At 54.0% G+C, this 57671-nt stretch carries 41 protein-coding genes (1 of these 41 running past the window's edge); 35 read left to right on the top strand and 6 right to left on the bottom strand.

Features of this window, described 5'->3' with window-relative positions; translation table 11 throughout:
* The 12 genes from ABD851_RS10695 to ABD851_RS10640 all read left to right on the top strand — a co-directional run.
* Window positions 1–1532 carry the 3' portion of a RagB/SusD family nutrient uptake outer membrane protein gene (locus ABD851_RS10695; protein ID WP_344979034.1) on the top strand. The gene continues 367 nt to the left of window position 1, outside the view, so only the last 1532 of its 1899 coding nucleotides appear in the window; its start codon lies off the left edge, out of view; it ends in the stop codon at window positions 1530–1532.
* Window positions 1533–1573: 41 nt separating this feature from the next.
* Window positions 1574–2752 (top strand): DUF5000 domain-containing lipoprotein, encoded by a 1179-nt coding sequence (locus ABD851_RS10690; RefSeq protein WP_344979032.1) that lies wholly within the window; start codon window positions 1574–1576, stop codon window positions 2750–2752.
* A 35-nt stretch (window positions 2753–2787) separates the two neighbouring features.
* Entirely contained in the window at window positions 2788–4098 is a 1311-nt protein-coding gene (locus ABD851_RS10685) for a DUF4998 domain-containing protein (protein ID WP_344979030.1), read from the top strand.
* 44 nt (window positions 4099–4142) lie between these two features.
* Complete coding sequence (locus tag ABD851_RS10680; protein WP_344979028.1) at window positions 4143–5654, top strand: BNR-4 repeat-containing protein; 1512 nt, start codon at window positions 4143–4145, stop codon at window positions 5652–5654.
* A 140-nt stretch (window positions 5655–5794) separates the two neighbouring features.
* Entirely contained in the window at window positions 5795–7480 is a 1686-nt protein-coding gene (locus tag ABD851_RS10675) for an L-lactate permease (protein WP_344979026.1), read from the top strand.
* 114 nt (window positions 7481–7594) lie between these two features.
* The gene (locus ABD851_RS10670) at window positions 7595–8179 is read left to right on the top strand and encodes an RNA polymerase sigma factor (RefSeq protein WP_344979024.1); all 585 of its coding nucleotides are present in this window, start codon (window positions 7595–7597) and stop codon (window positions 8177–8179) included.
* A 94-nt stretch (window positions 8180–8273) separates the two neighbouring features.
* Window positions 8274–9332, top strand: coding sequence for a FecR family protein (locus ABD851_RS10665; RefSeq protein WP_344979022.1), 1059 nt, complete (start codon window positions 8274–8276; stop codon window positions 9330–9332).
* A 236-nt stretch (window positions 9333–9568) separates the two neighbouring features.
* Window positions 9569–12994 carry a TonB-dependent receptor gene (locus tag ABD851_RS10660; RefSeq protein ID WP_344979020.1) on the top strand — a complete coding sequence of 1142 codons (3426 nt, stop codon included), beginning with the start codon at window positions 9569–9571 and terminating at the stop codon, window positions 12992–12994.
* A gap of 10 nt (window positions 12995–13004) precedes the next feature.
* Window positions 13005–14891, top strand: coding sequence for a RagB/SusD family nutrient uptake outer membrane protein (locus tag ABD851_RS10655; RefSeq protein ID WP_344979018.1), 1887 nt, complete (start codon window positions 13005–13007; stop codon window positions 14889–14891).
* Window positions 14892–14937: 46 nt separating this feature from the next.
* Window positions 14938–16134, top strand: coding sequence for a DUF5000 domain-containing lipoprotein (locus tag ABD851_RS10650; RefSeq protein WP_344979016.1), 1197 nt, complete (start codon window positions 14938–14940; stop codon window positions 16132–16134).
* A gap of 21 nt (window positions 16135–16155) precedes the next feature.
* Complete coding sequence (locus ABD851_RS10645; protein ID WP_344979014.1) at window positions 16156–16857, top strand: DUF4998 domain-containing protein; 702 nt, start codon at window positions 16156–16158, stop codon at window positions 16855–16857.
* 90 nt (window positions 16858–16947) lie between these two features.
* Window positions 16948–17676: an SGNH/GDSL hydrolase family protein gene (locus ABD851_RS10640; RefSeq protein ID WP_344979012.1), complete on the top strand. Its 729-nt coding sequence runs from the start codon at window positions 16948–16950 to the stop codon at window positions 17674–17676.
* 37 nt (window positions 17677–17713) lie between these two features.
* On the opposite strand, the gene ABD851_RS10635 is transcribed toward ABD851_RS10640, so the two are convergent.
* On the bottom strand, window positions 17714–18316 hold the full coding sequence (locus ABD851_RS10635) for an RNA polymerase sigma-70 factor (RefSeq protein WP_344979010.1): 603 nt from the start codon (window positions 18314–18316) through the stop codon (window positions 17714–17716).
* 149 nt (window positions 18317–18465) lie between these two features.
* On the opposite strand from ABD851_RS10635, the gene ABD851_RS10630 reads away from it, so the two are divergent.
* From ABD851_RS10630 to ABD851_RS10560, 15 genes are all read left to right on the top strand, one after another.
* On the top strand, window positions 18466–19539 hold the full coding sequence (locus tag ABD851_RS10630; protein ID WP_344979008.1) for a FecR family protein: 1074 nt from the start codon (window positions 18466–18468) through the stop codon (window positions 19537–19539).
* Window positions 19540–19776: 237 nt separating this feature from the next.
* Window positions 19777–23016 carry a SusC/RagA family TonB-linked outer membrane protein gene (locus ABD851_RS10625; RefSeq protein WP_344979005.1) on the top strand — a complete coding sequence of 1080 codons (3240 nt, stop codon included), beginning with the start codon at window positions 19777–19779 and terminating at the stop codon, window positions 23014–23016.
* 12 nt (window positions 23017–23028) lie between these two features.
* Complete coding sequence (locus ABD851_RS10620; protein WP_344979004.1) at window positions 23029–24705, top strand: RagB/SusD family nutrient uptake outer membrane protein; 1677 nt, start codon at window positions 23029–23031, stop codon at window positions 24703–24705.
* Between the two features lie 168 nt (window positions 24706–24873).
* Entirely contained in the window at window positions 24874–26469 is a 1596-nt protein-coding gene (locus ABD851_RS10615; protein WP_344979001.1) for an FAD-dependent oxidoreductase, read from the top strand.
* Between the two features lie 14 nt (window positions 26470–26483).
* A complete protein-coding gene (locus tag ABD851_RS10610; protein ID WP_344978997.1) occupies window positions 26484–28418 on the top strand; it encodes an FAD-dependent oxidoreductase in 1935 nt (644 codons plus the stop codon).
* A 36-nt stretch (window positions 28419–28454) separates the two neighbouring features.
* Entirely contained in the window at window positions 28455–29678 is a 1224-nt protein-coding gene (locus ABD851_RS10605; protein ID WP_344978995.1) for an MFS transporter, read from the top strand.
* A gap of 404 nt (window positions 29679–30082) precedes the next feature.
* On the top strand, window positions 30083–30907 hold the full coding sequence (locus ABD851_RS10600) for a prephenate dehydratase (RefSeq protein WP_344978993.1): 825 nt from the start codon (window positions 30083–30085) through the stop codon (window positions 30905–30907).
* A gap of 212 nt (window positions 30908–31119) precedes the next feature.
* Window positions 31120–32325, top strand: coding sequence for a pyridoxal phosphate-dependent aminotransferase (locus tag ABD851_RS10595; RefSeq protein WP_344978991.1), 1206 nt, complete (start codon window positions 31120–31122; stop codon window positions 32323–32325).
* Window positions 32322–33161, top strand: a complete 840-nt coding sequence (locus ABD851_RS10590; RefSeq protein WP_344978989.1) for a prephenate dehydrogenase — start codon at window positions 32322–32324, stop codon at window positions 33159–33161. The genes ABD851_RS10595 and ABD851_RS10590 overlap by 4 nt, the downstream gene beginning before the upstream one ends.
* Window positions 33162–33194: 33 nt before the next feature.
* Entirely contained in the window at window positions 33195–34289 is a 1095-nt protein-coding gene (locus tag ABD851_RS10585) for a chorismate mutase (RefSeq protein WP_344978986.1), read from the top strand.
* Between the two features lie 50 nt (window positions 34290–34339).
* Window positions 34340–35365 carry a 3-dehydroquinate synthase gene (gene aroB, locus ABD851_RS10580; protein ID WP_344978983.1) on the top strand — a complete coding sequence of 342 codons (1026 nt, stop codon included), beginning with the start codon at window positions 34340–34342 and terminating at the stop codon, window positions 35363–35365.
* A 21-nt stretch (window positions 35366–35386) separates the two neighbouring features.
* A complete protein-coding gene (gene aroA, locus ABD851_RS10575; RefSeq protein WP_344978981.1) occupies window positions 35387–36652 on the top strand; it encodes a 3-phosphoshikimate 1-carboxyvinyltransferase in 1266 nt (421 codons plus the stop codon).
* 59 nt (window positions 36653–36711) lie between these two features.
* The gene (locus tag ABD851_RS10570) at window positions 36712–37725 is read left to right on the top strand and encodes a chorismate synthase (protein ID WP_344978979.1); all 1014 of its coding nucleotides are present in this window, start codon (window positions 36712–36714) and stop codon (window positions 37723–37725) included.
* Between the two features lie 56 nt (window positions 37726–37781).
* The gene (locus ABD851_RS10565) at window positions 37782–40385 is read left to right on the top strand and encodes a phosphatidylglycerol lysyltransferase domain-containing protein (protein ID WP_344978977.1); all 2604 of its coding nucleotides are present in this window, start codon (window positions 37782–37784) and stop codon (window positions 40383–40385) included.
* A 154-nt stretch (window positions 40386–40539) separates the two neighbouring features.
* Window positions 40540–41262: an AcvB/VirJ family lysyl-phosphatidylglycerol hydrolase gene (locus ABD851_RS10560; RefSeq protein ID WP_344978975.1), complete on the top strand. Its 723-nt coding sequence runs from the start codon at window positions 40540–40542 to the stop codon at window positions 41260–41262.
* Window positions 41263–41286: 24 nt separating this feature from the next.
* Here the strand turns inward: ABD851_RS10560 and ABD851_RS10555 are convergent, their stop codons facing one another.
* Together ABD851_RS10555 and ABD851_RS10550 are read right to left on the bottom strand one after the other, a co-directional pair.
* Window positions 41287–43680: a glycoside hydrolase family 31 protein gene (locus ABD851_RS10555; RefSeq protein WP_344978973.1), complete on the bottom strand. Its 2394-nt coding sequence runs from the start codon at window positions 43678–43680 to the stop codon at window positions 41287–41289.
* Between the two features lie 79 nt (window positions 43681–43759).
* Window positions 43760–45184 (bottom strand): glycoside hydrolase family 125 protein, encoded by a 1425-nt coding sequence (locus tag ABD851_RS10550; RefSeq protein ID WP_344978971.1) that lies wholly within the window; start codon window positions 45182–45184, stop codon window positions 43760–43762.
* Window positions 45185–45272: 88 nt separating this feature from the next.
* On the opposite strand from ABD851_RS10550, the gene ABD851_RS10545 reads away from it, so the two are divergent.
* The 5 genes from ABD851_RS10545 (at window position 45273) to ABD851_RS10525 (ending at window position 52514) form a co-directional block, all read left to right on the top strand.
* The gene (locus ABD851_RS10545; protein ID WP_344978970.1) at window positions 45273–46703 is read left to right on the top strand and encodes a phytoene desaturase family protein; all 1431 of its coding nucleotides are present in this window, start codon (window positions 45273–45275) and stop codon (window positions 46701–46703) included.
* Window positions 46704–46818: 115 nt separating this feature from the next.
* Entirely contained in the window at window positions 46819–48756 is a 1938-nt protein-coding gene (locus tag ABD851_RS10540) for a DNA topoisomerase IV subunit B (RefSeq protein WP_344978967.1), read from the top strand.
* A 2-nt stretch (window positions 48757–48758) separates the two neighbouring features.
* A complete protein-coding gene (locus ABD851_RS10535; protein WP_344978965.1) occupies window positions 48759–49622 on the top strand; it encodes a DUF1835 domain-containing protein in 864 nt (287 codons plus the stop codon).
* Complete coding sequence (locus ABD851_RS10530) at window positions 49582–49971, top strand: cupin domain-containing protein (RefSeq protein ID WP_344978963.1); 390 nt, start codon at window positions 49582–49584, stop codon at window positions 49969–49971. Before ABD851_RS10535 ends, ABD851_RS10530 begins: the two co-directional genes overlap by 41 nt.
* Before the next feature lie 17 nt (window positions 49972–49988).
* The gene (locus ABD851_RS10525) at window positions 49989–52514 is read left to right on the top strand and encodes a DNA gyrase/topoisomerase IV subunit A (RefSeq protein WP_344978961.1); all 2526 of its coding nucleotides are present in this window, start codon (window positions 49989–49991) and stop codon (window positions 52512–52514) included.
* An 11-nt stretch (window positions 52515–52525) separates the two neighbouring features.
* Here ABD851_RS10525 and ABD851_RS10520 read toward each other — a convergent pair whose 3' ends face one another.
* From ABD851_RS10520 to ABD851_RS10510, 3 genes are read right to left on the bottom strand one after another with little or no spacing between them, the layout of a single operon-like run.
* Window positions 52526–52915, bottom strand: a complete 390-nt coding sequence (locus ABD851_RS10520) for a type II toxin-antitoxin system VapC family toxin (protein ID WP_344978959.1) — start codon at window positions 52913–52915, stop codon at window positions 52526–52528.
* On the bottom strand, window positions 52900–53127 hold the full coding sequence (locus ABD851_RS10515; RefSeq protein ID WP_344978957.1) for a hypothetical protein: 228 nt from the start codon (window positions 53125–53127) through the stop codon (window positions 52900–52902). Before ABD851_RS10515 ends, ABD851_RS10520 begins: the two co-directional genes overlap by 16 nt.
* A 56-nt stretch (window positions 53128–53183) precedes the next feature.
* Window positions 53184–53627, bottom strand: a complete 444-nt coding sequence (locus tag ABD851_RS10510) for a universal stress protein (RefSeq protein ID WP_344978955.1) — start codon at window positions 53625–53627, stop codon at window positions 53184–53186.
* A gap of 120 nt (window positions 53628–53747) precedes the next feature.
* Here ABD851_RS10510 and ABD851_RS10505 point away from each other — a divergent pair, with 120 nt between their 5' ends.
* From ABD851_RS10505 to ABD851_RS10495, 3 genes are all read left to right on the top strand, one after another.
* The gene (locus ABD851_RS10505) at window positions 53748–55592 is read left to right on the top strand and encodes a GxGYxYP domain-containing protein (protein WP_344978953.1); all 1845 of its coding nucleotides are present in this window, start codon (window positions 53748–53750) and stop codon (window positions 55590–55592) included.
* A gap of 138 nt (window positions 55593–55730) precedes the next feature.
* Entirely contained in the window at window positions 55731–56318 is a 588-nt protein-coding gene (locus tag ABD851_RS10500; protein WP_344978951.1) for a sigma-70 family RNA polymerase sigma factor, read from the top strand.
* A 74-nt stretch (window positions 56319–56392) separates the two neighbouring features.
* Window positions 56393–57574 carry a FecR family protein gene (locus ABD851_RS10495; protein ID WP_344978949.1) on the top strand — a complete coding sequence of 394 codons (1182 nt, stop codon included), beginning with the start codon at window positions 56393–56395 and terminating at the stop codon, window positions 57572–57574.
* Window positions 57575–57671 lie beyond the last annotated feature (97 nt).

The raw sequence follows: 57671 nt of genomic DNA, 5'->3' as shown, positions 1-57671 counted from the left end.
ATATTGATACGGTACCCGATATGGAAGAGGTGGAAAAGGCCCGCTGGGCTGCGGAGGTCAAGTTTCTGAAAGCCTATTACGATTTTTGGCTGGTCCGCATGTACGGCCCTATCCCGCTGATCAAGGAAAACCTGCCGGTATCGAGCTCTCCGGAAGCGGTGAAGCTCTGGCGGGAACCGGTAGATACCTGTTTCAGCTACATCGTGAGCCTGATCGATGAGGCGGTGCCCTTTCTGCCCGAGCGGCTGGAGGATGAGACTTCCGAGCTGGGGCGGATCACCCAGCCCATTGCGCTGGCCCTTAAAGCCAGGGTGCTCGCCACCGAGGCAAGTCCGCTGTTTAACGGCAACCCCGATTATGCCAACGTCACAGACAGCAGGGGCATGCATTTGTTCAGCCAGGAAAGCGATGCGGATAAGTGGAAGAAAGCTGCCGAAGCCTGTAAAGCGGCGATAGATCTTTGTCACGCCATCGGCTATAAGCTGTATCGCTACCAGCAGGACATCGCCACTTACGACCTGTCTGACTCCACGGTGACGAAGATGAGTATCCGCAACAGCATCTGTGAAAAATGGAACTCCGAGATCATCTGGGGCAACACCAACAGCATGGGAAATAGTATACAGCGTGAAGCGACGCCCACCGGTCTGGATCCTTCCAATCCGGCCAACCAGAACACCCATGGCAACCTGGGTGTCACCCTGAAGATTGCCGAGCTGTTCTATACCCGGAATGGCGTGCCCATCACGGAAGATAAAACCTGGGATTACTCCGGACGCCTCAACCTGAAAATGGCGACAGCAGCCGACAAATACAATATTGCCGAAGGCTATACCACCGCCGCGCTGAACTTCGACCGGGAACCCCGCTTTTATGCAGACCTGGGCTTCGACGGCGGCATCTGGTACGGGCAGGGAAGATATGATGATAAAGATACCTGGCACCTGGAAGCGAAATCAGGCCAGTCCTCCGCACCGATCACCAACACCCGGTATAATATTACCGGCTACTGGCCCAAAAAGCTGGTGCACTATCAGAATGTTATCGGTACGGGTAACACCTATACCGTGCAGCAATATCCCTGGCCCGTTATCCGGCTGGCCGATCTCTACCTCTTGTATGCCGAAGCATTGAACGAGGAAGACGGGCCGGGCACAGCGGCTTACCGGTGGATCGACTCGGTGCGCAGCAGGGCAGGTCTCAGGCCTGTTGCCGAATCATGGACCAACTTTTCCACGAATCCCGGTAAGTATCAGACAAAAGAAGGATTGCGGGCGATCATCCACCAGGAACGGCTGATAGAACTGGCCTTTGAGGGGCAGCGTTACTGGGATCTGCGCCGGTGGAAAGAAGCGCTGAGCGTCATGAACAGTCCTGTCCGGGGCTGGGATATCAACCAGGAGGCCGATGCGGCTTATTACCGCGAAAGGGTGCTTTTTGACCAGGTATTCAAGACGCGCGACTATCTGTGGCCGATCAAGCAGCAGGACATTATTGTCAACAAGGAACTGGTTCAGAATCCGGGCTGGTAAAACAGACCTTCGAAATTTTTTTTATCCGTAAGACATGAGCTATGTATAAACGTTTTTTTCCGGTCATCTTCGTCCTGCTGAGCCTGGCGGCCTGCAAGGAAGACAAGACCTCACCCATCGAGAATGACGGGAAGGCGCCCGGACCGGTGTCTGATGTACAGGTGGAGAACCTGCCCGGTGCAGCAAGACTGACCTACAAAGCGCCGGGAGACGAGGATATGCTGTATGTGGAAGCGCATTATGATATCCGTGAGGGGCAGGAAAGAATAGCGCGTTCCTCCCTGTACAAGAATTATATGATGCTGGAAGGATTTGGCGACAGCAGCACACATAATGTGACCTTGTATGCCGTAGACCGCGGGCTGAATAAATCTACTCCGGTTGAAATTACCGTGCATCCCAAGACACCGCCTGTTTATGATGTTTTCAAATCGTTATCCATGGCGGCCTCTTTTGGCGGTATGGGGTTGTCCATGAAGAACAGTACGGAGGCCAATATCGCCATCGTCGTGATCACACCGGATTCCCTGGGGGAAATGTCTCCTGCCGAAACCTTTTATACCTCCCGGATAGCCGGCGATTTTTATGTCCGGGGATACGATACCGTGAAGCGGACTTTCGGGATATACGTCCGGGACCGATGGAACAACCTGAGCGATACCCTTTTTGAGGAGCTGACCCCTTTGTTTGAGGCAAAGCTGGACAAGACCAAGTTCCGCAAGGTGGATCTGCCTACCGATTACAATAAAGCCAATCAGAACGGCGCCCAGGTAATGGAACATCTCTGGGACGATTCCCGCAGCGAGAATGATTTTACAACCCTGCCGGGATTCGGACTTCCGCAGTGGTTCACCTTTGACCTGGGTATAAAGTCCAAGCTGTCGCGTATGGTGGTATGGACGCGGACCAGCAGTCGCTTTTTGTACCAGTCGGGCGCCGTGAAGAAATGGGAAATCTACGGATCGAATAGCCCTGCGCCCGACGGAAGCTGGGATAGCTGGACGCTGCTGATGAGGTGCGAATCCATCAAGCCCTCCGGTTTACCGGTAGGAACCAACTCGCAGGAAGATCTGGATTTTGTAAATGCAGGCTGGGAATTCACCTTTCCTCCCGACGCTCCGCCGGTACGTTACATCCGGTGGAAGACGCTGGAGAATTGGGGGAACGTAACCCACATCACCCTTACGGAAATGGATCTTTTCGGGGCGCCGGAACAATAAGGGTGCCTATCGGATGAATACAAAAAAAGAATGCCATGAGAACAACCTGTCATAAATACCTGTATCCCTTGATCTGGGGACTCGTCATCAGCTGCGGTTTTTTTGCCTGTAGTAAGATAGATGCTACCTACAGCGATTTTCTCCAGGGCGGGGAAAAGATATATACCGGCAAAGCCGATTCGCTGAAGGCTTATCCCGGGAGGAACCGCATCCGTTTGTCCTGGATACTGCTGCCGGGACCGCATATCGACACCTGTAAGATTTACTGGAACAACCGGCAGGATTCCGTGGAGGTGGATGTGAAGGACATCGCGGCTCCCGCTCCCGTAAGCGTGATGGTCGGCAATATCGCCGAAGGCGCCTATACCTTCGAGGTCTTCACATATGGGGCATCCGGCCGCTCCTCTGTGAGCTCGGAGGTAGTGGCTTCCGTATATGGCGACCTTTACCAGGCGTCGCTGCTGAGCCAGGCCATAAAGGACACATTGGTAAAGGATGATACGCTGGTGCTGGCATGGCAGGATGGCGACAAAGATGTTATCGGTAACCAGATAACCTATACGGATGCAGGAGGGGCGGAGCAAAACCTGTTTTTCCCGGCCCATGCCGATACCACGGCCAAAAATGATACCACCCGGCTGGCCCTTTTCCCGGCGGGCGGCACTTTCCGCTACCGGACCCTGTATCTGCCGGACTCCCTGGCGATCGATACTTTTTATACGGCATATGAGACGGTCACAGTGGATGCAAAGATGTTTGAGGCTGAATTGGACAAATCCGGATTCAGCTTATACCCGCTTCCGGGCGATTATGACGAACCCAACGCAGCTACCAGTACGGTAGACAAAATCTGGACCAATGCCGACGCCATAACAGACGTCAATACTTATATCTCTCTGGTGAACGGACATGCTATGCCACAATGGTTCACGATTGACCTGGGAGGAGCGTATGCGCTGACCAAGATGAAGCTGTTTCAGCGAGGAAATACAGAATCTGGTGCGGTCCGTCTGTATGCGGGAGGTAATGTAATGGAGTTTGAGGTCTGGGGTTCGCTGAATCCGGATCCGGATTACAATCCGGATGATCATGGCGGTGATTTTGACGACAGCTGGGTATTGTTACAGTCCTGTAAGGTGGAAAGGCCATCAGGAAACACGATCGCTTCAGGAGCGACCAGAAGCGACAATACAGCAGAAGATATAGCCGCGGCAGAGGCAGGACATGAATTCTCTTTTAACGATGCAGGGAAGGTCAGGTATCTGCGGATCAAAGTGTTGAAGAACTGGGATGCTGCGGGCCGGGGCTTTGTGAATATAGCTGCTTTAGCCATCTGGACGAACTAATAATAACAGGCAGATGATGTTTATTAATTAATAAAACCCAAATGATGAGAGCAAGTATCTTGAGATGCAGGTATTGGATAACCTTGTTGGTATCCCTGCCGGTGCTATCCTTAGCGCAAAATCCCTCCGCCCCCCCGGCTAAAGACCCTTATTCCTACAAGTCGGCCCGGTTCATCGATAAGCAGGACGACGGCTACCGGGGGATATGGTACTTCATCGGTCACCTGAAGGACAACCCCTACGTCTATAAATATGCCGGCGGCATGGCCACCTATCCCTCCAATCACTATCCCTTCTCGGTATATGTGCCCAAAGTAAAAAAGACCTTCTTCTGTTACGGCGGCACCGGCCATGACGGCAAATCGCTCTACCACGAGGTCGGCTACTTCAACCACCGCAACGGCAAGGTATCGCGTCCCACCATCCTGCTGGACAAGGCCACCGGCGACGCCCATGACAACCCGGTGCTGCAGGTGGACAAGGACGGCTATATCTGGATCTTCTCCACCGCCCACGGCACCGGCCGGCCTTCCTTTATCCACCGCAGCCTAAAGCCTTACGACATCAGCCGCTTTGAGCAGATCCGGCCCGTCAAGCTGGTCGACGGCAGGGAAGTGCCGATGAACAACTTCTCCTATCTGCAGATGTATTACGACGATCACGGCTTTACCGGTCTTTTTACCCACTACGAGACCCAGCAGCTGAAATACGGCAAAAGAGGCTGCCGGGTGATCGGCTACATGACCAGCCCCGACGGCATCCACTGGTCGGCATGGAAAGACATCGCCAACATTGAGGAAGGGCATTATCAGACCAGCGGCAAAAAAGGCAACCGTATCGGCACCTCCTTCAACTACCATCCTACCCGGAAGACCGGGGCAGGACTGGACTACCGGACCAACCTGTACTATGTCTTCACCGACGATCACGGCCAAAGCTGGAAGACGGCCGACGGCAAGGCCATAGCCCTGCCGCTGCGGGAGATCCATAACCCGGCGCTGATCCATGACTATGCCGCCGAAGGGCTGAAGGTCTATATCAACGACCTGAACTTCGACCGTGAAGACAACCCGGTGATCCTGTACGAGACCACCAAGGGCTGGGAACCGGGTCCGGAGAACGGTCCCCAGCAGTGGTATACGGCACACTGGACGGGTGGCAGCTGGCAGATCCTGCCAGTGACCGCTTCGGACAACAACTATGACATGGGCTCGCTTTACATAGAAGATGACGGTACCTGGCGGATCATTGCCCCGACCGATCCCGGTCCGCAGGCTTATAACACCGGCGGCTCGATCGTGATGTGGACCAGCCGGGATCAGGGCCGTCACTGGGAGAAGCTGAAGGAGCTGACGCCGGGCGCAGAGAACAACCAGAGCTACCCGCGGCGGCCGGTCGATGCCAACCCGGAGTTCTATGCCTTCTGGGCAGACGGCAACGGCAGGAAGCCCTCGGCTTCCCACCTGTATTTCTGCGACAAGCAGGGCCGGGTGTTCATGCTGCCGGAGCACATGAAAAAACAGGAAGAAAAGCCGGTTCGTGTTTTTGCAAAATGATCATCATCTCCGGCACCTGCCGCAGTCCCTGCGACAAGTGCCGGAAATGTATTATTTTGGAGACGTTTAGTCATTGAGGCGGGCAGTGGGCTGCCCGCCTTTTTTCATCCGTTTACCGCAGTATACAAAGAAGAACCATCATGACCTGGAGCCAGCCCGTTGATCCGCTGCACAATCTTGTCTTGTCTGCCCTGATCGCCGTTATTCCGATCGTCTTTATCTTCTGGGTGCTGATCATCAAAAAGGTAAAGGGCTACAAAGCCAGCCTGATGGGGCTTGCCGTTGCCCTGCTGATTGCCGTGCTGATCTACCGGATGCCGGTAAAGCTGGCGCTTTTGTCTACCGTTCATGGCGCCCTGTATGGGATATTCCCCATCTGCTGGATCGTGATAACGGTTATATTCTTGTTCAATATTACCCTCAAAAGCGGACAGTTCGAGATCATCAAACATTCCATGGCGGCCATTACGCCGGACAGGCGGCTGCAGGCGTTGCTGATCGCTTTTTCCTTCGGCGCTTTTCTGGAGGGGACGGCAGGCTTCGGCGCTCCTGTGGCGATTACCGCAGCTCTGCTGGCCGGCCTGGGCTTCGATGCCTTTTACGCGGCCGGGATATGCCTTATTGCAAATACGGCGCCGGTGGCCTTTGGCTCAATCGGTATTCCCATTACCGTGGCTTCGCAGGTTTCCGGGATACCCGAGCTGGTCCTGTCGCAGATGATAGGCCGGACGCTCCCCCTTTTATCGCTGGCGCTTCCCTTTTACCTGGTCATATTGATCGCGGGGTTCAGGCGGACTATGGAGGTGCTGCCGGCGATCCTGGTATCGGGGATATCGTTTGCGGTGCTGCAATGGTCCTGTTCCAACTACCTCGGACCGGGACTTCCCGATATTATTGCCGGTATAGGATCTATTGTATGCCTGACTGCTTTTCTGAAATACTGGAAGCCCCGGCGCGTATGGCGGTTCCAGGGTGAAGAAGGCCCCGCAGCCGAAAAGATGACCTATTCCACGGCGCAGGTGCTGCGCGCCTGGTCGCCTTTCCTGTTGCTGACCGTCATCATCATTGCGTGGGGGCTGCCGCCGGTCAGGCGTTTGCTGGACGCGGCAAGCTTTAAGTTTGCAGTACCCGGCATCGATCAGGTGATCAGGGATTACAAAAACAACCTGCTGCCTCATGTATTTAATTTTAACTTTTTATCCGCAGCAGGTACCGCCGCACTGGTCTCGGCATTGCTGGCGCTGCCGCTGGCCGGCCTGACCTTCAAAGAAGGAATGAAGCTGTTTGCCGATACCCTCAGGCAGCTGAAATATCCCATCCTGACCATAGCCGCTATCCTGGCATTTGCCTATATTGTCAATGACTCAGGCATTACCATTACGATTGCAAATGCCCTGGCCGGCACCGGATTCCTTTATCCTTTCTTTGCGCCTGTGCTGGGTTGGCTGGGTGTCTTTATCACCGGTTCGGACACCTCTTCCAATGCCCTGTTCGGGAAGCTTCAGTATGCTACCGCCGGCTCGATAGGCGTAAGCCCTGTAGTAACGGTAGCCGCTAACTCCTCCGGGGGAGTAGTGGGCAAAATGATCTCCCCGCAGTCGATAGCTGTGGCCACCGCCGCCGTAGGTCTTATCGGAAAAGAAGCCCGTCTTTTCCGTTTTACGGTAAAGCACAGCCTTTTTATGCTCTTCTTTATCGCCCTGCTTACCTTTGCGCAAGCTTATTATCTGAAATGGACCGTTCCGTCCATGCCGGAGAAGGCGGTTACAACAGCGCCGTCCCTGCTGCCTTCAAAAGAGCGGTCGGCGTCTGCGGTCGGAGAATAACAGCAGTTCCGGTGAAAGCCCTGCGCCGCCCCCGGGGTTAGGGCGGGTCTGTTGTTTTCTGAAAAAAACTTTTTTGGAATTAATTATTATATTAGCGCCGAAGTCCTCTTGCCTATGGCGTCTGATCTGTCCTGCATACAATACCAGCTTTCCCGGAATAATCCTACGGCTTTAAAAGAATTGTATGACCTGCTGGGCAATAAATTATTGCAGCTGGCCCGGGCCATGGTCCATTCCCGCGAGGAGGCCGAAGAAGTCGTGGAAGACGTCTTTATCCGCATCTGGGAAAAACGGGACAGCCTGGCGCATGTGGAGAACTTCAGATGGTATCTCTATGTTACGACGCGGAATATCAGCTTCAACTATATCCGCAAATACGGAAAAAGGACGACCCTGCAGCTGGATGACATCTATGTACCCCCCTTTGCAGTGGATGCCACTCCGGAAGATATGATGATCACCCGCGAGGTGCTCAACCGGATCAATCAGGCCATCCACGAGCTGCCGGCAAAATGCCGCCTTGTTTTTAAGCTGGTAAAGGAAGACGGGCTGAAATACCGCGAGGTAGCCGAGCTGCTCGACATCTCCTTAAAAACCGTAGAGAACCAGGTAGGTATCGCGCTGAAAAAGCTTCACGCCGCTATGCAGCTGCACCTTCCTGCCGGCATGTCCGCCACCCCGGTAAGACGGGAACGTTGAGGTAATTTTCCGATCTTTTGGGGGTAATACGCATTTTTGGTTGTCTTGTATAATTAAGCTGTGCCAAGCGGCATTAGTTTCTTTGCCTTACACGATGAAAGACGACCGTTTCTGGATATTACTGGGTAAAAAGGAGAGTGGTATGGCCTCGGAACAGGAATTGTCCGAGCTGGAAAGGCTTATGCGGGAAGAGGGAGTACAGGACTTCTCCGGAGAGCTGATCCACCGGCTATGGGAGACTCCCCTGAAGGCATTGCCCGATGAGGAAAGCGAGGATACCGTATGGAAACATGTCAAGGCGAGGATGGGCGATGCTGCAGGAGCCGGCCGGCGTAAGCCTGCTTTCCGGATGAGCCGCCGGTTGGCGGCGGCCGCATGTCTGCTGGCTGCCGTGCTGGGCGGAAGCATTTACCTGTTGCATAAGAATGCACGGAAACCCGCCGCTCCGGTTGCAGAGGCGGACGCCCGGGTAAACCGCATTGCCACTCAGCCCCTGGCCAAGTCGAAGCTGGAGCTTCCTGACGGCACTCAGGTGTGGCTCAACGAAAAGAGCCGGCTGGTATACGATAATCATGATTTTAATGTAAACAGCAGAGAGGTGACGCTTACCGGCGAAGCGTTTTTTGATGTAACCAAAAACGAAAAGCTGCCTTTTGTGATCCATGCGGGTAAGGTCAACATCCAGGTGCTGGGTACTGCTTTTAATATAAAGGCCTATGCCGGACAAAAGAACGTAGAGGCCGCTCTTATCCGGGGAAAGATAGCCTTGTCCTATGCCGGAGACCCCGATCGCCGGGTATTGCTGAAACCCAATCATAAAATTCTTTTACCGATAGACCGCTTTCCGGACCCGGAAGAAGGGAAGCCGGTCTATACCATTCTTCCCCTCGCCAGAGACAAGCAGGGGGAGGCAGTGGAGACCGCCTGGATGAAAGGAAAGCTGGCTTTTGACAATGAATCCTTTGGGGTCATAGCCCAGCGCATGGACGACTGGTACGGCATCCATTTTCATTTCGGCAGTGACAGCCTCCGGGACCTTCATTTCTCCGGAGTGATCGATAAGGAAACACTACGGGAAGCGCTGGAAGCCATGCAGCTGTCGCGTCATTTTACCTTCCGGATAGAAGACAGGGAAGTGTGGATCGGCCGCTGAGCGTACGGAATTTATCCTTCACCCATAAAATAACCATGATGACCTGATCAATACGTATCCAAAGCTTTATGAAAGGGAGATGGTGGTGCATCTCCCTCCTGGCGGAAAACAGAACCGGCGTTCGTGTTAAGGTAACCGGTTTGCATTTACCATCCATAATCTGTGTTAAAAATATGAAAAAAAAGCGACCGTTCAAAGCCGTTTCCGGTTCCCGGGGCTTTGTTAATGTTCTGTTGATGATGAAACTGACCGTTTTGTTTCTTACACTGGGCTTTATGCAGGTGACCGCTGCGGGTTATTCCCAGGAACGGATCAGCATCTCCCTGGAGAACGTGGCCATAAAAGTGGTGCTGAGAACCATACAGCACAACAGCCATTACCGGCTTATCTATAACGACGATATCCTGCCCGGGGATAAGAAGGTAAGCCTCTCTCTGAAAAATGCCGCGCTTGAAGACGTCATGCGGCAAACCCTTTCCGGTACGGATCTTACTTACCGGCTGCTCGACAAAAAGATGGTAGTGGTAACGCGGAAGCCCGGGAAGGAGCCGGAGACGCCGTTTATACGCTATGGCAAAAAGATGCTGTCGCTGAACAAGGAAATCAGGGGTACGGTAACAGACAGTACCGGAGCGCCCCTTCCCGGCGTAACGGTGTCTGTGAAAAATGACCCTACCGTGGCCACTTCCACTGATCTTAACGGCAAGTATATCCTCGACGTGCCGGACCAGGCTACCGTAGTGTTCAGAATGGTGGGCTTTGATCCCCAGGAAATACCCGTGAACAGGCAGGAGATCATCAACATCACGCTGCGTCCTTCCTCCAACCAGCTGAATGATGTGGTAGTAGTGGCTTTTGGTACGCAGAAAAAGCAGGAGGTAGTGGGCGCTATGACCACCATCAACCCGGCCGAGCTGAAAGTGCCGGCCAGCAACCTCACCACCGCCCTTGCCGGGAGACTGGCCGGCGTCATCGCCTATCAGCGCAGCGGCGAACCGGGTGCCGATAATGCGGACTTCTTTATTCGCGGGGTGACCACCTTCGGTTATAAAAAAGATCCGCTCATCCTTATCGATGGCATCGAGCTTTCTTCCACCGACCTGGCCCGGCTGCAGGTTGATGATATTGCCAGCTTCTCCATCATGAAGGATGCGACGGCTACCGCTTTGTATGGCGCCCGCGGCGCCAACGGGGTAATCCTGATCACCACGAAAGAAGGGGTGGAAGGAAAGGCAAAAGTATCCGTCCGTATCGAAAACTCCGTGTCCGCCCCCACGAAGAATGTGGAATTTGCCGATCCGGTAACGTATATGAATCTCGCCAATGAAGCCGTGCTGACCCGCGATGCGCTGGGCGTGCTGCTCTATCCCCAGAGCAAGATCGATAATACCCTTGCGGGTACCAACCCCTATGCTTATCCGGCTACCGACTGGCGCAGCGAGCTTTTCAAGGACTATACCATGAACCAGCGGGTAAACTTCAATGTGAACGGCGGCGGAAAAGTGGCCCGGTATTACCTGGCCGCCACGCTCAACCAGGATCATGGGGTGCTGAAGGTAGATAAGCGCAATAACTTCAACAGCAACATCAACCTCAAGACATATGAGCTGCGTTCCAATGTAAACATTAACCTGACCAAATCCACCGAAGTAGGGATCAAGCTATATGGCACCTTTGATGATTATACAGGTCCGATAAACGGGGGGACGGATATGTATAAGAAGGTCATGCGGGCCAATCCCGTGCTGTTCCCAGCCTATTTCCCCATGGATGACGCCCATGCTTTTGTGCAGCACATCATGTTCGGCAACTATGCCGACGGTAACTATCTGAACCCTTATGCGGATATGGTAAAAGGGTATAAAGATTATACAAAGACCCTGGTGCTCGCGCAATTTGAGCTGAAACAGGACCTTTCGTTCCTGGCCAAAGGACTTACCCTGAACGGGATATTCAATACCACGCGCCAGTCTTACTTCGGCGTTGCAAGAGCTTATAAGCCGTTCTGGTACCAGGTGGGCGGTTATGACAAGGTGAAAGATGCCTATAACCTCACCCTGCTCAACGAGAACGACGGAACGGATTACCTGGATTACGCCGAAGACCCCAAGCAGGTAAACTCAACCACCTATATACAGGCTTCTGTAAACTATAACCGTACTTTCGGAGATAAGCACAACATCAGCGACATGCTGGTGTTCCTGCTGAACAACCAGGTACAGGCCAATGTCAGCAGTCTCCAGGCTTCCCTGCCGCACCGGAACATCGGGGTGTCCGGCCGCTTCACCTACTCATACGACAACCGTTACTTCGGAGAATTTGATTTCGGGTACAACGGGTCGGAACGGTTTTACAAGGACAAGCGCTTTGGCTTTTTCCCTTCTGTGGGGGCCGCCTGGTACGTATCCAACGAACCCTTCTGGGAGTCTTATAAGCAGGTAGTCTCCAACCTGAAGATAAGGGCGACCTACGGCCTGGTCGGTAACGACGCCATCGGGGATCCGCAGGACCGTTTCTTTTACCTCTCTGATGTGAACATGGACGATGCCGGCCGCGCGTCGGTGTTCGGGACCGACAACGGCTACTCCCGCAACGGTATTTCCGTAAACCGCTACGGCAACAGCAGCATCACCTGGGAGACGGCGACGAAAACCAACCTGGGAATAGAGCTGGGGTTATGGGATAAGGTGAACGTGCAGCTGGACCTTTACCGGGAGCACCGGAAAAATATCCTGATGACCCGGTCCTATATCCCCATTACCATCGGCGTGCTGAATACGGCAGACATAAAGGCCAATATCGGGCAGGCCGTCGGGAAAGGGATCGACCTTTCGGTAGATTATAACCAGTATATCGGTCAGCATTTCTGGATCCAGGGCAGGGCCAATTTCACCTATGCCACCAGCGCCTACAAAGTATATGAAGAGCCGGATTATACCGAGAAATATCTCTATCATACGGGCTGGTCCCTCTCCCAGCAGTGGGGCTATATTGCAGAACGGCTTTTTGCCGACGATGCGGAAGTAGCCAATTCTCCCCTGCAGAGCTTCGGGGAATACAGCGCCGGCGATATCAAATACCGGGATGTCAACGGAGACGGACAGGTTACCACGCTGGACCAGGTGCCGATAGGATATCCTACCACGCCTGAGATCGTCTACGGGTTCGGGTTCTCTGTAGGCTATAAAGCCTTCGATCTGTCCTGTTTCTTCCAGGGCCTCGGCCGCGAATCTTTCTGGATAGATCCCAAGGCCACCGCGCCGTTTGTCGCCTACCGTTATTCCGATGACGAGCTGCCGGGCATTACCCTGCAGAACCAGCTGCTGAAAGCCTATGCAGACAATCACTGGTCCGAAGACAACCGCAACCTGTACGCCCTGTGGCCGCGGCTCAGCACGAGAACGATAAACAACAATACGCAGACCAGCACCTGGTTTATGCGGAACGGATCTTTCCTCAGGCTAAAGACCGTCGAATTTGGCTATACGCTTCCCCAACGGCTGACGGAGCGGATACATGTGGAAAAAGCGCGTTTTTATCTGAGCGGTATCAACCTGCTTTGCTTTAGCAGATTCAAACTCTGGGATGTGGAAATGGGGGGTAACGGCCTCGGTTATCCCGTGCAAAGGGTCACCAATATCGGTGTCCAGGTTTCCTTCTAAAATAAAAGACATGAGAAATATAAAACGATTCATCCTTATAGCCTGTTGTTCCCTGTGCTCCTGCCACTATCTGGATATTGTGCCCGATAATATAGCTACGGTGGAATATGCCTTCCGCATGCGCAGCACGGCGGAAAAATACCTGTTTACCCTATACAGCTATCAGCCTCATTTTGCCGATCCTTATAATTATCCGGTGTTCCTGGGCGGCGACGAGATCTGGTGCAACCAATTTGATGCGACCACCTCAAAACCTGCCTGGCAGATCGCCATGGGCTTTCAGAATATTGTGGATCCTTACAGTGATTACTGGAGTGGCGGAAACGGGGGGAGAAACCTTTTTGTCGCCATACGGGACTGCAATACTTTTCTGGAGAATATCGGCAGCGTACCGGATATGGACGATTTTGAAAAGAAACGCTGGGCAGCCGAAGCCAGGTTTTTAAAAGCCTATTACCACTTTTTCCTGCTGCGTATGTACGGTCCTGTTCCCATTACGGATAAGAACCTGCCCATCTCGAGCGGTCCCGAGGCCGTGCGGGTATACCGGGAGCCTGTGGATTCCTGCGTGAATTATATCGCCGGCCAGCTGGACCAGGCCGCGGCCGACCTGCCCGATATCATCACCGACGAAATATCCGAACAGGGAAGGATTACCCGGCCGGCGGCGCTTGCCATCAAGGCAAGGCTCCTGGTCATGGCTGCCAGTCCGCTCTTCAACGGCAACCCTGACTATGCGGATTTCGTGGACAAAAGAGGCCTGCATCTCTTCAGCCAGGAAGCCGATCCCGGAAAATGGCAGCGGGCTGCGGATGCCTGTAAGGAGGCCATAGACGCCTGTCAGGCCGCAGGCAAAAAGTTATACTATTACACACCTGCCGCCTTTGTGCCGGCCAATATTTCGGAAGCGACCAAGACGGAGATGAATATCCGCAACGCCGTTTGTGAGAAATGGAATCCGGAGATTATCTGGGCCAGTACGGATAATGTGGCGTCTTCCCTCCAAAGGGAATCCCTGCCTTTTCTGTATGCCGGGCAAAAGGTGGTCCCCAAGTCCACCTTCGCGCCGCCGTTGAAAATAGCAGAGCTGTTTTATACCAAAAACGGCGTGCCTATTTCGGAAGATAAGAGCTGGGATTACAACAACCGCTACAAGCTGCGGACGGCCACGCACGATGAACAGCTTTATATAAAAGAAGGCTATACCACGGCGGTGCTCAACTTCGACCGCGAGCCCCGATTTTATGCAGATCTGGGGTTTGACGGAGGAAGATGGTACGGGCAGGGGCGGTATGGCGACACGGATAATGTATATGTGGCGGCCAAGCTGGGGCAGACGGCCAATAACCATGCCTTCAGCTTCTCCATTACCGGATACTGGCCCAAGAAGCTGGTCAACTACCTGGATGTTTCCAATGCCGAGCAGCTGACCTTTCAGAACTATCCCTGGCCGGTGATGCGGCTGGGCGACCTCTATCTGTTGTATGCCGAGGCCCTGAATGAGGTGAGCGGGCCGGGGGGCGAAACGTATAAATGGATTGATCTTGTCCGCCAGCGGGCAGGATTGCCGTCCGTGGAAGAATCCTGGACGCAGTATTCCAACCGCCCCGGTGAATATCAGACCCGCGACGGGCTGAGAAAGATCATACACCAGGAACGCCTGATAGAGATGGCCTTCGAAGGGCAGCGTTTCTGGGACCTGAGAAGGTGGAAGGAAGCCGAAGAGGTGATGAACGAGCCGGTAAGGGGATGGAACTATACCGGGAAAGACGAATCGAATTATTACCAGGTAAGGGTGCTTTTCAGTCCGATATTTAAAAAGCGCGACTATCTCTGGCCCGTAAAAGAACAGCACCTTATCGTAAACAGTAACCTTATGCAGAACCCGGGCTGGTGAGCGAATGCCATTCAGCCAAGGATCATGATCAATCAATTTTATACTTATGCACTATAGATATTTTTTTCTGTCTGCACTGCTGCTGATCTTGCTGGCAGGATGTAAAGAGGAAAAGCTGGGGCCTCTCTCCGAAGGCGGCCCGGTTCCGGCACAGGTATCGGAGCTGAAAGCCGTGCCGCTGCATGGCGGAGCCCGGATAAGCTATAAGCTCCCCGACGATCCCGCCCTGCTGTATGTAAAAGCCGAGTACGATATCCGGCCCGGCAAAACCCAGCAGGCCATTGCCACCTATTACAACAATTACCTGACCGTAGAAGGGTTCGGGGATACGGCCGAGCACGAGATAAAGTTGTACAGCGTAAGCCGCGGTGATGTGAGATCCGAGCCGGTCAGTATAAAGGTAAAGCCGCTGTCGCCCCCCGTGCTGGATGCCTATAAGTCGCTGCGGTTCCAGGAAGACTTTGGGGGAATCACGGTAAACTTCAAAAACGAGGATTCCGCCAATATCGTGATCAGCGTGCTGACCAAAGACTCTCTCGGGGAAACGGTGACCGCCGATATTTACTACACCAGCCTGAAAGAGGGGCAGTTCTCCGTCCGGGGTTTTGATGCGGAAAAAAGATGGTTCGGCCTTTGTGTGCGCGATCGCTGGGATAACCGTTCCGACACCATAGCCAGGGAGCTTACCCCCCTGTACGAGGAGCAGCTGGATAAGAAGAAGTTTAAGGGGCTGTCGCTCCCCGATGATGCTTCCACGTTTCCCTCCGGCCCTATCACCAATCTGTGGAATGATAAGGTCTCGGGCGGACAGAGCAGCTCCAACACCTGGTTTCGTACGGTAAACGGATCGGGGATACCACAGCAGGTTACCATTGATATGGGTACGGCAGCCAAGTTGAGCCGCTATACGATGGTACAACGGGGCGCTTTTGACGAGAATAATCTGCTCTATAGCGCCGGCGACCCGAAGCTCTGGGAGATATGGGGCAGTAATAACCCGTCTCCCGACGGTAGCTATGACGGCTGGGTAAAGCTGCTGGACTGCGAATCGATAAAGCCTTCCGGATCGCCGATCGGGCAGAATACCAACGACGATATTGCCAAGGCGCAGGCGGGGCAGGAATTTACCTTCCCGATCGATGCGCCGGCCGTACGGTATATCCGCATAAAATTGTTGCAGACCTGGGGGAATGCGGACTATATGTGGATGGCCGAACTGACTTTTTACGGACAGCCTGAATAACATTTATCTTAAAGAAACTTCATGAAAAAATTTGATTATAGTAAGCCGCTCCTGATAATTGCCCTTGTCTGCGTGGCCTTTGCAGGCTGCAGCAAGATGGACGACAGCTATCGCGGATTTGTAAAGGACGGGGAAATCACCTACCCGGGTAAAGCGGATTCCGTAAAGGTATTCCCGGGGAAGAACCGCATAAAGCTTTCATGGCTTTTATTTTCCGATCCCAGCATCAGGAAATGTATCGTATTCTGGAACAACAGGCAGGATTCCCTGGAGATACCCGTACAGGGCAGCTCAGGCACAGATACGGTAAACGTGATTGTGGACAAGCTGGAAGAAGGATCCTATTCTTTTGAGATATACAGCTATGACGGCAAAGGACGTGCCTCGGTCAAGACGGAAACAGAAGGCCGTGTTTACGGGGAGGCCTATATTGCCTCCCTGCCGGACCGGCTGGTAAAAAGCGCTTTGCTGGAGAACGGCGCATCCCGGGTGGAGTGGGGCGATTCTGTGGAGACTTCCCTGGGCACCGAGCTTCGCTATCATGATGATGCCGGTGTACTGCAGACCCTTTTTGTGCCTTACGGGGAGGCCGTGACAACATGGGTGGGATATCCGCAGGGCGACACCCTGCAGTACCGTACCCTTTTTCTGCCGGTGCCGGCAGCCCTGGATACATTTTATACTCCCTACCGCAGCCTGACGTTTCAGCCTCCCGCTCCATAGGAAGAAAACGAATCGGAATGACGGATCGCGATCGCTATTTTTGTCCCGGAGCCCGGCCATGACCGGGGAACGACCTTCAAAAACAAAACCATGCAAAGAAGAGATTTTCTACTGAATACTGCCCTCGGAGGCCTGGGCCTTTTCGCCCTTCCTTCCTTTGAGGACGGCACTTTTCCCGCCCGGACCGCAGCTTCCCGCGTGATAAATGCCGGGGTGGGAGGGGACAATACGCGGGACCTCCTGCGGCGTATAGACAAAGACTGCCTGGCTCAGCGGCCGGGGCTGGTGGTGCTGATGGTAGGGACCAATGATATGAACAGCCGCAAATACGTTCCCCTGGAAGAGTACCGGGAGAATCTGGTGAAGATTATAAAGATGGTCAAGAAACAGCGCAGCAAGGTCCTGTTGATGACCATCCTTCCCTTTTATGAGCCTTATCTGCTTACCCGTCACCCTGCGTCCTTCTATGGGGCCGAAGGTCCGGCCGGAAGAAGGGCGGCGGTAAACGGGACCATTGCAAAGGTAGCCAGGGAGCAGCGGGTGTCCCTGCTGGATATGGGCGGGCTTTTTGAGCGGGCCGGCCGGGTGGGCACGGGCAAGATATCATTGATCCGGAATGAGGTGAACAGCCATATGACGGATGGCATACATCCCACGCCGGAAGGATACCGGTTTATGGGGCTTGCCGTATACGATCATATCCGGTATAACGGGCTGATCCGGGAATCTATTGTCTGCTTCGGGGACAGCATCACCCATGGCGACGGGGGTACCGATAAGGAAAGCTATCCGGCTTATCTGAAAAGGCTGCTTGCCTAAGCTGTTTTTTGTAGGGCTTGCTTCGTCACGGGCGCGGTTAGCGGTTTCTTTTTACCGTATGCTGCTCCATTGAGAAGCTGAGCGACTGCACCAGCTTCTTCATGGCAATGGCCAGCTGGTTCTCCACCGTCTTGGCAGAAAGCTGCAGCACCTGGGCCACCTCGTGATACTTCAGGCCGTGTTGCTTGACCAGCATATAGATGAGGCGGCATTTCGGGGGCAGGGCGGCAATAGTCCTGTCCAGCTTGCGCAGCAGCTCGCCGGTGATCAGGAGCTGTTCCGGATCGGCGGTAAAGGTGAGGTTGACCTCGCCCAGCTCATCCAGCGAGATCTCGTTTTTGGCAGCGTCTTTTTTCAGCTGGTTGAGCGCCCGGTTTTTGACCGATACGAATAAATAAGTGGGGATGTCTTTTACCGGTAAAAGCTGTTTTCTTTTTTTCCATAAGCCCAGGAAAACATCCTGGACGATTTCTTCTGCCGCTTCTTTGGATTTGACCAGTGAAAGCGAAAACCGGAACAGGGGAATGAAGAGCCGTTGGTAAATCTGACGGAAAGCAACTTCGTCATCTCTTTCAACTACTTCGGCAAACAGCTCATATATGTATGCTTTATCCATCTGGTTGCGTAACGCCTGCGGCATAATCCGGGTTCCAAAGTATAAAATTTCCCGGGATGCAAAATATTTTTTTGATGTTTGGGGGTTTTGCCGCATTTTTTTGTCCTTATATAGAAGACACAGCAGCAACGGGCACTGCCTGCCACCGGGCAGGAGGGAAAAGCGTATGAAAGATGACAGATGAGATATGGATATTAATGGCGAGGAAGCAGGCCGGGGAGGCTTCCGAAGAAGACTTGCGGCGACTGCGCGAGCTGGTGGAGCAGGATATGGGATTACAGTATTCCTATACGATCATGGAGCGGCTCGAAGAATGCCGCGAGCAGGAGGCCATTACCGCGGAAGAAGAGAATGAGCTCCTGCAACATGGCTGGAGCGCTATCGAACAATACCTCGAAAGCCGGCGTCCGGAGCCGCCCTTAAAAAAACGGTGGTGGGCAAGACCGCATATATCAGCGCTGGCTGCCGGTTTTTTACTGCTGCTGGCAGCATCCGGCGTTTATGTGGTCCGTCGTTATGAAAAGGCGGCGTTGAAAAATGAGATCACTACGGATAATGGCTCCCGCACGGCCGTGGTATTGCCTGACGGCACCCGGGTAAGGCTGAACGTGCACAGCCGGCTTCAGTACCCGGACCGGTTTACAGATGGGAGCAGGGTGGTAACGCTGGAGGGCGAAGGTTTTTTCGAGGTCAAGAAAGATCCCAGCCACCCTTTTATCATACGCGTGAACGACGCCGTAGTGCGGGTGCTGGGCACCTCGCTGAATGTAAAGGCCTATCCTGAGGACGATAGGGTGGAGACCACCCTGATCAGCGGAAAAGTAGCGGTGGATCTGAATGATGACGATCAGCGGGAGATCATTTTAAAACCCAATCAGAAGATTACACTCTACAGGAAGAGGCGGGAGGAGCCGGCGGTTGCAGCAAAAAAAGATGCGGTTATCCCTCTCCATCGTTTTGATGTTTCCGATGTACATCCCCGGGATACCCTTACGGAGATACCCCTCGCAGAAACCGCCTGGACGGAAAATACGCTGACCTTTGATCAAAAGCCGCTCGGACAGCTGTCTCACGATCTGGAGCGTTGGTATGGGGTAAAGATCATCTTTAAAAACGACCTTTATCGTCAGCAGCTGTTTACCGGCACCTTCAAAAACCAGCCGATAAATGAAGTTATGCATGCCCTGCAGCTGAGCTCCGATTTTCATTACCGCATAGACAGCCTGAATAAAATATATATCTGGTAAAATAAGGACTTCAAAAACTGTTTTTTATGAGAAAAAACGGGAGCAAGTCGCCCGTACCTTAAGAAAAAAAGGAAGTGCTGCAACACTTCCTTTCACTGAAAAAGCTTACGCAATAATCCTCCCGCGACTGATTAGGAGACGGGGCATTATTTCACTTTTCAATTCAAATATATGAAAAAAAGATCGTTCCCTTGCCGGGACGGGAATTTTTGCAACAGTGTGCAACTGATGCGGATTATGAAACTGACGTTCGTCTTTTTATGCTTCACCTTTCTGCAGGTTTCCGCAAAAAGCTATTCCCAGGAACGGTTGAGCTTTCATTTCCATAAAGCCGATCTGGGAAAAATTTTTGATTACATCGGTAAGAAAAGCGATTACAGCCTGCTGTACAAAAGCGCCCTCCTTCCCGAAGGATCCCGCGATATCCAGGTGGAGAATATGTCGGTGCCGGATATCCTTCAGCGCCTGCTGAGTGGTACCCGCCTTTCCTATACCATTCTTTCGCACAAGCTGATCGTGATCACGCCGCAGGATGAAACGGCCAGGGATACTGCGATCCGGGGCCGGGTGCTCTCTCCTAAGGGAGATCCCCTGGTCGGCGTTTCCGTCCGGGTAAAAAACAGCGATATCGGCGCCGTTACCGGAGCAGACGGCAGCTTCACTTTTGAGGCGCCGGTAGATGCGGAGCTGGAGGTTTCCTACATCGGCTTTGAAACAAAAACGGTACCTGTGGCCGGCGGCCAGTGGAAGGAGATCAGGATGACGCCTGCTGCTTCCGGTCTCAATGAGGTGGTGGTAGTGGGCTATGGTACCCAGAAGAAAGCCGATCTTACCGGGGCGGTATCGTCCATCTCCGGCGATAATCTCAGCTTGCGGCCACTGGCTCAGACTTCGGCCGGTCTCGAAGGCATGATGCCCGGGGTAACGGTCACGCAGCGCAACGGTAAACCCGGCGGTGATGGAGGGACCATCCGGATACGGGGTATAGGAACAATGAGTAATGCTGATCCGCTGGTATTGATAGACGGAGTGGAAGGCTCGATCAACAATATCGATCCGAATGTGATCGAATCCGTAACCGTATTGAAGGACGCGGCGTCTGCCGCGATATATGGATCCCGCGCAGCAAACGGGGTGATCCTGGTCACCACCAAGCGTGCAAAAGGGAAGGAGTTCTCGGTAAATTACTCCGGCTATTTCGGATGGCAGCAGCCTACTAACCTGCCGGATCTGGCCGGTGCGGCCGATTTTATGGAGCTGACCAATGTGGCCTATAAAAATGCGGGCCGTACCCCGCTTTACTCGGATGAGATGATCGCAAAATACCGGGCGCAGGGAAGCGGAAGCTCGGATTCCCTGCCCAATACGGACTGGCAGAAAAAAGTGCTTACCGGCTCCGGTTTTCAGCAAAGCCATTTTGTATCGGTAAATGCCGGAACGGATAAGCTCCGGCTGCTGACCTCGGTAGGGTATCTCGATCAGAAGGGGGTAGTTCCCAATTCCGAATTCAAGCGTCTGACCCTTCGCAGCAATGCAAATATCATCCTTTCCAAAAAGCTCGATATGCAGGTGGACCTGCAGTACATAAAGCCGCAGACCACCGAACCGGCTATGGGTGTGGACGGCATCTTTGCCAACATGAACAGCATATCGCCCAACAAGCTGGCTATCAATTCCAATGGTACCTGGGGAGAAGGCTGGATCGGGCTCAATCCCGTTATGGCCGCGCGGGCCGGGGGTATCAACCGGACTAACGCACCCTGGGGGAGCATCAATGCAGGCCTCAATTACCGGCCTTCCGACTGGCTTTCGCTCAACCTGACCTATGCGCCCAAATTTGTGGAGACCCACGTCAACAAATTTACCAAAGCCATCCAGACCTATTTCCCGGATGGTAGCAAAGCCTATATAAATCCTGCGATAAGCTCCCTGAACGTGTCGGATAAGCGGGAGTTCTATAATAATATGCGGGGCACGGCTACTTTCGATAAAAACTTCGGGCTGCATAGCCTTAAAGTAATGGGTGGAGTGGAACAAAACAGCTATCGTACCGATGATTTTTCGGCTTTCAGAGACGGTTATGTGCTTCCTGATTATCCCGTACTCAACACAGGATCTGCGAATAATCTCAATAACGGGGGCACGGCTTCGGAGTGGTCCTTGCTTTCGTTCTTCGGAAGGGTTAACTATAACTACAAGGAAAAATACCTGCTGGAGCTGAATGCCCGCTATGACGGTTCCTCCCGTTTTTCTCCGGGTAATAAGTGGGGACTCTTCCCTTCCGCCTCTGCCGGCTGGAGAATATCGGAAGAAAATTTTATGGCGCCGCTGCGCAGCACTGTGGATGAGCTGAAGCTGCGGGCCTCCTGGGGAAGACTGGGCAATCAGAATATCGGGGACAGTTACTACCCCTCGGTATCTGCGGTAGAGCTGGGCTCCTATTCCCTGGGCGGGGAGATCGTGGGCGTAGCGGCGCTGAACGATCTGGCCAATGGTAATATCACCTGGGAAACGACAGAGATGACCGATGTGGGATTGGATGTTTCCCTGTTCTCACATCTGTCGGTAACTGCCGATTATTATTTCAGGAAAACAAGGGATATACTCCTTCAGTTGAATATCCCGCTTATTGTCGGACTGGGCGCTCCGTTTCAAAATGCCGGTCGCGTCAATAACCAGGGCTGGGAGCTGGGTATCGCCTATAACGGTAAAGCAGGCGACTTTAAATACGATATTGGGGTCAACCTCTCCGATGTGCGGAACAAGGTCATTGATATGCATGGGATCAGTCAGTCGGATGTGACAGTAAACCGGGAAGGCTATGCGATGAACTCCATCTTCGGACTGCAGGCGGATGGTTTCTTCCAGGACGATCAGGATGTAAAGGATCATGCCAAGCAATACGGTACGGTAGCGCCCGGGGATATCAAGTACAAAGATCAGAACGGCGATGGTATAATCAATGAAAGCGACAAGGTGATCCTGGGCAGTACGATACCCCGTTATACCTATGCTGCAAACATAAATCTTTCCTGGAAACAGATCGATCTCAGCCTCTCCCTCCAGGGTGTGGGCAAGGTAGACGGGCTGATCTACGGGGGCGGACTGATGCCCTTTTATGTGACCTCAGCCGGAGGAACCATCCAGGAACAGTATAAGGATTACTGGTCGCCGGACAACAAAGACGCCGCCTATCCCCGCCTGGTATTCGGTGCATCCAATAACCAGCAGGTCTCCAGCTTCTGGATGAGAAGCGCCGCATATCTCCGGTTGAAGAATATCCAGATCGGCTATACGCTGCCGGATCAGCTGACCTCCAGGCTGAAGATGAAAGGAATACGCCTGTTTGTCAGCGGCTATAATCTCTTCACGCTGGACAAGTTCTGGAAGGGGTATGATGTGGAAACTTCAGTAGGAACTGCAGGAAGCTATCCCATCATGCGGGTGTTCAGCTTCGGGATCAATGCTAACTTTTAAAACAACCAGACCATGATAAAGTCGTTAAGATATATTTTCCTGTTCACCGGACTGGCCATGCTTACCCAGGCTTGCAATAAAGATTACCTGGATAAATATCCTTTGTCCGGTCCTTCCGACCAGTCTTACTTTACTAACCAGGATGAGCTGGTGCTTGCCGTTAACGGTTTGTATAAAGGGATCAACTATGCGCCGCTGGACGGGCTCCCCATTACCATGTTACTGGACAACTGTACCGATATCGGATTCGAGAGGAATGTGAGTGATCTGCAGAAGCTGGGCGAGGGCAACCAGGATGCCAACAACAGCTTCACCAAAGGCATCTGGACCAAAGCCTACCAGGTGATCGCACGATGCAACTTTGTGCTGGATAATGTAGAAAAGGTAAAGGATAAGGCCGATCCTGCCATCTATAACCGGAGCATCGCGGAAGCGCGCTTTGTCCGGGCTTATGTGTACCAGCACCTGATCGCCGAGTTTGGCGATGTGCCGTTGGTGACCCACCAGCTGAACCTGAGCAATTCCCAGCTGCCAAGGACCAGCAAGGACGAGGTATTGTCTTTTATCTTTACCGAGCTGGACAGCGCAGCGCTTGTGCTGCCGGCTACCTACAGCGCAAGCGATGTCGGCCGTGCCACCCGGGGAGCGGCGCTGGCCATCAAGGCCCGGGCAGCCCTGTATAGCGGCAAATGGGATGTGGCGGCGGAGGCTGCCAAGGCCGTCATGGATGAGGGCGTATATAGCCTGGAAGACGATTACGCCCGGCTTTTTACTTATGACGGACAAAGTTCCAAAGAAATTATTTTTGCCTTTCAGTATCAGCTGCCTGCCATCAACTGGGGCGGTCCTTATCCGCTGTTGTGCAGAAATGCCGGCGGCGCATCCAATAAGGTGCCTTCGCAGTCGCTCGTGGATGCCTATGAATGTACCGACGGTCAGACCATAGACAAGTCGGCCCGCTATGACCCCGAGCATCCTTATGAACACCGCGATCCGCGGCTGGGCGCTACCATCGCGCTGCCCGGCTCTACATTCTTCAACTACCAGTTCGAGACCAACAAAGACAGCGTCAAATGCTGGAATTACAATACCACCCCCGCCACCCGTATTGACAACCAGGATGCCCTGAACGCCTACGCCTCCTTTACCGGCTATTGCTGGAGGAAGTATATAGACCTTCAGGACAAGGATAATATCCGCCTGTCTACCCTGCATGTTTCCCTGATCCGTTATGCGGAAGTGCTGCTGACCTATGCCGAAGCCAGGATAGAGGCCAACCAGATCGATGCTTCGGTATATGCGGCCATCAATGCCGTAAGACAAAGGCCGAGTGTGGATATGCCGGCTATCACTACCGGAAAGACGCAGGAAGAGCTGCGCTCCATTATCCGCCGGGAACGCCTGTACGAACTTGCCGGAGAAGGATTCCGGTTGTTTGACATCCACCGCTGGAAGATTGCCGAACAGGTGATGAACGGGCCGCTGTACGGAAGAATACCCACCGGTCTGCTGGCGACAGCGCCCGTTATCGATGCCAACGGCATTGCGCACTACGACGATGTACCCAACAAGTCGGATATGCGCGTAGTGGAAACAAGATCGTTTGATCCCAAGCGGGATTATCTGTGGCCGATTCCGTATATTGAAACCCAAACCGATCCGGCCATCACGCAGAATCCGGGATACTGAGAGAGGTAAAGGGTTAAAGGCGAGAGGTAAAGGGTAAAAGATAAAGGAACTATAAAGGATCGTCATCTCGGACCTGATCCGGGATCTCATGAAGGAGAAGGAATAACACCCATTATGATCATACGCCACAGGGCGTATAATAAATTAAAAAGGCCAAAAAATTAACAGATGCGACTTAAAACACTTTTCGCGGGTCTGCTGGCCCTGCTGGTACAGACCTTTTCTGCCGAAGGGGCCGGTCTCCCGCCGGTAAAAAAATACAGCGCCGACATCGTGATCTACGGGGGCACCTCTGCCGGGGTGATCGCGGCCTATGCCGCTTACCGCTGCGGTAAATCGGTGCTGCTGGTAGAACCGGGAAAAATGCTGGGCGGCATGACCACCGGCGGGCTGGGGCAGACCGATATCGGGAACAAGCAGGCCATTACCGGGCTGTCCAGGCAGTTCTATAAAAACGTAGGAAAGCTATACGGCGTGCCCGAACAGTGGAAGTTCGAGCCCAGCGTAGCATCGAAAGTAATGGAGGATTATATCAGAACTGGACATATAAAGGTGTTTTATGAACAGGAGCTGACCCGTGTAAAAAAGAGAGGAACCGCTATACAAAGCCTGCTGTTCCGTAAAACCGGCCAGCACGGACCGGTGACCCTGCAGATCAGCGGAAAGGAGTTTATGGACTGTACCTATGAAGGCGACCTGCTGGCCATGGCCGGTGTGTCCTTTGCGTTGGGCAGGGAAGATAACAAGCAGTACGGGGAAACGATAGACGGCGTGCAGGTGATGCACAACCACCAGTTTCCCGACGGCGTGGATCCCTATGTAAAACCCGGGGATCCTTCCAGCGGCCTGCTCTGGGGGATCAGTGCCGATTCCCTGTTGCCTGCCGGCAGCGGCGATAAAAAGATCCAGGCCTATAACTTCCGTATCTGTCTTACCGACAGCGCAGAGAACAGGATACCGATAACCCGGCCGGAAAACTATGATCCCGCCCGGTACGAGCTGCTGCTGCGGCTGATAGCCGCCCAGCCCGGAAAGCTGAAGCTGAATGACTATTTTATCTGGAGCCGCATGCCCAACCGGAAAACGGACATCAACAACCGGGGCGCGTTCTCCACCGATATGATCGGCATGAACTATGGCTGGCCGGAAGCCGACTATGCCGGCCGGGAGAAGATATTCCAATCGCATGTGGATTATACAAAGGGGCTGCTGTACTTTATCGGGCACGACCCCCGGGTGCCGGACGCCCTGCGCCGGCAGATGCTGCAGTGGGGATATCCCAAAGACGAATACGCTGCATTCGGACATTTTACCCCCGAGCTGTATATCCGCGAGGGAAGAAGGATGATCGGGGAGTATGTGATGACGGAGCGCAACTGCCGGGGAAAGGAGAAGGTGACCGATGGCATCGGCATGGCCGCATATACCATGGACAGCCATAACTGCGAACGCATCGTGATAAACGGTATGGTAAAAAACGAAGGGAACGTGGAGGTAGGCGGCTTCCCGCCCTATCCGGTAGCTTACCGTTCCCTTACCCCCAAGCGCAGCGAATGCACCAATCTGCTGGTGCCGGTATGCCTGTCGGCCAGCCATATCGCCTATGGTTCCATTCGGATGGAGCCCGTGTTCATGGTGCTCGGACAGTCCGCTGCCATGGCGGCCTCCATGGCGATAGACGGGAAAAAAGCCGTGCAGGAGATCGATGTAAAACAGCTGCAGCAGCGGTTGCAGGCCGACCCTTATCTGGAAAAAGCGCAATAACGTTTTAGGAAAATATGGAAAGAAGAACCTTTATAAAGCAAACCGCCCTGGGTACAGGAGCCATGGCCCTGTCCGGCAGCCTGGCTGCCGCAGCAGTGGGTCTGGACAGTAAACGCAGTCCCGAAGCCGATGCCGGCCTTGTCGTGGTCGGGGGAACGCCGGGAGGAATCATGACGGCCATCGCCGCCGCGCGCATGGGGATGAAGGTAACCCTGCTGGAAAGAACGGATCATATCGGGGGGCTGCCGGCCAACGGTCTCGGCGCTACCGATATCGGCACACGGGGCGCCACCGGCGGGCTCTTCCTGGAATTTGTAAACCGGGTGAAAAAGCATTATACGGAGCAATACGGCGCAGACTCGCCGCAGGTCAGGGATTGTGAGGGCGGGTATCATTTCGAACCCTCGGTAGGAGAGCAGGTATTTGAGCAGATGATCGCCGAAACGCCGGGGATCACCGTCCGCAAGATGCAGCAGTTTGATTCCGATCCTGAAAACGTAAAAAAGGAAGGTAGCCGTATCCGTAGTATCCGGATATATGACCGCTCATCCGGGCGTTTTTCCGAATATACTGCCGCCATTTTTGTGGATGCCACCTACGAAGGCGACCTGGCCGCTGCCGCGGGAGTGCCCTTTGAAGTGGGTAGGGAAAGCTTTGAGGTCTATAAGGAGCCCTTTGCAGGCAGGGTCTATAAATACTGGGGCGGTAAAGAAGCGGAAGCCGGCTCCACCCTCCAGGGCGATAATGCCATTCAGTCCTTTAATTACCGTCTCTGCCTGACGGACGATCCCAAGCTGCGGATGCCGGTTCCCAAACCGGAACATTACCGGCGCGATGAATACCTTTCGCTGGTAGAAGATGTAAAGACCGGACGGCATACCGGCGTGCAGATGAAGTCTCTCACCGCCGCGCAGATAAAAGAAAACAAAGCCCGCGTAGCCAAAGGCCTGCCGCCCAAGGTCCCGGGTATGCCGGAAGGCATGCAGCGGCTGGTGAACAAGGTGCGGATACCCAATAACAAGAACGACGCCAACAACCAGCACATGGCTTTTATCTCCACCGACCTGCCGGAGGAGAACTGGCCCTGGCCGACCTCGTCGTGGGACTGGCGCGATCGCTTTGCGCAACGGCAGAAAGAATATACCCTCGGCCTGCTCTGGTTTGCCCAGCATGACGAAGCCCTGCCGGAATGGTTCCGGAAGGCTTGCCTGGAGTGGGGGCTTGCCCGGGATGAATATACCGATAACGGTAACTTTCCCCGACAGGTCTACGTTCGTGAAGGACGCCGCATGCGGGGCCGTTACTTTTTTACGGCCGGCGATGCCCGGCCGGAGCAGCCGGGGAAAAGGCCGCCCCTGCATAAGGACAGCATTACCGCCAGCCATTATGCTATCGACTCCCATGCCGTGCGCAAACGGGAAGAAGGGCGGGTCCACCTGGACGGCTTCCTGAGCTATGGTACGGCGCCCTATACGGTGCCTTACGGCGTGATGGTGCCGCGGGAGGTGGGCAACCTGCTGATGCCGGTACCGGTATCAGGCAGTCATCTGGGCTTTTCCACCCTCCGTATGGAGCCTTGCTGGATGGCGCTCGGACATGCTGCGGGAGTGGCTTCGGCTTTGGCCGTCCGCCATAAGCAGCCGGTACAGGAAGTGGATACCGCCGTACTGCAGGAGCAGCTGCTGCGGCAAAAGGCCATCCTCATTTATTTTAAGCAGATAAAACCGGACGACCCGGATTATGCCGCCCTGCAGTTCTTTGCGCTCAAGGGCGTCTATTCTGCCTGGTCGGTGGCGATGGATGAAAAAATAACGCAGGATGAGACAGAAACCCTGGCCCGTGCGGCAGGGGTAGATGCAGACCCCGCCTGGCTGCGGACCTCACCCACCCGTGCCGGGATGATCCGGCGTATCTATGGATTAAAAAACGGGAAAAATATCACTGATTAAAATTATTTTTGATTCCTGTATTTATTTTTAACCGGTATGCGTCATAAATCGAACTCCGTTCTTAGTATAGCCGTTATTGTTGCTTCCCTGGGTTATTTTGTAGATATCTATGATCTGTTGCTGTTCAGCATTATCCGGATCAAAAGCCTGACCGGCCTCGGGCTGAACGAGCAGCAGGTACGGGATGTAGGTCTGCAGTTGCTGAATGTGCAGATGGCCGGGCTGCTGCTGGGCGGTATTCTCTGGGGGGTGCTGGGGGATAAAAAGGGACGGCTGAGCGTGCTCTTTGGCTCTATCTTCCTGTATTCGGTGGCCAATGTGGCCAACGGGCTGGTACACGGCACACAGGGTTATCTGATCTGGCGTTTTGTGGCCGGAGTAGGGCTGGCCGGGGAATTGGGCGCAGGCGTAACGCTGGTTTCCGAGCTGCTGCCCAAGGAAAAACGGGGATACGGCACCATGCTGATCTCGGCTTTTGGGGTAATAGGCGCCGTAGCCGCAGGGCTTATCGGGAAGCTGTTTGAATGGCGGACCTGTTATTTTATCGGGGGCGGGCTGGGATTCGTGCTGCTGCTGATGCGTATCGGTATCCTTGAGTCGGGTATGTACGTATCGGTAAAGGATAAAAAAGTAAGCCGCGGTAACTTCCTGGTCCTTTTTTCCGACTGGAAGCGTTGCTGGAAATACCTGAAATGTATCCTTATCGGCCTGCCCTGCTGGTATGCCATCGGCATCCTGGTGAGCTTTTCGAACGACTTTGCCAAAGCGCTGGGGGTAAAGGGCGCCATTGTGCCGGGAACGGCGGTAATGGTTTTTTATACCGCCCTGTCCATCGGCAGCCTGCTGAGCGGCTACCTCAGCCAGATCTGGAAAAGCCGGCGCAAGTCGCTGATCCTGTTCCTGTTTATGACCCTGTTTTTCGTGCTGATCTATTTCTTTGCCAGGGGTATTACCCCGCTGATGTTTTACCTGATCTGCTTCGGCATGGGTGTCGGGGTCGGGTACTGGGCGGTATTTGTGACCATAGCCGCGGAGCAGTTCGGAACGAACCTCCGGGCCACGGTGGCCATTACCGTGCCGAATTTTGTCAGGGGCGTACTGGTGCTGATCTCCATATGCTTCAAGCTACTGGCCGACCGTTTTTCCCTGCTCACCGGGGGGCTGCTTACTGGCCTCATCTGTATCGGCATTGCCCTGATCGCCGCCTTTACCATAGAAGAGACCTATCATAAGGACCTGGACTATATCGAGGAAGTATAGACTGCAGGCGGCCGACCGGTCTTTTTTCGGGAAAATTTATTTTTTTGCTTGTTTCTTTGAAAACCTTTATTAATTTTGTGCCTGCAAACAGCGAATTGTACAAACACCATGCAACTGCGTCGATTTTATACCGGGTTTTATTTTTACTTCTTCGGTAAGAAGAACTGAGGTTGCTGTGTACACATAACAATAAAAAACAAGAGGCCTCAGGAGTGATCCCGGGGCCTTTTTTCATTACAATGAATACGCATCATGCAACAGGGAAGGGTTTTTAACGGTTTTTATTTTTACTTCTTTTTTATGCAAAAGAAGGCGGACGCTCCTTGCTGACAGGATACACAATATACCAGAAGGGCTCCGCTGAAAACGGGGCCCTTTTTTTATCAGATTAATGAACCACTTATATGCAGATTGCCATACAAGGTTTTGAAGGCTGTTTCCACCAGATCGCTGCCCAGCATTATTTCGGGCAGGACGCCGGTATGCTCAGCTGCGCCACCTTCGGAGAGCTCATTCGCAAGGTGAAAAGCGGCGAGGCCGGCGGCGGGGTAATGGCCATCGAAAATTCCATTGCCGGAAGCATCCTGCCGAACTATAACCTGTTGCAGAAGTCGGGTCTCTGCGTCACCGGCGAGATATTCCTGAAGATCCGGCAGCACCTCATGGTACTGCCCGGGCAGACCCTCGATGATATCCGCGAGGTGCATTCCCATCCCATGGCATTGCTCCAGTGCATGACCTTTCTGGAAAAGCATGCCCAGTGGCGTTTGGTGGAGACCGAGGATACGGCGCTGAGCGCGCGGCACCTGCGGCAGCGCCGGGCCACACATACCGCCGCCATTGCCAGCAAGCTGGCCGCCGACCTGTTCGACCTCGAGATCGTGGCGCCCAATATCCATACGGAAAAGAAAAACTATACCCGTTTTCTCGTCCTGCGTAAAACGGAAGATGCGGTAAAGGAAGATCATCCGGATAAGTCGTCGGTATATTTTCATACGGCCAATACCCACGGCAGCCTGGCCAGGGTACTGAGCAGGATTGCCGACGAGGGGGTGAACCTCTCCAAGCTGCAGTCCTTTCCCATACCGGGCAGCGAATGGAAATATTATTTTCATGCCGATATGGAATTTCAGTCGCTGGACCAGTTCGAAAAGGTGGTCCGGGCCATCCGTCCGATGACCGAGAGCATGCAGATACTGGGTATATATAAAAAAGGGGTTACGGTTTAGGAGAGGTAAAAGGCGAAAGGCGAAAGGTAAAAGGTAAAAGGTGAAGGGCATTATAAGGACACGTTATCCTGAGCTTGACTCGGGATCTCATGAAAGAATACGTTTAAATTTAAGGGGTGCGGTTGAATAAATAAATCATCAAAGGCAAAGCCTTCGCTGAGACCACTAAGAAATCATAATGCGCGAAGTAAATTATTATCAAATCAAGCAAGATGAATCCTTCGGTAGCAAAACGGCTGCAACACACCTCGGAGTATTACTTTTCGCGTAAGCTGCGGGAGATCGATACCCTGAAGAAACAGGGCAAGCCCATCATCAACCTGGGCATAGGCAGCCCGGATCAGCCGCCGCATGAAAGTGTGATCCGGGCGCTGCAGGACCGCGCCGCTGAGCCCGGCAACCACGCCTACCAGAGCTACAAAGGCGCTCCCGCCCTGCGGCAGGCGTTTGCCGGCTGGTATCAGAAGTACTACGGAGTGGATCTGGATCCGGAGACCGAGATCCTTCCCCTGATCGGCTCCAAGGAAGGCATTATGCATATCTGCATGACCTTCCTGGATGAGGGTGACGAGGTGCTGGTGCCCAACCCGGGCTACCCCACCTATCGCTCCGCGGTGCAGCTGACCGGTGCGGTATGTGTGGATTACGATCTGCGGGAGGAAAACGGGTGGCTGCCTGACCTGAAAGCGCTGGCTGCGCAGGACCTGAGCCGGGTGAAGCTGATGTGGGTGAACTATCCTCATATGCCTACGGGAGCGAGAGCGGATAAATCGTTTTTTGCCGAACTGGTGGCGTTTGCCCGGGAACACGATATCCTGCTTTGCCATGACAATCCCTACAGCTTTATCCTGAATGAGCAGCCGGCGAGTCTGCTTGCCGTAGAAGGGGCGAAGGATGTGGCCCTGGAGCTGAATTCCCTGAGCAAGTCACACAACATGGCCGGATGGCGTATCGGGATGATCGGGGGGCGGAGCGATCTGCTGGCAGAAGTGCTTCGCTTTAAAAGCAACATGGACTCGGGCATGTTCCTGCCGCTGCAGCTGGCCGCCGCGAAAGCGCTTGGGCTGGATGAGCAATGGTACCGCTCGCTGAACGAGATGTACGCTGCAAGGCGTACGCAGGCCTATGCGCTGCTGGACAACCTGGACTGCTGTTACGATAAGGGTCAGAGCGGCCTGTTTGTATGGGCGCGCGTGCCGGAACACTATGCAGACGGGTATGCCCTCAGCGACGAGCTGCTGTACCAGGCAGATGTGTTTGTTACACCCGGCGGCATTTTTGGAACTAACGGAAACGATTATATAAGAATAAGTTTGTGCTGTCCCTCGGAGACGCTGCAGGAAGCTACCCGGAGGATACGGGAAAAACTGCATCAGGGTTCCCCGGATAAAAACGATCATCAACAAAAAGAGGTATGACCATCACAGTTGTCGGCACGGGTCTGATAGGCGGTTCCATGGCGCTTTCGCTGAAGGAGAAAGGATTTGCGCATCGCATCATCGGGGTGGACGCCGATCGGGCGCACCTGGAGAAGGCGCTGGAGCTGGGTCTGATCGATGAAGCCATGCCGCTGGATCAGGCGGTGGCGGCAAGTTCCGTGGTGATACTGGCTATCCCGGTGGATGCCCTGATCACGGTGCTGCCGCAGGTGCTGGATGCGGTAACGGAGCAGGTGGTCGTGGAGGTGGGCTCGACCAAAGAGCAGTTCCTGCAAAAGATAAAGCAGCATCCCCGGCGGGGGCGACTGGTCGCTACGCACCCGATGGCCGGCACGGAATATTCCGGTCCGGAAGCGGCGGTACACGAGCTGTTCGAAGGGAAATGCTGCGTGCTTTGCGATACGGCGGACAGCGATGCCGATGCGGTGGAGCTGGTGAAGCGGCTGTACGAAACGCTGGGCATGCGGGTCGTATACATGGATGCGGTTGCCCATGATCTGCATGCGGCCTATGTCTCCCATATCTCCCATATTACTTCCTTCGCCCTGGCCCTGACGGTGCTGGAAAAGGAGAAGGAGGAAGCCGCCATCTTTGAGCTGGCCGGCGGCGGATTTGCCTCTACCGTAAGGCTGGCCAAGAGCTCGCCGGATATGTGGGTGCCGATCTTTAAACAGAACCGCAAGAACGTGCTGGACGTTTTGCATGAGCATATCCACCAGCTGAAACGGTTTGAACAGGTGCTGACCGACGGGGATTATGAAACATTTTATGAGCTGATACAGCAGTCGAATGCTATCCGCAGGATATTGAAATAAATCGTTCATTAAATACTTCTTAACTTTAACGCAATGGAACAAGTAGCAACTGCCCAGTCGATCTGGCAGAAACTGAAAAACAAGCAACCGGTGGTGATTTCCGGTCCCTGCAGCGCAGAAACTGAGCTGCAGGTGCTGGAGACGGCCATCCGGCTGGCAAAGACCGGCAAGGTGGACATGCTCCGCGCCGGCATATGGAAACCCCGTACCAAACCCGGCATGTTTGAGGGGATCGGAACGGAAGGGCTGGCATGGCTGAAAAAGGCCAAGGAGATATCGGGTCTTCCCCTGACGGTAGAGGTAGCCACGGCCAAGCATGTGGAAGACAGCCTGAAATACGGAGTGGACATTCTCTGGATCGGAGCCCGCACTACCGTTAATCCTTTTTCCGTGCAGGAAGTGGCCGATGCGCTGCGCGGGGTAGACATTCCCATCCTGGTCAAAAACCCGATCAACCCCGATATCGAGCTTTGGCTGGGCGGTATCGAACGCATGGCCAAGGTCGGCCTCAAGCAGATCGGCGCCATACACCGCGGTTTCTCCAACTATGGCAATACCGAATTCAGGAACGCCCCCATGTGGCACCTGCCCATCGAGCTGAAGCGCCGGATGCCGGAGCTGCCCCTTATCTGCGATCCCAGCCACATCAGCGGCCGGCGGGATAACCTCCTCGAGATCGCCCAAAAGGCGATCGACCTGGATTATGACGGGATAATGCTGGAAACCCATATCGATCCGGACAATGCCTGGAGCGATGCCAAGCAGCAGATCACGCCGGAAGCCCTGGGCCAGCTGCTGGATGCCATCGTATGGCGGCAGGAAACCACGGAAAGGGAAGAGTTTGTCTCGGCCCTGGAGAAATTCCGGGAACAGATCAACCACATCGACGATGAGCTGCTGACCTTACTGGGAAACAGGATGAAGATATCCGCACAGATAGGGTTGTACAAGAGGGATAACAATATCACCATCCTGCAGACCAACCGCTGGAACGACATCCTGGAAAAAAGCATTAAGAAAGGCGAGAAGCTGGGGCTGACGAAGGATTTTATTCTGAAATACATGGACGCCGTGCACCTCGAATCCATCAACCGGCAGAACAGGGTTATGAACGAAGACAGGGGCTAAGCCGTCTTCCGGCTGATTTATTTACTTTTAATACCTAACCCCTGACGGAGATGCGCGCACAGCAATATAAATTTTCGCAGCAGGCGGTGGATTACTACCTGGGCGAAAGCATTGCACAATTAAAGCAATATGCCGATCCGCAGCGCTCCCTGCTGCTGATCGATGAAAATGTCAACAGGCTGCACGGAGACAAGCTGGAAGGATGGCAAAAAGTGACCATACCCTCCGGAGAGGAATACAAGGATCTCAAAGTGTTCCAGGAGATCGTCGATGCGCTGATCCGGCTGGAAGCAGACCGGAAAACCATGCTGATCGGCATCGGAGGCGGAGTCGTCACCGACCTGACCGGATTTGTGGCCAGCGTGTATATGCGCGGCGTTCCGTTTGCTTTTGTGCCCACCACCCTGCTGGCGCAGGTGGATGCCAGCATCGGCGGAAAAAACGGTATCAACTACGGCCGTTATAAAAATATGCTGGGCATAATCCGGCAGCCGGTCTTTATCCTGTTTGATTATGACCTGCTCAGGACCCTTCCGGAAGACGAGTGGCACAACGGATTTGCCGAGGTGATCAAATATGCCTGTATCCAGGATGCTTCGCTTTTTGACTTCCTGGAGCAGAAGCGCGATCAGGCGCTTTCAGGCGATCCAGAGATACTGTCTTATCTCGTGGAACGTTCAGTGGCGATAAAATCAGGTATCGTCCAGGAAGATGAATTTGAAAGCGGCTCCCGGCGCTGGCTCAATTTCGGTCATACTATCGGTCATGCCGTGGAAAAGCTGGAGCAGATAGCGCATGGAAAAGCAGTAGCCATGGGGATGGTGGCTGCCTCCCGTCTTTCACAGCGGCTGAACGGATTTCCGGAGGCCGACACCGTCCGCATCACACGGCTGATCGAGTCATATGGCCTGCCGGTGAAGATCAGCAGCAACACGGAAGCAGTGTATAATCTGCTCCGGATGGACAAAAAAAGAGAAAAGGAATTTATCCATTTCATCCTGTTAAAGCAGGTCGGGGAGGCGGTGACAGTACCGATACCGCTGGAGCAGCTGAAAGCGGAACTGGAATCGTTTTAACTTTGCTTTGAATCGTATTTTATGAATGTCACCATCACACCTTCTTCCATAAAGGGAAAGATTGCCGCCAGCCCTTCCAAAAGCGCGATGCAGCGGGCTGTTGCGGCTGCCATGCTGGCCGGCGGAAAAAGTATTATTCATAATCCGGGGCTGAGCAGCGATAGTCTTGCCGCACTGGATGTAGCCGAAAAATTGGGTTCCGCTATGCGGAAATTTCCGGATCGCGTGGAGATCACCAGCGAAGGTATTGTGCCCCTCACCGAAACGATCCATTGCGGCGAAGCCGGTCTGGGCATCCGCATGTTCACCCCTGTTGCGGCGCTGTCCAACAAAGCCCTGACCATCGTGGGCGAAGGCAGCCTCGCCTCGCGGCCTATGGATTTTTTTGAAGAAATCCTGCCTCAGCTGAACGTATCCTGCCAGACCCGCGGCGGCAAGCTGCCCATTCGTATCCAGGGTCCCCTGCAGGCCAAAGATATTACCATCGACGGGTCCCTGAGCTCGCAGTTCCTCACAGGCCTGCTGATGGCTTACGGCGTGGCGGCAGGCGACGGAAAGACCACCATCACCGTCAGGGACCTGAAGAGCCGTCCTTATATTGACCTGACCCTTCAGCTGATGGCGCATTTCGGGGTACAGGTGGAAAACCGGAATTACGAGCAGTTTATTTTTTCCGGGAAGCAGCACTATCATCCGGCCGAATATACAGTGGAGGGTGACTGGAGCGGAGCGGCTTTTCTCCTGGTTGCCGGCGCCGTGGCCGGTGACGTGGAAGTAAGCGGTCTCAATCCTGCTTCGGCCCAGTCCGACAAAGCTATGCTGGATGCGCTGCATGCCGCCGGAGCCCGTGTGAAGGAAGGAGATCATACCATAACGGTTAGCCGGGATCGTCTCGATGCCTTTGAAATGGATGCCACCGACTGTCCGGACCTGTTTCCGCCGCTGGTCTCCCTGGCTGCTAACTGTAACGGCACAACGAAGCTCAAAGGCGTCAGCCGGCTGGCCCATAAAGAAAGCAACCGGGGAAAAACCCTGCAGGATGAATTCGCGAAGCTGGGCATCCGCATCACGCTGAAGGGCGACGAAATGGAGGTGCATGGCGGAACGCAGATGAGCAGCGCTACGCTTTTCTCTCATAACGACCACCGCATTGCCATGGCCTGTGCCGTTGCCGCCCTTAATGCAGACGGGGCGGTGGTGATAGAAGAGGCGGAGGCGGTGAATAAATCGTATCCCGAATTCTGGCAGCACCTCGGCGCCATAGGAGGCATGGTGGATCATCCCTGAGAAGGGGAAATGCCGGAAACGGTTTTGCCGGCAGGCTCGAACCTTTAAGCAATCGTATAATGAACAGTTTTGGAAGGATATTCCGCGTATCGGTATTCGGTGAATCGCATGGCCCCTGTGTAGGGGTAACGATAGATGGCTGTCCGGCGGGTATGCCGCTGACGGCGGAAGACCTGTTACCCGATCTGGCACGCCGCAAGCCGGGTGCAAAAGGCACTACTCCGCGTAAGGAAGCCGATCTGCCGGTCTTCAGCTCGGGACTATTCAACGATCATACCACGGGCTCGCCCCTTACCATTCTTTTTGAAAATAACAATACCCGCTCGGCGGATTATGAAAAGCAGCGCGCCATACCCCGTCCGGGACATGCCGATTTTGTAGCTGCTCATAAGTACGGCGGTTTTGAAGATTACCGCGGAGGCGGGCATTTCAGCGCCCGCGTCACCACCGGCATAGTAGCGGCGGGAGCGATCGCAAAAAAGCTGCTCCGGGGACCGGCTGACGAAGCGGTTACCGTAGAGGCGGTCCTGACAGAGGTGGGCGGGGAGGCCGATCCTGAAAAAGGATTACAAAAAGCCATCGACGCCAAAGATTCCGTGGGCGGCATCCTCGAGTGCCGTGTAAAAGGATTGCCCATAGGATTGGGAGAACCTTTTTTTGACAGCGCCGAATCCCTGCTGGCCCATGCCGTATTTGCCATCCCTGCCGTGCGGGGCATCGAATTCGGGACCGGCTTTGCCGCCGCCCGTATGTTTGGTTCCGAGCATAATGACGCCATAGAAGATGCCAGCGGGAAAACGCGGACCAACCATGCCGGCGGTATCGTAGGCGGTATCACCAACGGGAATGAGCTGGTCTTCCGTATCGCCGTAAAGCCTACTTCCTCCACCCCGAAGCTGCAGCATACCTGGAACCGGGAAACCGACCGCATAGAGGACTTTTCGGTGAAGGGGCGACACGATCTTTGTGTGGCGCTCCGGGCTCCGGTCATCCTGGAAGCCGTGACCGCCATCGTCCTCGCCGACCTGCTGCTGATCGAACAGCAGCGTCCCCGGATCTGGGACGATGCGTGAACCCGCTATATATGGGCGGCCGGGGGCAGTACTGAAAAAAACCCAACTGCTATATCATGTCCTTTTTGGGATGGATAAAAAAGAAGAACGGCCGTGATTATTTTTACTGGCGGGAAATACTATCCGTTCTCTTCCTGCTAATCGGGTTTTATTTCTTTCGCGAACAGCGGGCAGAGCTGGCCCGCATGCCGGCGACATTACAGCATGCCCGTCCTGTATGGCTGCTGTCCGGCACGTTGCTCGGGCTGTGCTATATTGCCCTGCAGGCGTTCATGTATATGGCCTGCTTTTCCGCCGTCCAGGCGCGGATTTCCTTTAAAAGTGCTGTCGAGCTTTTTCTCAAGCGTAACCTGATCGGTATATTTTTGCCGGCGGGCGGGGTTACCTCGCAGGCCTTCTTTACCTCCATCACGGCGCGGCAAGGCGTAAGTCATACTAAAACGGGATTGGCCTCATACCTTTTCGTTGCGTTGGGGATTGCCTCGTTGTCGCTCGTGGGACTGCCGGTGATCTTTTTTCTGATCCTGGACAAGGGAGTAGCCGGCAAGGAAGTATATTCCCTGCTGATCTTGCTGGCGTTAACATTTCTGCTCGGATGGATCACGCTTTCCATTTATAAAAAGGGCTGGTGGTTCAGGCGGCTGGGCGCCCTTTCCCCCGGCCTGGAGCTCATTCTTTCAGAGATCAGCGTGCAACGGATCGTGGGGAGCAGGGTATGGCTTGCGCTGGCTGTTTCCCTGCTCATAGAGGGTACGGGCATACTGCAGCTGTTTGCCGCCATGCAGGCCCTGTCGCCGGCAATATCTCTCCAGGCTGCGTTGCTCGGCTATACGGTAGCTACTTTATTTCTTGTCCTGTCGCCTTTTTTGAAAGGCATCGGGGTGATAGAGCTGGCCCTGATCTACATTCTTACGCTGTATGGCTTTGATGCGGCAGGAGCGGCTTCGGTGACCCTGCTATACCGCTGTTTCAGCTTCTGGCTGCTTGTGCTGGCCGGCCTGGTCAGTTTTCTGCTGAGCCGGGGCAACCTGTTGCTGCGCATCTTTCCGGCGGTGATGATTTTTATACTGGGTCTTGTCAACCTTGTTTCGGGTCTTTCGCCTGTCGTACACTGGCGGATGCGGCTGATCCGGTCGTACCTGCCGATAGGGACCATTCATGCCTCCAATGATTTTGTTATCGCTGCGGGCGTAGTGCTGGTAGTTACCGCAGCATTCCTGCTGCGTGGACTTCGCGCGGCATGGGTCATTGCCCTGTTGGTGTCGTTGTTATCTATGGTGGGTCATATTTTTAAGGCGATAGATTATGAAGAGGCCATATTCACCGCGTTGGTGGCAGTTGTGCTCATGGGTACCCGCAGTCAGTATCCGGTAAAAAGCAGCCGGAAACGGATCACGGCGGGGATAAAGATAGCGCTGCTGATTCTGTTGGCTTCCCTTGTTTTTGGAGTGACGGGCTTTTATTTCCTCGATAAAGTCCATTTTGGCATAGACTTCGGCTTTTCCCGTTCACTGGGATATACGCTGCAGGAGTTTGTGTTGCTGGACAGCGGACTTGTCCCCCATACCCGGTTCGCAAAAGGGTTCCTTCGTGTGATCAATGTCATGGGTGTCGGCTCCCTGGGCTTTCTGTTCTATACCCTGATACGCCCGTTGGTATACCGCCGCAGCGGCAGCGGGGAAGAAGCGCAGTTTGCTTACGCGCGGTCTATGGTACAGCAATACGGCAGTTCTGCCGTGGAATATTTCAAAATCTATCCGGACAAGCTCATCTTCACTTCGCCCCGGACAGAAGGATTTGTATCTTATAAGGTAGCGAACGACTTTGCCATAACGCTGGGCATGCCGGTTTGCCCGCCGGACCCCTCGTCGATATCCCGTATCATGGATGATTTTGAACGGCACTGCCACGAGCATGGCCTTCGTACGGCCTGGTACCGCATCGATGAACAGCGGCTGCCGCTTTTCGGGGAGCGGAAAAGACATGCCCTGCTTATTGGACAGGAAGCCATTGTGGATGTCCGGGCGTTTACCCTGGAGGGTAAGCGCCGCCAGAATCTGCGCACCGCCCGGAACTATCTGGTGAAAAGAGGGTATAGTCTGAAGATCCTGGAGCCGCCGGTACCCGCCAATATTCTGCAGCAGATGAAGGCGGTATCTGAGGATTGGCTGCAGCATCTCAACCGTACGGAAATGATCTTTTCCCAGGGCATGTTCCTCGAAGCGGAGCTGAAGCAGCAGGTAACCTTTTTACTGGAAGCGCCGGACGGCCGGATCGTAGCCTTCCTGAACCTGGTACCGGATGGCCGGCCGCTGGAAGTGCGGTACGACCTGATCCGTAAACTGCCCGATGAATATGCCGGCTGTCTGGATTATCTGATGGTCGGGCTCATTGATTACTGTCGTGAAAAAGGCTACCACTACCTGAACATGGGCATGGCGCCCATGTCCGGTATCGAAGCGCCCAAAAATATGCAGGAACGGACCCTTAAATTTGCCTATGAGAAAATCAGGCGTTTCGCACATTACCGGGGTCTGCGCAACTTTAAGGAAAAATTTGACCCCGTATGGGAGAATAAATACCTGGTATATGACCATCATTTTGACCTGTTGCTGCTGCCGTCCGCCCTGCAAAAGGTGATGGAGGCTCCTGTCGAATAGACCCTGGACCTTAGACTATTGAACGCAAACGTCAAACCAGAAAGGCGCAGCCTTGACAACGAAATTCAATTATTTTTAAGCTGTGTTGTCGAACTTCGTTTCATTGAGACCTTTAAAGATCATAGTGCGCGAGATAAACATCAAACCGGAAACCATGAGGAAGCGAATATTATATGTTACAGCGGCTATCTGGCTTTTTCTCATCTGTCGCAACAAGGTCGCCGGCGAGAATTTGCCTGCGGAACAACCCGATTCGCTGCCGGGAGAACGGCTGCCCGTGCAGGAGGTAACGGCGCGGGAGGATTCCGGTATGCCCATGTTGCTGCTGCTTACCGGAGATGGGGGATGGAAGGGTTTTGATGTGCGGCTGTCCGGTCAGTTTGCTGCACGGTCTGTACCGGTAGCGGCGCTCAACTCGTTGAAGTATTTCTGGAAAAAAAGAACGCCGGAAGAGACCGCTGCTGCCGTGAAGCTTTTGCTGGATCGCTATACCCGCCTGTGGCATAAGCAAGATTTTATCCTGGCAGGCTTCTCGTTCGGCGCCGACGTGCTGCCTTTTGTGGTGAACCGGCTGCCGTCCGCCCTGCTTGCACACTGCCGGGGCGTAGTGCTTTTTTCTCCCGGTACGTCCACGGATTTTGAGATCCACCTCTCCCAGATGATGGGAAAGCGAAAGGAATGGAAATACAGTGTAGTGAATGAACTGAATCGCATGACCTTTCGGCCGCTGCTGTGCCTGTTTGGTGAAGCAGAGAACGATTATCCTATGGCTTCCCTCTCAGACCGGCATATACCCGTCTTTCGTCTTCCCGGAGGCCATGAATATACCGACGATCACCGCGATGTCGCCGGATTGGTGCTTGCACATCTGCGCTAACAGGCGCCTTGGGGGAACGTCCGGTTAACGTATGATTATCTCTTCAAAGCTCCGGTCGACCGCTATCTTGACTGTCCCCAGGGCGAAGTTCCGCTTACTGAGCTTATAGGTCTTGCCCTCGATCACGTATTCCTTCGCCTCGAAGGGAAGACCGTGGAAGATGATCCGGTTCCTGTAGCATCCGGATTCATATTTTCCGATAAACTTTTTCTTCAGTCGCAGGGAGCGCTCGCCGCCCGTGACCTTGTAACGGATCACATTGAACTGGCCGTTCCTGTAACCGTAGTTGTCGCCGGCATCTTCATAAAGAATGCTGTGTACTGTGGAGGCTTCGTAATATACATGCAGGATCATTTCCGACACCGGCTCCGCGCCCACAAATTCCATACGGGGATATTGCGGAATAACGGCGCCGGCCTTTACGAAAAGCGGTATTTCATCAAGCGGAGTGGAAATGGGAAAGCTTGTTCCGCCCGCATAGGTCTTGTCGTTCCAGTAGTAATACCAGTTGCCCTCCGGCAGATATACCTGTTTTTCCTGCATACCCGGCTCGCTGACATGGCTGATCAGCAGATGATCGCCCAGCATAAACTCATGATCGCGGTGATAGGTTTCCGCATCTTCCTGGGCCACGAAGGCCATCGGCCGCAGCATGGGCGTTCCTTCGGTGGCGTATTGCCAGAAGGTGGTATACAGGTAGGGGAGCAGGTGGTAACGCAGACGGATAAACTTGCGTGCAATAAATTCCACCTTGCTGCCGAATGACCAGGGGTCCTGGTTGAAGTTGGTTTCGTTGCTGGCCGAATGGGTACGCATAAAGGGATGGAAGGTGGCCAGCTGCAGCCAGCGGATATACAGCTCGCCGTCGGGCTCCCCGATAAAGCCTCCGATATCGCTGCCGATAAAGGATATCCCGGACACGGCCATACGCTGGCATTGCAGGGAGGCGAGGGACAGGTGATCCCAGGTGGCCGAGTTGTCGCCGGTCCACACGGAGGTCCATTGCTGGGCGCCGGCATAGCAGGAGCGGGTGATCACAAAAGGGCGGTGGGGCATAAGATATTTTTTCAGCCCTTCGGCGGTAGCCCGGCTCATCAGGTGACCGTAGATGTTGTGTGCTTTACGGTGACTGCAGGGGTCGCCGTCGTAATCATGCCGCACATCTTCGGGGAAGGTCCCGATCTCAAAAACCGCCGGCTCGTTCATATCGTTCCATACCCCGCGTATGCCCACATCCACCAGCCGTTTGAAAAGGCTGCGCCACCAGGCGCGGACTTCAGGATTGGTAAAGTCGGGAAAGACGCACTGTCCCGGCCATACATCTCCCTCCATCAGCGCCCCGTCTGCCCGCCGGCAGAAATAGTTTTTGGCCAGTCCTTCCTGGTAGATCTCATATTCGGGGTCTACCTTGATGCCCGGATCGATGATCACCACCACCTTAAAGCCCATGTCGGCCAGGGTCTTCACCAGCCCCGCCGGATCGGGGAAGTTCTCTTCGCTGAAGGTAAAACAGCGGAAGCCTTCCATGTAGTCGATATCGAGATGGATGACATCGCAGGGGATATGACGGTTGCGGAATTCATGCGCGATCTCGACGACCCGCTTGTCCGGAAAATAGCTCCAGCGCGACTGCTGATAACCCAGCGCCCACATCGGCGGCAGGTCCGGCGTGCCGGTGATCCGGGTATATTCCCGGGCGACGTCCAGCAGCTGGGGACCGTAGATAAAATAATAGTTCATCTCGCCTCCGCGCGCCCAGAAGCTGCAGGCTTCCGGACGTTCGTTGCCAAAGTCGAACAGGGTACGGAAGGTATTGTCGAAAAAGATACCGTAGCCGATGCCGTGATGAAGGCCGTAATAAAAAGGGATATTCTTGTACAGCGGATCCGTGTCCCGCTGATAACCATAGGTATCCGCCCCGTAATTCTCAAACCGTTTGCCCAGGAGGTTGAGCGCGGCGGCCTTATCGCCCAGGCCGAAAAAATTTTCGTCTTCCTGTATCTGTTTGCTGCAGTATACGATCTTTCCGCCTTTTGAGAGGTAATACTGCCAGTGGAAGCCCTGTTCGTCCTGATTGATGATGCGGCCTTCGCTGTCGGTAATGGTAATGCGGAGATTGTCTTTGTCGATCAGCACCCGGATCAGCGCTGTAACGATCTCAAAGGTTTCCTCGTTTTCCTGAATATCGAAAAATACGAGTGATTCTTTCAGTTCTGCCGGAACGGCATAGGAAAAATCGCGCTGAAAGTCCCCGTCGGCGGCGTAACGGAAACGGACCACCTTATCCGAGATCACCCTGACCTCGAGAATGGTCTCCGTGGTATGAAAGTACAGGTAGTTTCCCTCTTTGGTCCAGCTCCGGACAGTATCCGGAAAATACTTGATCGAATATTTGTTGGTCGGCGCTACAGGTTGCATTATGTGGTTTGTACATTAAATGGCAAAAATAAGAAATAACAGCGGAGTGCTCAAATGCGCGGCATGCGATGTTGCCCGTTCAGCTGTAAGTCTGTTGGGTCAGCAGATGCGGCCGTTCCCGGTATATCTTGAGGATCATTTCCCCGAAGAGCGTGTTGGCCCAGGCAAACCATTTCCGGGTAAACTTGCCGGGGTCGTCCTTGTTGAAGGATTCGTGCATAAACCCGGTATGGGCATGCGACTGCCGCAGCATTTTCAGACAGGCGCGTATCTCTTCGTCGTCATCCGAGGTAATGGCGCGCAGGATGATGCTCATGGGCCAGATATTGTTTTCCAGGGTATGGGGACTGCCGCTGCCTTCCGCAGATTTTCCCCGGAAAAAATACGGGTTGCTGCCGCTCAGGATAAACCGCCTGGTATTGCGGTATACCGGATCGCCGGGCTTTATAGCCCCCAGGTAGGGCAGCGACAGCAGGCTGGGTACATTGCTGTCGTCCATAAAGAGCCGGTTGCCGAAGCCGTCTACCTCGTAAGGATATATTTTCCCGAACTCCAGGTGGGTGATCACGGCGTATTCCTGCAGCGCCTGCGCTACCTCGTCTGCCAGTCTGCTGCAATCCCCGGCCAGCACATTGTCTTTCAGTATGCTTTTGCTCATCTCGGCTACCTGTCGCAGGGAGGTGACGGCAAAGAAGTTGGAAGGTACCAGGAAGGGAAATATGGTGGCGTCGTCAGAAGGACGGAAGACGGACACGATGAGGCCTACCGGGCGTACGGGATTGCCATAGCCGCCGCCCGGCACCGTGTCGGTAGACCAGGAGGTAACGCGTCCGAATTTATAAGGTCCTTTATCCTGCTTCCGCTGCTGCTGCCGGAAAGTTTGGATCACCAGCTGCATGGCCTGCTGCCAGCGCTGGTCAAAAGGCCGGGTATCTCCGGTATGCTTCCAGTAATGATAGGCCAGGCGGATGGGATAGCAGAGAGAGTCCACCTCCCACTTGCGCTCATGCAGCTCCGGCTTCATCTCGGTAAGGTCTTTGTCCCACTCGCTGCCGGTAGGCCCTTCGTTGAAGGCATTGGCATAAGGGTCGATGAGGATGCAGGCTGTCTGCCGGTTGATCACCCCGGCAATAAGCTGCTGCAGGCGGCTGTCTTCCTTCATCAGCGGCAGGTAGGGCCATACCTGCGCGCTGCTGTCGCGCAGCCACATGGCATGGATATCGCCTGTGATGACAAACGTATCCGGCCGTCCTTCCCCGGATTTCGGAAAGACGGTGGTGTCCAGCGTATTGGGGAAACAATTGCCGAAAAGCCAGCCCAGCTCCCGGTCCCGGATCACCGACTGCATCTTCCGGATCGTGTCTTCCACGGCGGGACTGCTGAAATGTCTTTCACCTTGCGGAGTACGCACGACGGGGAACTGCGGAGAAAACAAGGATCCCGATGGCAGGGCCATTCCTGCTCCCAACAGCGCGCTTTGCTGCAAAAAATCCCTCCTGTGCATAGATGATCATTTTTAGAGCGCGGAAAATACAACATTTTCGGTGGATGCATTGCGGGCATAATCTGTAACTTGCCCCTCAAACGGCGATATGAGCAGCAAGGATTACGATGCAGTCGTGGTAGGATCCGGTCCGAACGGACTGGCCGCCGCCATTACCTTGCAGCAGGAGGGGCTTTCCGTGCTGCTGCTGGAGGCTAAGGAGGAGACCGGCGGAGGACTCCGCTCAAAAGCCCTGACGCTGCCCGGTTATCTGCACGACGTATGCTCGGCCATCCATCCCATGGCTGCCGCTTCCCCCTTTTTCCGGTCGCTTCCCCTCGGCGCTTACGGGCTGGAATTCATCCAGCCGCCCCTACCCGCAGCACACCCTTTTGAAGATGGCAGCGTCGCCGTGCTTCATCGCTCCCTGCCGGAAACAGCGTCCGGCCTGGGAGTGGATGCAGCCGCCTACCGGAGGCTGGTAGCGCCGGTAGCGAAAAGCTGGGATGGCATGATCGGCGACATATTGGGTCCGCTGGCTTTTCCCGCGCATCCGCTGGATATGGCCGCTTTCGGACTAAAGGCCCTGCCTTCTGCGCTGTGGCTGTCGCGCCGCTTCCGGACCCGGGAGGCCAGGGGATTGTGGGCCGGAATGGCCGCCCACTCCCAGATGCCGCTGTCCGGCGCGGTTACCGCCGCCATCGGGCTGGTGCTGATGACCGCGGCCCATACCGGGGGCTGGCCGCTCGTTCGGGGAGGCTCGGGCGCCCTGGCACAGGCGCTGACGGGTTACTTTACGGCCCTCGGGGGAAAAACGGAAACCGGTGTATGCGTAAAATCGCTGAATGAGCTGCCTCCTGCCCGGGCGGTATTATTGGACGTAACGCCGCGGCAGCTGCTGCAGATCGCGGGGGAGCGCCTGTCACCTTTCTACCGGCGACAGCTGCAGGGCTACCGCTACGGGATGGGCGTATTTAAAATAGACTGGGCTCTGGATGGCCCCATACCTTTCAGGTCAGCGGCCTGCCGGCAGGCGGGTACCGTTCATCTCGGCAATACCCTCGAGGAGATCGCCGCCTCGGAACACCTGACCTGGAAAGGGGGACACCCGGAACGTCCTTTTGTGCTGCTGGCCCAGCAAAGCCTGTTTGATCCCTCCCGGGCGCCGGCGGGGAAGCATACCGCCTGGGCTTACTGCCATGTGCCGCATGGTTCTCTGAAAGACATGACTGTGCCCATTGAGCAGCAGGTAGAGCGATTTGCCCCCGGTTTCCGGGACCGGGTGCTGGCGCGGCATACCCTGCATACCGCTCAGCTCGAAGCCTATAACCCCAATTATATCGGCGGCGATATCAACGGCGGCGTAAGCGACCTGGGGCAGCTTTTCACCCGCCCGACCCTGCGCCTTTCTCCTTACCGTACTTCGGCCGGAGATATCTATATCTGTTCTTCTTCCACCCCGCCGGGAGGCGGGGTCCACGGCATGTGCGGCTATCATGCCGCCCGCCGCGCCCTGAAAGACGTTTTTGGTATTTCATAAATTCCGTTTGGCGTAAAAGGGTAATGCCTTATTTTTGCGCGTGACCGGCAAATGCTAAAAATATTAGCAGAAAAATAATTCGTCCGGAAGCATTTCCGGTTACTATACCTGGCATATGGCTGAGAAAAAAGAAGACCTGTTTAACGCTTATACGGAAGAATCTATCCGCTCGCTGGACTGGAAGGAACATATCCGCCTCCGTCCGGGCATGTATATCGGCAAGCTGGGCGACGGCTCCAGTCCGGATGACGGCATCTACGTCCTGATCAAGGAGGTGATCGACAACTGTATTGACGAGCATATGATGGGCTTCGGTCGTCAGATCGATATCCGGATCACCGAGCACGGGGTCACCGTGCGGGATTACGGCCGCGGCATCCCCCTGGGAAAGGTAGTGGATGTGGTCAGCAAGATCAATACGGGGGCCAAATACGACAGCAAGGCTTTCCAGAAATCAGTAGGGCTCAACGGAGTGGGTACCAAGGCGGTAAATGCCCTGTCTGCCCAGTTTAAGGTACAGTCCAACCGGGAGGGCAAAACCAAGATCGCGGAATTTGAACGCGGCACGCTGGTCAAAGAACACAAGGAGACCAAGACCACCGAACCCAACGGCACGCTGGTGACGTTTATCCCCGATAGCCAGATCTTCAAGAATTTCCGCTATGTGCCGGAATTCCTGGAGGATCAGATATGGAACTACTGTTATCTGAATGCCGGGCTGATCATCAATTTTAACGGCAAGAAATACGTTTCCAAGAACGGCCTGCTGGACCTGCTGCAGCGTAAGGTGAACGAAGAGGAGATCCGTTACCCGATCATCCACCTGAAGGGTGATGATATTGAGGTGACCATTACGCATGAGAATCAATACGGGGAAGAATATTATTCCTTTGTCAACGGGCAGCACACCACCCAGGGCGGCACTCATCTGGCTGCTTTCCGCGAGGCTTACGTGAAGACCGTCCGGGAATTTTATAAGAAAGACTATGATGTGGCCGATATTCGCGCCTCCATTGTGGCGGCCGTAGCGGTACGGGTGCAAGAGCCGGTATTTGAATCCCAGACCAAGACCAAGCTGGGCTCCCAGTATGTTTCCGAAGGCGGCCCCTCCATGAAAAGCTTTGTGCTGGACTTTCTGTCCAAGGAGCTGGATAACTACCTGCACAAGAATCCCTCCGTGGCGGAAGCCCTTAAAAAAAGGATCGAGCAGAGCGAGCGGGAGCGGAAGGAGCTGTCCGGCATCAAAAAGCTGGCCAACGAAAGGGCCAAGAAGGCTAACCTGCACAACCGCAAGCTGCGCGACTGCCGGGTGCACTGCAACGACGAGGCCGAGGGGAAAAACAAGGAAGAAATGCAGGCCAAGAAGCTGGAGACCACCATCTTTATCACCGAGGGAGATTCCGCCAGCGGTTCCATTACCAAATCGCGCAACGTGGAGACACAAGCCGTATTCAGCCTGCGCGGGAAACCGCTCAACTGTTTCGGTCTCAAAAAGAAGATCGTGTATGAAAACGAGGAGTTCAACCTCCTGCAGCATGCCCTGAACATTGAGGACGGCCTGGAAGGACTGCGCTATAATAATATTGTGCTGGCTACTGACGCGGATGTGGACGGGATGCATATCCGCCTGCTGATGCTGACCTTTTTCCTGCAATTTTTCCCCGAGCTGGTAAAAAACGGTCACCTGTATATTCTGGAAACGCCCCTGTTTCGTGTGCGGAATAAAAAGCGTACCCTTTACTGTTACAGCGAAGAGGAAAAGCAGGCGGCCATCCGTACGCTGGGCGGCAAGCCGGAGATCACTCGTTTCAAGGGCCTTGGGGAAATCTCCCCGGAAGAATTCGGGGGCTTTATCGGGGAAAATATCCGGCTGGATCCGGTGATCCTCCGTAAGGAGACCGCCATCCCCAAATTGCTGGAATATTACATGGGTAAAAATACCCAGGAGCGGCAGGGTTTTATTATCGATAACCTCCGTGTGGAAAAAGACGAAGTGGCGGAATCTTCCGAAGCCGGCGTGGCCGAACCGGAAGAAGCCGTCCTGGAAGACTGAATATGGAAAAGTTACTGCATATTGTTTTTGACCGGCAGGGTGCTGAGGCTTTGCAACAGAGCTTTCAGCTGGACGATATCATTGCCGGGGACATCTTCATACTGGAAGATAATCTTTCCTGCGGCCCGCTGGAAGAAGAGCCGGGCGGACAGGTCCGGGAAGCATGGTGGCAGGAGCTTACGGGACTGCCGGAGGGATTTCCGGGCAGGACCGATGCTGAAAAACGGCGTACCGTTCTCGAAAGGATGCAGGAAGATGAAAGTAACGAGGTCTGGATATGGGCGGCGCAGAACGCCCGGGATGTGTGCGCCTATTATTCGCTCATTGCTCCCCTCGCGGATTTCCAGGGTCGTGTGCACATCATCTATCTCAATAACCTTCCTTTTATCAATGAGAAAGGCGCTCTTTTTTATCCCGTGACGCTGGGGCAGGTGCTGCCCCGGGAATTTCTCAAAGCCCGCAAGCTGGCCCGGGAGATCACGCCTTCCGAATTTGAGCTGGACGGAGAAGAATGGTCCCGCCTCGTTTCGGAGCACCTGCCCGTACGTATCCTCGAGGGAGGTAAAAAGCTGAAAGGCTGCCCGGAGGATTTTTTTGATAAAATATTGCTGGGGCATTGCCATCCCACTTTTCAGAAAGCCTGGCGCGTGATCCAGCAAACGCTGACCAAATCCGGCCATACCCCCGAAGAGCACTACCTCAACGGGCGGCTGAAGACGCTGGTGGCTGCCGGCATGCTCGAGGCGGAAGGAGAAGCCAAAGGTGCCAAAGATTACAGCGTAAAGACCAGACAGGGCGCAGCCCGGACCGATAACTCCGAAACGTATGAAGGAAGTAACGATAACACCGTTGCCGGTGATCAATAAAGACGACCGCGGCAGCACGCTGAAGGTGCCCAACGACCGTACGGGAAATTTTATCCTTTGCTACCGTAAGGCCGGTACCAGCAGCGGCAGGCATTACCATACCGGGAAATCGCCGTACAAAGATCCGGAGGTCCTGTACCTGCTGAGCGGAACGGCCCTTTTTCGCTGGTATGCGCTGGAAGAAGGACCGGAAGCGATGCGGCAGCAGGAGGTAAATGCACCGGCACGTGTAGCCGTGCCCGTAAATGTGTGGCATGAGCTGCAGGCGTTGACCGACTGTTCTTTCTGGGAAATGAATTCCCTGGAGGATGTACAGGAAGATTCGGTGAGAATAGAATATAAATCGTAAAGAGGGTAAGCATCATTATGGCTGAAATCGAAGATAATGTATCGCAGGATGAGCAACTGCAGGACAGGTTGCCGGTCAGCGGCATGTATGAAAACTGGTTTCTGGACTATGCCTCCTATGTGATACTGGAGCGGGCGGTGCCCGCCATGGAAGATGGGCTGAAGCCGGTTCAGCGCCGCATTCTTCATGCCATGAAGGAGATGGACGACGGCCGGTTTAATAAGGTGGCCAATATCATCGGGCAGACCATGCAGTACCACCCGCATGGCGACGCTTCCATCGGGGATGCCCTGGTCAACCTCGGACAGAAGGACCTGCTGATCGATACCCAGGGCAACTGGGGGGATGTGCGCACGGGCGACCAGGCGGCAGCCTCCCGGTATATCGAAGCGCGTCTCTCGAAGTTTGCGCTCGACGTGGCCTTTAATCCTAAAACCACCTTCTGGCAGCTGAGCTACGACGGGCGGAAAAACGAGCCGATAACCCTCCCCATGAAGTTTCCGCTCCTGCTGGCGCAGGGGGTGGAAGGGATCGCGGTGGGGCTCTCCACCCGTATACTGCCCCATAATTTTTGCGAGCTGATCACCGCTGCCGTCAAATACCTCCGTGGCCGGAAATTTGAGCTGTACCCCGATTTTGGAACGGGCGGGATGGTCGATATAAGCAACTACAATGACGGAAAGCGCGGCGGACGGGTGCGCATCCGCGCGCATATCGAGGAAAAAGACAAAAAGACCCTGCTGATCAAAGATGTCCCTTATGGCATTACGACCGCACAGCTGATGGATTCCATTGTAAAAGCGAACGACAACGGAAAGATCAGGGTAAAAAAGGTAGTGGACAATACCGCGCAGGAGGTGGAGGTGGAAGTGCAGCTGGCGCCCGGCATATCCCCGGACATTACGATAGATGCCTTGTATGCCTTTACCGACTGTGAGATATCGGTATCCCCGAATGCCTGTGTGGTCATGGAGGACAAGCCGCATTTTGTAAGCGTGTCCGATCTGCTGAAGCGGTCTGTAGATCATACCCGCGAGCTGCTGCGCCGCGAGCTGGAGATAAAGCTGCATGAGCTGCAGGAAGACTGGCATTACTCTTCCCTGGAGAAGATATTTATAGAAAAGCGGATATACCGCGATATCGAGGAAGAAACTACCTGGGAGGGGGTGCTGGGCGCTATTGACAAAGGGTTGCGCCCCTATAAAAAGCGTTTTCGCCGTGAGATCACCCGGGAAGATATTATAAAGCTCACCGAAATAAAGATCAAGCGGATATCCCGGTACGACAGCTTTAAGGCCGATGAACATATCAAAGGAGTAGAAGCGGATATAGAACAGGTGAATTACGATCTGGAGCACCTGGTGGATTTTACCGTCAGCTATTATGAGAACCTGCTGAAGAAATACGGCGGCGGCAGGGAACGGAAAACGGAGATCCGGAACTTTGAGACCATCCAGGCCCAGTCGGTGGCCATAGCCAATGCAAAGCTGTATGTGAACCGCGCAGAAGGATTTATCGGGACAGGGTTGAAAAAAGACGAGCTTATCGGAGAATGCTCCGACCTGGACGATGTGATCGCCTTTACGCGGGACGGGAAGATGAAAGTAGTGAAGGTGGCCGACAAGGTGTTTATCGGGAAAGACATCCTGCATGCCGCGGTTTTTCGCAAAAACGACGAGCGTACTACCTATAATATGATCTATACGGATCTGAAAAAGGGAATGAGCTATGCCAAGCGTTTCAACGTTACCGGTGTCACGCGCGACAAGGAGTACGATCTCTGCAAGGGTGAAAAAAACAAGGTCCATTATTTTACCGCCAACCCCAACGGAGAGGCTGAGATCGTCACCATACTGCTCACAGCGGGAAGTGCGGCCCGGCAGAAGAATTTTGATTTTCCCTTCGAGGAGATCGCCATAAAAAGCCGTTCTTCGCTGGGTAACCAGGTGACGAAGTATCCTATCCGCAGCGTCAAGCTGAAGGAAAAAGGCGCTTCCACGCTGTCCGGGCTGAAGCTTTGGCTGGATGATGCCATAGGAAGACTCAATACCGAAGAGCGGGGGCAATACCTGGGTAGCTTTGATAACGGGGATCAGCTCATTGCGTTCTACAACGACGGGACCTATGAGCTGACCAACTATGAGCTGACCAACCGCTATGATCCGGATATGCTGGTGCTGCTGGAAAAATTTGATCCGGAAAAAGTCATCACCGCCGTGTATTATGATGCGGACAAGATGCAGTATAATGTAAAGAGATTCCGGATCGAGACGCAGACACAGAACAGCAAGTTTACCTTTATCAAAGAAGGAAAGGGCAATCAGCTGGAGCTGGTGACCACGCAGGAGCATCCTGTAGCCACCCTCGTTACCGGGAAAAAGCGTTCCGACGCAAAGAAGAGCAAGGTGGACCTGACCCAGCTGGCCGATGTTACCGGCTGGAAAGCCGTCGGCAGCAAGCTCTGCGGTAAGGAATTCAACAGCCTCGAGCTGATTCAGCCGGAAGGGACAGATGAGAAAGGTCAGCAGGGAGCGCTGTTCTGAGGAGGTAGCCGTTACGCTACAAGCGTCAGCTCGTCTATACGCTGAAAATGTTTTTTATTTAACGTAGCAAGGGGTAAGCCATTGGCAACAGCAGTTGCTGCAATAAACAAATCTGGGATCGCGATTTGTTTTCGTTTCTTTTTTAATTGTTTATTTATATCTACTGCGACGTTTGCTACTTTTTTATCAAATGGAAGAACTTCTGTTTTTTGTAAAAAAGAGTTCCAAAAATTAAGCTGCTCCGGTGTTGTTCCTGTATAAATTTCGTAATCAGTAATAACAGAAATACAGTAGATATAGTCTTGTTTTACTAATGAAATTAATATAGACTGAGACTTATTCGTCTTACGGAAATGGTCAATGAGGATGGATGTATCGACCAGTACTATTTTGTCCGCCATCGGCTGATTGCTTTGTGGGTTTTGGCAATTTCATCAAGCTGCTTTTTAGTGAAAGTCGGAGCAGATAGCAAAAACGACTCAAGATCGGAAGGAGATAAGTTTTTTTCTTTGCTCTTTTCCACTTCTTCTTTAAGTTTTGCCCACTGTTTTGAAGGGAGGCCCTTGGCCAGTCGAACCAGTTGGTCAAATGCGATATCTATCTGTGCTTGCATAATAGCAAAATTACTGAATTTTCCAAATGCGGGTTGTCTTCTTCCGGAAAATGTTCTCAATGCTCAGACGGCACGATCAGCACGGGTATTTTTGAATGGTGTTTGATGTAGGTCGTGATGCTGCCGGTGAGCAGCTGCATCAGCCCGGAGCGGCCGTGTGTGCCCAGGATAATAAGATCTGCTCCCCAGCTTTCCGCAGTGTTCAGTATTTCGGCCGTGGGACGGCCTTCCGGCGTAAAGCGTTCCGCCGGTTGATCGCCTGCATACCGGCCCATCAGCTCATCCAGCGTGCGGTCGGCCTCCCGGTGCAGGCTCTCCATGATCTCGAGCGGCGAGAGCGGAGAAATATCATTGTCCATCGGGTTGACCGTAAGCCGCTGATCGATCACAAACACTATTCCTACCGCGGCATTCAGCGTACGGGCCAGCTGGAAACCCGTTTCGGCGGGCTTGCGCGCATATTCGTCGTCATTGACGGCAATGAGAATTTTCCGGAACATGATGGTCGGGTTGAGGTAATATATCAAATGTAGGGTAAATTTTGCATATTTACGGCTTCGGAAACTATGCAGCAAAACGGCCGCAGGATGAAAAAAAGAACAGGAATTATTTGGTGTTGTTTGTTTTGGATAGCTGCCGGCAGGGCGCAGCAAATATCGCCTGTCGGCATGATCGATCTGGAATATACCCTCTCTGCCGATCTGCATAATCCGGACAGCCTGAAGATGATCTGGGATGATATCCATGCAGTGGCCACCCTGCAGGGCATCGTCAACCGCCGTTCGCCCCGCCTTTATATCTTCCTGGTAAAAAACGGCCGGGTGGATATCGACCGTTACTGGTGGAACAAATACCGCGGGAAGGGCAAGTGGCTGAGCGGGCGGGATACCGTTCTGTATCCTGACGTCGGTTCGATGATCAATGCCTATCGTCATGAGATAAAAGGCGCCGTGGTGTACGATCCCAAGGTACCGGCCACCAGTAATGTCGCTTCCTCGGTGGCGGGGATTGAAGATGTGATTGCCCTCCGTTATGATACCACACCAGGCAGCCTTTACTCCAGGCTGGTTATGAATGGGCCCCGTTTGCCCGTGAAGATCTGGCTGCTGCACAGCGACGGTTCCCCGCTGTTTACCGGCAAGGGCAATGTCCCCGGAACAGACCGGCCCTCCAGCGGCTCCGCTAAAGACGATGCCTATCTGTGGTTCCTGGAGCACTATATGAAAAAGGGAAGATGCAATACGGCCTATGCAGCTTACTATATCGATCAGCAGTGGATGAAAAAACCCGCTGCAGCGGCGCGCAACCATCATACCCTTTCCAACCACGACTTCTTTGTCAGCCGCCGGGGCTTTTTCTTTGATCTCAGTCCCTGGGGCGACGAGCCGGCCACAGATGATCCGCATCAGCAACCCGGCACCGACCGGAAGACGTTAAAGGAACTGCTGCTGACGGCTTACCGGCAGAACCGCGGGCAACGGTTTTGCTATATCGGCGGTTTCCCGCCCTGGGCCTTTAAGTACACCCGTCATGCCGGCGGCCGCCATGAGGATGTGGAGACAGAATGGGAATACTCCCGTATTATCAGCGCTTACAACGCCTTTAAAGATGCGGATGCCATTAACTATGGCGCCCTGGCCAATGCTTCCTTCTGGCAGCATTTTCCCCTTAAGTCAAAATATCCGCAGCCCTGGATAACCCCGCAGGAGCTGCAGCGCCGGGGATACCTCACCCGCGACGGTCAGATTGATTTCCGCGGCCGCAACTTTATCATCTTTTATGTAGGGGATTATGACGCCTCTTCCTGGCTTTCGCAAACCACACCGGATTTGTGGGACGACCCGGACCGCGGAAAAGTGCCCCTGATGTGGTGCATCAGCCCGGTATTGGCGGAAAGGGTGCCCATGGCGATGGATTACCGGCGGGAAACCGCTACGCCCAATGATTATTTTGCCGCGGCGGATAACGGCGCTGGCTATCTGATGCCGGGTATGCTGCAGGAACCGCGGCCGATATCCGGCCTGCCCGAAGGGCTACAGGCCTGGGTGGCGCATAACAAACCGTACTATGACCGCTGGGGACTGAGCATCACCGGTTTTATCATTGACGGAAAGGCGCCGGGCTTGAATAAAAAAGGGCTGGACGCTTATGCGCAGTTTAGCGGGAACGGGATCGTGCCCCAAAAGGTTCCGCTAACCCTGCTGCATGGCAATATGCCGGTGCTGCGGTCGGACGACGATGTAAATGAAACGGATCCTGCCGCCGCTGCCCGTCATATCCTGGCCCGGGTAAAAGCGCGGCCTGTCCCTTTTCACTGGTTCCGGAATATCCTGAAAAGCCCCACCTGGTATGTGCAGGTGGCGGAAGAATTAAAACGGCTGGACCCCAAGATTGAGCTGCTGGATGCGCCTGCTTTTTTTGAATTGTACCGTATTTATCTGGAGGAAGGCGACAGGGGCCAATGAAAATCTTTGAGGACGAGATAAGCGGGAATCGGAAACCCGTGTATCTCAGCTACGTGGCGGGCGGTTACCGGTGGAAAAAGTCCGGAAAGTTATAGTAACTTTAACGATCCGAGTATAACGTGCTCACTATTGGTCATCATGGATATTCTGTATGGGACGTCAGATGATAAAGTGCTTTTCCATCGCCTTAGGGAGGGGGATAGAAAGGCTTTTGATGCCTTTTACCGGCGTCATTTCAAAGACCTCTTCCGTTCGGCCTTCCGACGCTTGCAGGATGCAGAGGCCTGCAAGGATATCATCCAGGATATATTTACCGATCTATGGTTTCGGCGGGAGCAGATCAGCAATGAAAATCCCGTAGGGTATCTTCATACTGCCGTTCGTTTTCAGGTCTTTAAATATATTGGCCGTTCAGCCGGCAAGGCGTTCTATGAGCCGCTGGAAGCCATTATGCCTGCAGGAGGTACCGCGAGCGACCCGCTGGACTATAAAGAGCTCCTGACCCTGGTGGAGCAATGGATGGATACGCTTCCGGAGAAGCGCGGGGAGATATTCCGGCTGCGTTACCAGGAGCAGCTTTCTACCAAGGCAATTGCCGCAAAGCTCCATATCTCACAGAAGACGGTGCAAAATCAGCTGGGTATCGCCTACAATAGTCTACGGGATAAGTTACCCGGAATCATCTTCTTTTTGTTGTTCGACTCCGCATTCCGGCATATTTTTTAAAAAGTTAAACCGCCGGATGGGAGTTTTCTCTCCATAGGGTATAAGTAGATAAAGCGCTACTTTATTGCTGACATATGGACCGGGATATCTTGCAGGAAATCTTGAAACGTTATGCCGAGGGGAAAGCCACCCCGGAGGAACGGTGGTTCCTGGAGGAGTATTACCGGCTGTTTGACCGACGGAAGGATCGGCAGGTCCGCCCCCCGGCTGATGAGTTGCCTGCCTGGGAAGAGGAAGTACTGGATCGTATCCACGCCGCCCTGCCGTCCGTTGCGAGAGGTCGCCGGCGCAGATGGCCGATAGCGGCAGCGGTTGTGTTGTTGCTGGCCTTGGGATTTTATTTGCTGTACCGGAGCAGGGCGCCGGTATCGTCGGTACCTGTTCCGGCAACCGTCGCCGGGCAGGATATCCGGCCCCCACAGACAGCCCGTGCCGTGTTGACGCTGGCCAACGGGCAGAATGTATTCCTGGACAGTGCGCGTAACGGCGGCCTTGCCGTGCAGGGGAATACCAGTATTACCAAGCCTTCGAACAGCCAAATCGATTATAAACCCGGAACGCATTCCGCAGCCGGTCCCGTACTGTACAATACCCTTACGGTGCCTGCAGGCAGCCGGATCTTCACCCTGACGCTTTCTGACGGTACCCGCGTTTGGTTAAATGCGGCTTCCTCTTTGCGCTATCCGACTTGCTTTACGGATAAAGAGCGGACGGTGGAGCTTAATGGGGAGGCCTATTTTGAAGTGGCGGAAAATAGGGCTGCTCCTTTCAAGGTAAGCAAGGGAAATGTAGAGATACTCGTGTTGGGTACTCACTTCAACGTCAAGGCATACGACGATGAAAAAGCAATAAAAGTCACGCTCCTAAAAGGGGCCGTAAATGTCAGTCGTTTGGCCGTTACCGGCCGGCAGCAGGTGACGATGAAGCCGGGACAGCAGGCGCAGCTTGGCGGAAATCCGTCTGCCACAGGTAGTATACGGGTAAAGAGCGGCGTAAATATGGATGCGGTGATGGCCTGGAAGAACGGCATGTTTTCATTTGATAAATCCGATATCAAAACCATTATGAGCGAGGTGGCCCGCTGGTATAATGTTGACGTGATCTATAGCGGAACCGTAACAGAGCGTTTTCATGTGGAGATGAGCCGGGATACACGGGTTTCAGATGTATTCCGGATACTGGAAGCGACAGGGGGAGTGCATTTCAGTATCGAGGGCCGGCATATCATTGTGGCTCCCGGAACGATTGGTTCCTGATCGTCAGTCGGGATACGTCGGATATCGTTTAAATCTAAAAAAACAGAACTATGGAATAAAAAGAGCATCCCCTTGCATATGCCCGTAAAAAGGCCGG

This window comes from Compostibacter hankyongensis (assembly GCF_039541075.1).
GTDB classification, from domain to species: Bacteria; Bacteroidota; Bacteroidia; order Chitinophagales; family Chitinophagaceae; genus Compostibacter; species Compostibacter hankyongensis.
This window is presented reverse-complemented; position numbering and strand designations above follow the sequence as displayed.

Bases quoted from the DNA above. Each gene is read 5' to 3' on its own strand.
- ABD851_RS10515 (WP_344978957.1), bottom strand. From the start codon at position 53,127: ATGCAAGCACAGATAGATATCGCATTTGACCAACTGGTTCGACTGGCC.
- ABD851_RS10605 (WP_344978995.1), top strand. From the start codon at position 28,455: ATGCGTCATAAATCGAACTCCGTTCTTAGTATAGCCGTTATTGTTGCT.
- ABD851_RS10585 (WP_344978986.1), top strand. From the start codon at position 33,195: ATGGAACAAGTAGCAACTGCCCAGTCGATCTGGCAGAAACTGAAAAAC.
- ABD851_RS10610 (WP_344978997.1), top strand. From the start codon at position 26,484: ATGGAAAGAAGAACCTTTATAAAGCAAACCGCCCTGGGTACAGGAGCC.
- ABD851_RS10625 (WP_344979005.1), top strand. From the start codon at position 19,777: ATGAAACTGACGTTCGTCTTTTTATGCTTCACCTTTCTGCAGGTTTCC.
- aroB (WP_344978983.1), top strand. From the start codon at position 34,340: ATGCGCGCACAGCAATATAAATTTTCGCAGCAGGCGGTGGATTACTAC.
- ABD851_RS10570 (WP_344978979.1), top strand. From the start codon at position 36,712: ATGAACAGTTTTGGAAGGATATTCCGCGTATCGGTATTCGGTGAATCG.
- ABD851_RS10525 (WP_344978961.1), top strand. From the start codon at position 49,989: ATGGCTGAAATCGAAGATAATGTATCGCAGGATGAGCAACTGCAGGAC.
- ABD851_RS10495 (WP_344978949.1), top strand. From the start codon at position 56,393: ATGGACCGGGATATCTTGCAGGAAATCTTGAAACGTTATGCCGAGGGG.
- ABD851_RS10685 (WP_344979030.1), top strand. From the start codon at position 2,788: ATGAGAACAACCTGTCATAAATACCTGTATCCCTTGATCTGGGGACTC.
- ABD851_RS10600 (WP_344978993.1), top strand. From the start codon at position 30,083: ATGCAGATTGCCATACAAGGTTTTGAAGGCTGTTTCCACCAGATCGCT.
- ABD851_RS10545 (WP_344978970.1), top strand. From the start codon at position 45,273: ATGAGCAGCAAGGATTACGATGCAGTCGTGGTAGGATCCGGTCCGAAC.
- ABD851_RS10670 (WP_344979024.1), top strand. From the start codon at position 7,595: ATGGCGTCTGATCTGTCCTGCATACAATACCAGCTTTCCCGGAATAAT.
- ABD851_RS10680 (WP_344979028.1), top strand. From the start codon at position 4,143: ATGAGAGCAAGTATCTTGAGATGCAGGTATTGGATAACCTTGTTGGTA.
- ABD851_RS10520 (WP_344978959.1), bottom strand. From the start codon at position 52,915: ATGGCGGACAAAATAGTACTGGTCGATACATCCATCCTCATTGACCAT.
- ABD851_RS10660 (WP_344979020.1), top strand. From the start codon at position 9,569: ATGATGAAACTGACCGTTTTGTTTCTTACACTGGGCTTTATGCAGGTG.
- ABD851_RS10690 (WP_344979032.1), top strand. From the start codon at position 1,574: ATGTATAAACGTTTTTTTCCGGTCATCTTCGTCCTGCTGAGCCTGGCG.
- ABD851_RS10590 (WP_344978989.1), top strand. From the start codon at position 32,322: ATGACCATCACAGTTGTCGGCACGGGTCTGATAGGCGGTTCCATGGCG.
- ABD851_RS10635 (WP_344979010.1), bottom strand. From the start codon at position 18,316: ATGCCGCAGGCGTTACGCAACCAGATGGATAAAGCATACATATATGAG.
- ABD851_RS10640 (WP_344979012.1), top strand. From the start codon at position 16,948: ATGCAAAGAAGAGATTTTCTACTGAATACTGCCCTCGGAGGCCTGGGC.
- ABD851_RS10630 (WP_344979008.1), top strand. From the start codon at position 18,466: ATGACAGATGAGATATGGATATTAATGGCGAGGAAGCAGGCCGGGGAG.
- ABD851_RS10550 (WP_344978971.1), bottom strand. From the start codon at position 45,184: ATGCACAGGAGGGATTTTTTGCAGCAAAGCGCGCTGTTGGGAGCAGGA.
- ABD851_RS10540 (WP_344978967.1), top strand. From the start codon at position 46,819: ATGGCTGAGAAAAAAGAAGACCTGTTTAACGCTTATACGGAAGAATCT.
- ABD851_RS10655 (WP_344979018.1), top strand. From the start codon at position 13,005: ATGAGAAATATAAAACGATTCATCCTTATAGCCTGTTGTTCCCTGTGC.
- ABD851_RS10650 (WP_344979016.1), top strand. From the start codon at position 14,938: ATGCACTATAGATATTTTTTTCTGTCTGCACTGCTGCTGATCTTGCTG.
- ABD851_RS10645 (WP_344979014.1), top strand. From the start codon at position 16,156: ATGAAAAAATTTGATTATAGTAAGCCGCTCCTGATAATTGCCCTTGTC.
- ABD851_RS10620 (WP_344979004.1), top strand. From the start codon at position 23,029: ATGATAAAGTCGTTAAGATATATTTTCCTGTTCACCGGACTGGCCATG.
- ABD851_RS10565 (WP_344978977.1), top strand. From the start codon at position 37,782: ATGTCCTTTTTGGGATGGATAAAAAAGAAGAACGGCCGTGATTATTTT.
- ABD851_RS10675 (WP_344979026.1), top strand. From the start codon at position 5,795: ATGACCTGGAGCCAGCCCGTTGATCCGCTGCACAATCTTGTCTTGTCT.
- ABD851_RS10500 (WP_344978951.1), top strand. From the start codon at position 55,731: ATGGATATTCTGTATGGGACGTCAGATGATAAAGTGCTTTTCCATCGC.
- ABD851_RS10560 (WP_344978975.1), top strand. From the start codon at position 40,540: ATGAGGAAGCGAATATTATATGTTACAGCGGCTATCTGGCTTTTTCTC.
- ABD851_RS10510 (WP_344978955.1), bottom strand. From the start codon at position 53,627: ATGTTCCGGAAAATTCTCATTGCCGTCAATGACGACGAATATGCGCGC.
- ABD851_RS10615 (WP_344979001.1), top strand. From the start codon at position 24,874: ATGCGACTTAAAACACTTTTCGCGGGTCTGCTGGCCCTGCTGGTACAG.
- ABD851_RS10535 (WP_344978965.1), top strand. From the start codon at position 48,759: ATGGAAAAGTTACTGCATATTGTTTTTGACCGGCAGGGTGCTGAGGCT.
- aroA (WP_344978981.1), top strand. From the start codon at position 35,387: ATGAATGTCACCATCACACCTTCTTCCATAAAGGGAAAGATTGCCGCC.
- ABD851_RS10530 (WP_344978963.1), top strand. From the start codon at position 49,582: ATGAAGGAAGTAACGATAACACCGTTGCCGGTGATCAATAAAGACGAC.
- ABD851_RS10555 (WP_344978973.1), bottom strand. From the start codon at position 43,680: ATGCAACCTGTAGCGCCGACCAACAAATATTCGATCAAGTATTTTCCG.
- ABD851_RS10595 (WP_344978991.1), top strand. From the start codon at position 31,120: ATGAATCCTTCGGTAGCAAAACGGCTGCAACACACCTCGGAGTATTAC.
- ABD851_RS10665 (WP_344979022.1), top strand. From the start codon at position 8,274: ATGAAAGACGACCGTTTCTGGATATTACTGGGTAAAAAGGAGAGTGGT.